The sequence below is a fragment of the Micromonospora lupini genome (assembly GCF_026342015.1).
Classification (GTDB): domain Bacteria; phylum Actinomycetota; class Actinomycetes; order Mycobacteriales; family Micromonosporaceae; genus Micromonospora; species Micromonospora lupini_B.
In genome coordinates this window covers 2,622,589-2,679,332 of sequence record NZ_JAPENL010000002.1, presented here as the reverse complement: position 1 = coordinate 2,679,332, position 56,744 = coordinate 2,622,589, and the positions used below count along the sequence as shown (strand labels likewise).

At 72.3% G+C, this 56,744-nt stretch carries 52 protein-coding genes and 1 tRNA gene (2 of these 53 only partly in view); 20 read left to right on the top strand and 33 right to left on the bottom strand.

The window, feature by feature from the left end:
* The 4 genes in view from OOJ91_RS27290 to OOJ91_RS27275 are tightly spaced (at most 15 nt apart) and all read right to left on the bottom strand, a layout consistent with a single transcriptional unit that may run on beyond the window.
* On the bottom strand, positions 1 to 85 hold the 5' end (the start) of the coding sequence (locus OOJ91_RS27290; protein WP_266249419.1) for an energy-coupling factor ABC transporter ATP-binding protein. Its footprint begins 674 nt before the window's first position; 85 of the gene's 759 nt are visible here — the first part of the coding sequence; it begins with the start codon at positions 83 to 85; its stop codon lies beyond the left edge, outside the window.
* Positions 82 to 852: a cobalt ECF transporter T component CbiQ gene (gene cbiQ / locus OOJ91_RS27285; protein WP_266249417.1), complete on the bottom strand. Its 771-nt coding sequence runs from the start codon at positions 850 to 852 to the stop codon at positions 82 to 84. Before cbiQ ends, OOJ91_RS27290 begins: the two co-directional genes overlap by 4 nt.
* A gap of 15 nt (positions 853 to 867) precedes the next feature.
* Positions 868 to 1,302: a PDGLE domain-containing protein gene (locus OOJ91_RS27280; RefSeq protein WP_266249414.1), complete on the bottom strand. Its 435-nt coding sequence runs from the start codon at positions 1,300 to 1,302 to the stop codon at positions 868 to 870.
* Positions 1,299 to 2,015 (bottom strand): energy-coupling factor ABC transporter permease, encoded by a 717-nt coding sequence (locus OOJ91_RS27275; RefSeq protein ID WP_266249410.1) that lies wholly within the window; start codon positions 2,013 to 2,015, stop codon positions 1,299 to 1,301. Before OOJ91_RS27275 ends, OOJ91_RS27280 begins: the two co-directional genes overlap by 4 nt.
* A 242-nt stretch (positions 2,016 to 2,257) precedes the next feature.
* On the opposite strand from OOJ91_RS27275, the gene bcp reads away from it, so the two are divergent.
* The 4 genes from bcp to OOJ91_RS27255 all read left to right on the top strand — a co-directional run bounded on the left by bcp (position 2,258) and on the right by OOJ91_RS27255 (position 4,374).
* Positions 2,258 to 2,734 (top strand): thioredoxin-dependent thiol peroxidase, encoded by a 477-nt coding sequence (gene bcp, locus OOJ91_RS27270; protein WP_266249407.1) that lies wholly within the window; start codon positions 2,258 to 2,260, stop codon positions 2,732 to 2,734.
* Positions 2,735 to 2,765: 31 nt separating this feature from the next.
* Positions 2,766 to 3,707 (top strand): HNH endonuclease signature motif containing protein, encoded by a 942-nt coding sequence (locus OOJ91_RS27265; RefSeq protein ID WP_266249404.1) that lies wholly within the window; start codon positions 2,766 to 2,768, stop codon positions 3,705 to 3,707.
* A tRNA-Leu gene (locus tag OOJ91_RS27260) sits at positions 3,670 to 3,754 on the top strand. Before OOJ91_RS27265 ends, OOJ91_RS27260 begins: the two co-directional genes overlap by 38 nt.
* A 92-nt stretch (positions 3,755 to 3,846) precedes the next feature.
* Entirely contained in the window at positions 3,847 to 4,374 is a 528-nt protein-coding gene (locus OOJ91_RS27255) for a GNAT family N-acetyltransferase (protein WP_266249873.1), read from the top strand.
* A gap of 39 nt (positions 4,375 to 4,413) precedes the next feature.
* On the opposite strand, the gene OOJ91_RS27250 is transcribed toward OOJ91_RS27255, so the two are convergent.
* Positions 4,414 to 5,460 (bottom strand): expansin EXLX1 family cellulose-binding protein, encoded by a 1,047-nt coding sequence (locus OOJ91_RS27250; RefSeq protein ID WP_266249401.1) that lies wholly within the window; start codon positions 5,458 to 5,460, stop codon positions 4,414 to 4,416.
* 109 nt (positions 5,461 to 5,569) lie between these two features.
* The gene (locus OOJ91_RS27245; protein WP_266249399.1) at positions 5,570 to 6,388 is read right to left on the bottom strand and encodes an MOSC domain-containing protein; all 819 of its coding nucleotides are present in this window, start codon (positions 6,386 to 6,388) and stop codon (positions 5,570 to 5,572) included.
* Positions 6,389 to 6,498: 110 nt separating this feature from the next.
* Here OOJ91_RS27245 and OOJ91_RS27240 point away from each other — a divergent pair, with 110 nt between their 5' ends.
* Positions 6,499 to 7,578 (top strand): LCP family protein, encoded by a 1,080-nt coding sequence (locus tag OOJ91_RS27240; RefSeq protein WP_266249397.1) that lies wholly within the window; start codon positions 6,499 to 6,501, stop codon positions 7,576 to 7,578.
* A gap of 99 nt (positions 7,579 to 7,677) precedes the next feature.
* Here the strand turns inward: OOJ91_RS27240 and OOJ91_RS27235 are convergent, their stop codons facing one another.
* From OOJ91_RS27235 to OOJ91_RS27210, 6 genes are all read right to left on the bottom strand, one after another.
* Complete coding sequence (locus OOJ91_RS27235; RefSeq protein ID WP_266249872.1) at positions 7,678 to 9,132, bottom strand: sugar transferase; 1,455 nt, start codon at positions 9,130 to 9,132, stop codon at positions 7,678 to 7,680.
* 174 nt (positions 9,133 to 9,306) lie between these two features.
* Positions 9,307 to 10,596 carry an endo-1,4-beta-xylanase gene (locus OOJ91_RS27230; protein ID WP_266249395.1) on the bottom strand — a complete coding sequence of 430 codons (1,290 nt, stop codon included), beginning with the start codon at positions 10,594 to 10,596 and terminating at the stop codon, positions 9,307 to 9,309.
* Positions 10,536 to 11,714 (bottom strand): polysaccharide pyruvyl transferase family protein, encoded by a 1,179-nt coding sequence (locus tag OOJ91_RS27225; RefSeq protein WP_266249393.1) that lies wholly within the window; start codon positions 11,712 to 11,714, stop codon positions 10,536 to 10,538. The genes OOJ91_RS27230 and OOJ91_RS27225 overlap by 61 nt, the downstream gene beginning before the upstream one ends.
* Positions 11,704 to 12,999: an oligosaccharide flippase family protein gene (locus OOJ91_RS27220; RefSeq protein WP_266249391.1), complete on the bottom strand. Its 1,296-nt coding sequence runs from the start codon at positions 12,997 to 12,999 to the stop codon at positions 11,704 to 11,706. Before OOJ91_RS27220 ends, OOJ91_RS27225 begins: the two co-directional genes overlap by 11 nt.
* 73 nt (positions 13,000 to 13,072) lie before the next feature.
* Complete coding sequence (locus OOJ91_RS27215; protein WP_266249388.1) at positions 13,073 to 13,954, bottom strand: glycosyltransferase; 882 nt, start codon at positions 13,952 to 13,954, stop codon at positions 13,073 to 13,075.
* Positions 13,951 to 15,420: a hypothetical protein gene (locus OOJ91_RS27210; protein ID WP_266249386.1), complete on the bottom strand. Its 1,470-nt coding sequence runs from the start codon at positions 15,418 to 15,420 to the stop codon at positions 13,951 to 13,953. Before OOJ91_RS27210 ends, OOJ91_RS27215 begins: the two co-directional genes overlap by 4 nt.
* A 449-nt stretch (positions 15,421 to 15,869) precedes the next feature.
* Here OOJ91_RS27210 and OOJ91_RS27205 point away from each other — a divergent pair, with 449 nt between their 5' ends.
* Positions 15,870 to 16,691 (top strand): glycosyltransferase family 2 protein, encoded by an 822-nt coding sequence (locus OOJ91_RS27205; RefSeq protein ID WP_266249384.1) that lies wholly within the window; start codon positions 15,870 to 15,872, stop codon positions 16,689 to 16,691.
* Positions 16,692 to 16,716: 25 nt separating this feature from the next.
* On the opposite strand, the gene OOJ91_RS27200 is transcribed toward OOJ91_RS27205, so the two are convergent.
* Positions 16,717 to 18,717, bottom strand: a complete 2,001-nt coding sequence (locus OOJ91_RS27200; protein WP_266249381.1) for a trypsin-like peptidase domain-containing protein — start codon at positions 18,715 to 18,717, stop codon at positions 16,717 to 16,719.
* Between the two features lie 124 nt (positions 18,718 to 18,841).
* On the opposite strand from OOJ91_RS27200, the gene OOJ91_RS27195 reads away from it, so the two are divergent.
* From OOJ91_RS27195 to hutH, 6 genes are read left to right on the top strand one after another with little or no spacing between them, the layout of a single operon-like run.
* A complete protein-coding gene (locus OOJ91_RS27195; protein WP_266249380.1) occupies positions 18,842 to 19,693 on the top strand; it encodes a MurR/RpiR family transcriptional regulator in 852 nt (283 codons plus the stop codon).
* Positions 19,694 to 19,709: 16 nt separating this feature from the next.
* Positions 19,710 to 21,365, top strand: coding sequence for a urocanate hydratase (gene hutU, locus OOJ91_RS27190; protein WP_266249378.1), 1,656 nt, complete (start codon positions 19,710 to 19,712; stop codon positions 21,363 to 21,365).
* Entirely contained in the window at positions 21,362 to 22,564 is a 1,203-nt protein-coding gene (locus OOJ91_RS27185) for an allantoate amidohydrolase (protein ID WP_266249376.1), read from the top strand. Before hutU ends, OOJ91_RS27185 begins: the two co-directional genes overlap by 4 nt.
* Entirely contained in the window at positions 22,555 to 23,922 is a 1,368-nt protein-coding gene (locus OOJ91_RS27180; RefSeq protein ID WP_266249374.1) for a formimidoylglutamate deiminase, read from the top strand. The genes OOJ91_RS27185 and OOJ91_RS27180 overlap by 10 nt, the downstream gene beginning before the upstream one ends.
* Complete coding sequence (gene hutI, locus OOJ91_RS27175; protein WP_266249372.1) at positions 23,919 to 25,112, top strand: imidazolonepropionase; 1,194 nt, start codon at positions 23,919 to 23,921, stop codon at positions 25,110 to 25,112. The genes OOJ91_RS27180 and hutI overlap by 4 nt, the downstream gene beginning before the upstream one ends.
* Positions 25,109 to 26,647, top strand: a complete 1,539-nt coding sequence (gene hutH / locus OOJ91_RS27170) for a histidine ammonia-lyase (RefSeq protein WP_266249370.1) — start codon at positions 25,109 to 25,111, stop codon at positions 26,645 to 26,647. Before hutI ends, hutH begins: the two co-directional genes overlap by 4 nt.
* A 61-nt stretch (positions 26,648 to 26,708) precedes the next feature.
* On the opposite strand, the gene rdgB is transcribed toward hutH, so the two are convergent.
* From rdgB to OOJ91_RS27115, 11 genes are all read right to left on the bottom strand, one after another.
* Positions 26,709 to 27,326: an RdgB/HAM1 family non-canonical purine NTP pyrophosphatase gene (gene rdgB, locus OOJ91_RS27165; protein ID WP_266249369.1), complete on the bottom strand. Its 618-nt coding sequence runs from the start codon at positions 27,324 to 27,326 to the stop codon at positions 26,709 to 26,711.
* A gap of 52 nt (positions 27,327 to 27,378) precedes the next feature.
* The gene (rph, locus tag OOJ91_RS27160; protein WP_266249367.1) at positions 27,379 to 28,104 is read right to left on the bottom strand and encodes a ribonuclease PH; all 726 of its coding nucleotides are present in this window, start codon (positions 28,102 to 28,104) and stop codon (positions 27,379 to 27,381) included.
* A 10-nt stretch (positions 28,105 to 28,114) separates the two neighbouring features.
* Positions 28,115 to 29,284: a glycosyltransferase gene (locus tag OOJ91_RS27155; RefSeq protein WP_266249365.1), complete on the bottom strand. Its 1,170-nt coding sequence runs from the start codon at positions 29,282 to 29,284 to the stop codon at positions 28,115 to 28,117.
* Complete coding sequence (locus OOJ91_RS27150) at positions 29,281 to 30,426, bottom strand: glycosyltransferase family 4 protein (RefSeq protein WP_266249363.1); 1,146 nt, start codon at positions 30,424 to 30,426, stop codon at positions 29,281 to 29,283. The genes OOJ91_RS27155 and OOJ91_RS27150 overlap by 4 nt, the downstream gene beginning before the upstream one ends.
* A 90-nt stretch (positions 30,427 to 30,516) precedes the next feature.
* Entirely contained in the window at positions 30,517 to 31,260 is a 744-nt protein-coding gene (locus tag OOJ91_RS27145) for an MBL fold metallo-hydrolase (protein ID WP_266249362.1), read from the bottom strand.
* Between the two features lie 226 nt (positions 31,261 to 31,486).
* Positions 31,487 to 32,452 (bottom strand): PLP-dependent cysteine synthase family protein, encoded by a 966-nt coding sequence (locus tag OOJ91_RS27140; protein ID WP_266249360.1) that lies wholly within the window; start codon positions 32,450 to 32,452, stop codon positions 31,487 to 31,489.
* Positions 32,453 to 32,463: 11 nt separating this feature from the next.
* A complete protein-coding gene (locus tag OOJ91_RS27135) occupies positions 32,464 to 32,859 on the bottom strand; it encodes a MoaD/ThiS family protein (RefSeq protein ID WP_266249359.1) in 396 nt (131 codons plus the stop codon).
* 65 nt (positions 32,860 to 32,924) lie between these two features.
* Entirely contained in the window at positions 32,925 to 33,413 is a 489-nt protein-coding gene (locus OOJ91_RS27130) for a M67 family metallopeptidase (protein WP_323178572.1), read from the bottom strand.
* Between the two features lie 52 nt (positions 33,414 to 33,465).
* Complete coding sequence (locus OOJ91_RS27125) at positions 33,466 to 33,960, bottom strand: DUF2017 domain-containing protein (RefSeq protein WP_007456109.1); 495 nt, start codon at positions 33,958 to 33,960, stop codon at positions 33,466 to 33,468.
* A gap of 2 nt (positions 33,961 to 33,962) precedes the next feature.
* Entirely contained in the window at positions 33,963 to 34,253 is a 291-nt protein-coding gene (gene clpS / locus OOJ91_RS27120) for an ATP-dependent Clp protease adapter ClpS (RefSeq protein WP_039905549.1), read from the bottom strand.
* 148 nt (positions 34,254 to 34,401) lie between these two features.
* Positions 34,402 to 35,952, bottom strand: coding sequence for a hypothetical protein (locus OOJ91_RS27115; RefSeq protein WP_266249356.1), 1,551 nt, complete (start codon positions 35,950 to 35,952; stop codon positions 34,402 to 34,404).
* 197 nt (positions 35,953 to 36,149) lie between these two features.
* On the opposite strand from OOJ91_RS27115, the gene OOJ91_RS27110 reads away from it, so the two are divergent.
* The 4 genes from OOJ91_RS27110 to OOJ91_RS27095 are packed head-to-tail and all read left to right on the top strand — an operon-like array spanning position 36,150 to position 42,040.
* Positions 36,150 to 38,828, top strand: a complete 2,679-nt coding sequence (locus OOJ91_RS27110) for a LuxR C-terminal-related transcriptional regulator (RefSeq protein ID WP_266249355.1) — start codon at positions 36,150 to 36,152, stop codon at positions 38,826 to 38,828.
* A gap of 16 nt (positions 38,829 to 38,844) precedes the next feature.
* Positions 38,845 to 40,131, top strand: a complete 1,287-nt coding sequence (locus OOJ91_RS27105) for a nicotinate phosphoribosyltransferase (protein ID WP_266249354.1) — start codon at positions 38,845 to 38,847, stop codon at positions 40,129 to 40,131.
* Positions 40,132 to 40,167: 36 nt separating this feature from the next.
* Positions 40,168 to 40,749 carry an isochorismatase family protein gene (locus OOJ91_RS27100; RefSeq protein ID WP_266249353.1) on the top strand — a complete coding sequence of 194 codons (582 nt, stop codon included), beginning with the start codon at positions 40,168 to 40,170 and terminating at the stop codon, positions 40,747 to 40,749.
* A gap of 40 nt (positions 40,750 to 40,789) precedes the next feature.
* Positions 40,790 to 42,040, top strand: a complete 1,251-nt coding sequence (locus OOJ91_RS27095; protein ID WP_266249352.1) for an MFS transporter — start codon at positions 40,790 to 40,792, stop codon at positions 42,038 to 42,040.
* 404 nt (positions 42,041 to 42,444) lie between these two features.
* Here OOJ91_RS27095 and ctaD read toward each other — a convergent pair whose 3' ends face one another.
* Together ctaD and OOJ91_RS27085 are read right to left on the bottom strand one after the other, a co-directional pair.
* Complete coding sequence (ctaD, locus tag OOJ91_RS27090; RefSeq protein ID WP_266249350.1) at positions 42,445 to 44,202, bottom strand: aa3-type cytochrome oxidase subunit I; 1,758 nt, start codon at positions 44,200 to 44,202, stop codon at positions 42,445 to 42,447.
* 129 nt (positions 44,203 to 44,331) lie between these two features.
* A complete protein-coding gene (locus OOJ91_RS27085) occupies positions 44,332 to 45,438 on the bottom strand; it encodes an FAD-dependent monooxygenase (RefSeq protein WP_266249349.1) in 1,107 nt (368 codons plus the stop codon).
* 300 nt (positions 45,439 to 45,738) lie between these two features.
* Here OOJ91_RS27085 and OOJ91_RS27080 point away from each other — a divergent pair, with 300 nt between their 5' ends.
* The gene (locus OOJ91_RS27080) at positions 45,739 to 46,866 is read left to right on the top strand and encodes a GH12 family glycosyl hydrolase domain-containing protein (protein ID WP_266249347.1); all 1,128 of its coding nucleotides are present in this window, start codon (positions 45,739 to 45,741) and stop codon (positions 46,864 to 46,866) included.
* A 131-nt stretch (positions 46,867 to 46,997) separates the two neighbouring features.
* On the opposite strand, the gene OOJ91_RS27075 is transcribed toward OOJ91_RS27080, so the two are convergent.
* The 3 genes from OOJ91_RS27075 to OOJ91_RS27065 all read right to left on the bottom strand — a co-directional run bounded on the left by OOJ91_RS27075 (position 46,998) and on the right by OOJ91_RS27065 (position 49,032).
* Positions 46,998 to 47,963, bottom strand: coding sequence for a golvesin C-terminal-like domain-containing protein (locus OOJ91_RS27075; protein ID WP_266249345.1), 966 nt, complete (start codon positions 47,961 to 47,963; stop codon positions 46,998 to 47,000).
* On the bottom strand, positions 47,963 to 48,118 hold the full coding sequence (locus OOJ91_RS27070; protein ID WP_266249344.1) for a hypothetical protein: 156 nt from the start codon (positions 48,116 to 48,118) through the stop codon (positions 47,963 to 47,965). Before OOJ91_RS27070 ends, OOJ91_RS27075 begins: the two co-directional genes overlap by 1 nt.
* A 125-nt stretch (positions 48,119 to 48,243) precedes the next feature.
* Complete coding sequence (locus OOJ91_RS27065) at positions 48,244 to 49,032, bottom strand: aldo/keto reductase (RefSeq protein ID WP_266249341.1); 789 nt, start codon at positions 49,030 to 49,032, stop codon at positions 48,244 to 48,246.
* A gap of 94 nt (positions 49,033 to 49,126) precedes the next feature.
* On the opposite strand from OOJ91_RS27065, the gene OOJ91_RS27060 reads away from it, so the two are divergent.
* Both OOJ91_RS27060 and OOJ91_RS27055 read left to right on the top strand, forming a co-directional pair.
* Positions 49,127 to 50,176: a DNA polymerase ligase N-terminal domain-containing protein gene (locus tag OOJ91_RS27060; RefSeq protein WP_266249340.1), complete on the top strand. Its 1,050-nt coding sequence runs from the start codon at positions 49,127 to 49,129 to the stop codon at positions 50,174 to 50,176.
* A gap of 14 nt (positions 50,177 to 50,190) precedes the next feature.
* Positions 50,191 to 51,381 carry a threonine synthase gene (locus OOJ91_RS27055; protein WP_266249339.1) on the top strand — a complete coding sequence of 397 codons (1,191 nt, stop codon included), beginning with the start codon at positions 50,191 to 50,193 and terminating at the stop codon, positions 51,379 to 51,381.
* A 39-nt stretch (positions 51,382 to 51,420) separates the two neighbouring features.
* Here OOJ91_RS27055 and OOJ91_RS27050 read toward each other — a convergent pair whose 3' ends face one another.
* The 4 genes from OOJ91_RS27050 to OOJ91_RS27035 all read right to left on the bottom strand — a co-directional run bounded on the left by OOJ91_RS27050 (position 51,421) and on the right by OOJ91_RS27035 (position 56,453).
* Positions 51,421 to 52,797 carry a pectate lyase gene (locus OOJ91_RS27050; RefSeq protein WP_266249336.1) on the bottom strand — a complete coding sequence of 459 codons (1,377 nt, stop codon included), beginning with the start codon at positions 52,795 to 52,797 and terminating at the stop codon, positions 51,421 to 51,423.
* Positions 52,798 to 53,039: 242 nt separating this feature from the next.
* Complete coding sequence (locus tag OOJ91_RS27045; protein WP_266249334.1) at positions 53,040 to 54,836, bottom strand: glycoside hydrolase family 15 protein; 1,797 nt, start codon at positions 54,834 to 54,836, stop codon at positions 53,040 to 53,042.
* Positions 54,837 to 54,878: 42 nt separating this feature from the next.
* Positions 54,879 to 55,271: a cupin domain-containing protein gene (locus OOJ91_RS27040; protein ID WP_266249332.1), complete on the bottom strand. Its 393-nt coding sequence runs from the start codon at positions 55,269 to 55,271 to the stop codon at positions 54,879 to 54,881.
* A 294-nt stretch (positions 55,272 to 55,565) separates the two neighbouring features.
* Positions 55,566 to 56,453, bottom strand: coding sequence for a sulfotransferase domain-containing protein (locus OOJ91_RS27035; protein WP_266249329.1), 888 nt, complete (start codon positions 56,451 to 56,453; stop codon positions 55,566 to 55,568).
* 91 nt (positions 56,454 to 56,544) lie between these two features.
* Here OOJ91_RS27035 and OOJ91_RS27030 point away from each other — a divergent pair, with 91 nt between their 5' ends.
* Positions 56,545 to 56,744, top strand: the 5' portion of a protein-coding gene (locus OOJ91_RS27030; RefSeq protein ID WP_266249328.1) for a beta family protein. It continues 871 nt past the right edge of the window; 200 of the gene's 1,071 nt are visible here — the first part of the coding sequence; it begins with the start codon at positions 56,545 to 56,547; its stop codon lies beyond the right edge, outside the window.

Here is a 56,744-nt window from a genome sequence, read left to right as displayed (position 1 = left end):
CGTGCAGGGCCACGTGCCCGTCCGGGTACGCGTACCGGACGCCACGAACGTCCAGCGAGAGGGCGGTCTGCACGACACCGATCATGTCAGCACGACTGCGGCCGCGGCGATGGAGGCCGCCGCCACCGGCACGGTCGCCGCGACCAGCCACTGACCGGCGGTCGCCGCGCCGTCGCCCTGCCACACCGCGGGCATCCGACCCGTGTAGCCCCGCGACAGCATCGCCAGGTAGACCCGCTCGCCGCGCTCGAAGGCGCGCAGGAACAGCGCCCCGATGCCGGCGGCGAAGCCGCGCAACTGCCACAGGAAGCGCGGGTCGTCGCCCCGGGAGATCCGCGCCACCCGCATCCGTCGCGCCTCGCCGACAAGCACGTCGAGGTAGCGCAGCATGAACGTGGCGATCTGGGTGAGCACCTGCGGGCAGCGCAGCCGGTCCAACCCCACGATCAGGTCCCGGGTGGAGGTGGTCGCCGCGAGCAGCAGCGAGGCCAGGACGCCCAGGGTGCCCTTGGCCAGAATGTTCCACGCGCCGTGCAGGCCGTCCTCGGACAGCCGCAGCCCCAGCACCTCGACCCGCTCGCCGGCACCCAGAAACGGCAGCGCCACAGCGAACAGCACGAACGGCAGCTCGATCAGCGCGCGGCTGAGCAGCCAGCGCGGCCCCACCCGGGCCAGCGCCGCCACCGCCGCCACCAGCAGGGCGTACGCGCCGAAGGCCCAGAACGCCTCACGCGGGGTGGCCACCACGGCGATCGTGAAGACCACCATCGCCACGATCTTGACCTCGGGCGGGAGCCGGTGCACAGGCGAGGTCGACTCGCGGTACAGCACGTGCCCGTGACCGGCACCCATCGACGTACCCCCTGCTCAGCTGGTGCGGCGCGCGGCGGTGACCGCGTCGCCGGTAGCGCCCTCGGCGGCCGTCGCGTCGCCGCCATCGACCGCGTTGTCGCCCCTGGTCGACGCGTCGCCCCGGCGGCGCAGCAGCCAGAAACCGCCGCCGCCGATCGCGAAGGTCACCAGCACCCCGAGCACCCCGGAGAGACCCGTCGAGAGGAAGCTGTTCCGGATGCCCCGTACGCCGTAGTCGGCGAGCGGACTGTCGCCCAACTCGTGCTCGCGGGCCTGCTGCGCCGGGCAACTGCCACCGACGATGGTGTCGTCCGCATCGACGGTGCAGCCCTTGAGCAGGGACGAGTCCAGCCCGTCCGGATGCGACGAGGCGTAGTTGCTCACGACACCGGCGAGCAGCAGGGCGACAAGCAGACCGCCGGCCAGGAACACCCAGGACCGGTTCTTCATCGGATACCTCCGGGAACTCCGACAGCGGGGGTGGCGGGAGTGGGAAGCGCGCGCAACGCGTACACCAGGTCGGGGCGCACCTTCGCGACGGTGAGCACCGTGGTCGCCGTGATCAGGCCCTCGCCGATGCCGATCAGCAGGTGCACGCCTGCCATCGTGCCGGCCAGGCCGGCGAGGTTGCCGCCCAGGTCGGTGGTGCCGCCCAGCCAGTACTCGACGACGAAGCCCTGGGACGCGACCACCACGCTTACCAGCGCCGCGACGAACGCCGTGACGGCCAGGCCGGCCCGCGTGCGGGGCAGCACCCGCAACAGGACGGCGATCAGCAGGTACGCGGCGGCGGTGCCGATCAGCGCCATGTTGGTGATGTTCAGGCCCAGCATCGCCACACCACCGTCACCGAAGATCAGCGCCTGCACGACGAGCACCACTGCCACGCAGAGCGCGCCGACCCACGGCCCGACAAGCAGCGCGGCGAGCGCGCCACCGAGCAGGTGACCGCTCACACCGGCCGTGAAGATCGGAAAGTTGAGCATCTGGACGGCGAAGATGAACGCCGCGACCAGGCCGGCCATCGGGGCGAGCCGATCGTCCAGGTCGCGCCGGCCGCGCAGGACGCACCCGGTGAGCGCGGCGAGCGCCAGTGCCGCGAAGACCGCCGCGACGGGACCGTCGATGATCCCGTTCGAGATGTGCATCGCCAGTGTCTCCACGCGACCTCCCACGCGTCAGCGGACCCCGTCCGGGACCGGCGGGGTCAGCCTATTTCCTAGGAGTTGTTGTTGCCAGACTCTGGCAACAACGCATGGCCTTGATCACCTTTGCCGCGCGCTGCCGCTTGATCGACTCGGCTTCCGGGAAACCGGGGCGTCCGTTTCGCGGAAGCCGAGTCGATCAACGCGCTGCCGCGCGCCGCCGACGTCGACACCGGCGCGGTCGGCGGTAGGGTCGGGCCATGACCGCGCCCGACCGCCTCTCCCCCGGTGACCCCGCGCCCGAGTTCACCCTCCCCACCGACACCGGCGACCAGCTCTCCCTCGCCGACCTGCGCGGCCGCAAGGTCGTCCTGTACGCCTACCCGGCGGCCATGACCCCCGGCTGCACCAAGCAGGCGTGCGACTTCCGCGACTCGCTCGCCTCGCTCCAGGCCGCCGGCTACGAGGTGGTCGGCATCTCCCCGGACAAGCCGGAGAAGCTGGCGAAGTTCCGCGACCGGGACGCCATCACCTTCCCGCTGGTCTCGGACGTCGACAGGGCGGTGCTCACCGCGTACGGCGCGTACGGCGAGAAGCAGCTGTACGGCAAGACCGTCACCGGCGTGATCCGCTCGACATTCGTCATCGACGCCGACGGCAAGATCGAACGGGCGCTCTACAACGTCAAGGCCACCGGGCACGTCGCCAAACTCCGCCGCGACCTCGGCCTGGACTGACCCTGTCGTACGGTCCCGTTACCGTGCGTCAATGGTTCGGTACAAGTACACGCCCGAGGCGCTGGCGCAGGCGGCCGCCTCGGCGCGCAACATCACCGAGGTGATGCGGCTGCTCGGCGTCCGGGTCAGTGGCGGCTCCCACGCCCACATCAGCCGGCAGCTCAAGAGGTTCGGCGTCGACACGTCGCACTTCACGGGGCAGGCACACAACCGAGGCGTACGACGCACGACCTCGGCACAGTTCCTGGTGCAGATGCCCGAGGGGTCTCGCCGGACGCCGGGCGTGCGGTTGAAGTGGGCACTGGCCACGCTCGGCGTGCCGGAGGAATGCGAAGCGTGTGGGACAGGGCCGGTCTGGCGAGGCGCACCACTGGTCCTGCACGTCGACCACATCAACGGGGACTTCCTCGACAACCGGCCACCGAACCTGCGGCTTCTCTGCCCGAATTGCCACAGTCAGACCGAAACCTTCGCCGGCCGGCGGAACCGGGTTCGCGATCTCGCCACCACCGTGCCTGCGGCGAGCGCCGGCGAGGAACGCGCGCGCGAGACAGCGGGTACCGAGCGCCGACCGGCGACGCGGGACGAGATCGTCGGCCTGTTCGCCCAGGTCGACGCGCAGCAGATGACGGCGCTGGAAGCGGCACAGCACCTGGACTGTCACCCCGCATACCTGCACAAGGTCCGGCGGATGCTGGAGCAGGAAGGCATGTTGACACCGCGTCCGGACCGCAGCTGGCGTTCGAGGGCTCATCGTGACGTGGTGATCGAACAGGCGCTGGCCAATCCGGATGTCGGGCCGAAGCGGCTGTCGGGGATCCTGCGCAATCTGCCCGACGGGCGGTGCAGGGTGGGCCACGGCACGATCTCCGCCATCCTCAGGGAGGCCGGGCTCAACACCGTCGAAGCCAGACGCTCTAGAATCTCCGATGTACGCGGGAGTGGCGTAACTCGGCAGCCGCGCAGGTCTTAGGAACCTGTATCCGAAAGGATGTGGGGGTTCGAATCCCCTCTCCCGCACAAGTCGACGCAGATCCCGTGCGCGGGGGTCCGCTGTCGAACGCGTCACGGTCGCGGGCCACGAGCCTGGTCGAGCAGCCAGGATGGGCGCCGTGACTCTGCGCTTCGTCCTCGATCCCGAGCTGACCCCACTGCTGCGCGCCGAGATCGTCGCCCTCTGGGTGGACGTCAGCAACGCCGGTGGAGCGGTCGGCTTCGTGCCCCCGGTCACCACTGCCGACGTCCGTACGATCGCCGACCCGACGTTCGCGGGCATCGCCGACGGGCCGGACCGGCTGCTGGTCGGGTACGACGGCGACCGGCCCGTGGCGGTGCTTGTCTTCTGCGACAACCGGTTCGGCCTCAAGGCCCACTGGTGTGTGCTGAAGCGGGTGATGATCCATCCGGACACGCAGGGCGCGGGCCACGGGTCGGCGCTGATGCGCGAGGCAGCCCGGCTGGGTCGGGAGTGGGGTCACGAGGCGCTGCACGTGACTGTGCGCGACGGGTTGGGGCTGGACGGGTTCTACAGCCGTCTCGGGTACCGGGAGATCGGCCGGCTGCCGGGCGCGCTTCGGGTGGCACCGGGCGACGACCGCGACGAGATCCTCATGTGGCTCGACCTAAAACCAACCGACTGACCGGCAAGCCCCACCAGGGCGCCGACCACACCGGGCCGGTCAGCCGCACCAGCGGGCGGTTGCCCCGGCCGGTCGGGTGGAGGGCCCGTCGGCGACCGGGGTGGCCGGGGCGTTCGCCTTCGCCACCTCGGCCGGCCGGCGCGCGGGTGTCGGCGTACCGCCCGGTCGGGCCGCTGGTGGGCGGGCCGTCGCGGACGGGCGCGACGTCCTGGCCACGACGCCGCGCTCGTACATCCGCACCACGCTGGTCTGGACCTGGCCGGGTGCCATCCGGATGCCGGACACGGTGACCCGGTGTCCGTACACGTCGGTGACGCGCACGCTGTACGGGCCGGGACCCGCGCCGGAGGCCAGCAGCCAGTAGTTGTAGTCCTGCCGGGCGGTGCCGCGCCACGGGCCGTCGCCGCCCTGCCGCACCTCGACGGCGCGCAGCGGGTTGCCGTGGTTGCCGATCCGGACGGCGAACCAGAACTGTGACGCGCCCTCCTTGATGCGGAAGGTGAGCGGGCCGGGCAGTGGCGGGTTGACCACCGCGCGGTAGGTGACCTGGACGAGACCCTGGACCGGGTCGGCGATCCGGGCGAACGCCTCCCGGGACAGGTCGAGGTGCCCCGGTTCGCACTCCGGGCACTGATCCATGATCAGGACACGCACGGTTCCCTTCGGGCCGGTGACGTCGAGGAAACCGCCGCAGGCGGCGCCTGCGGCGTACTCGGTGGGGCCGAGCGCGACGTAGAGCCGGTTGGCCGGGGCCGCCGGGTTCGAGCAGTTGCCGCCGGCGCCTTTCGAGTCGTAGAAGGTCGCCTTGCCGCTGTGGGTGGCGGTGCCGGTGGGCGGCGCGGCGAGCGTCCGGCCGGCGGCGCAGGCCGGGGCGGAGCCGGAGCGCAGGGCCAGGGTGAGCCCGAGCGCCGCCGCGAGCACGGTGACGCCGGTGGCGACCAGCCAGGGCATCGGGCCGGACGGGGACGCGGGTCTGTCGTCCGGAGCACGGTCCAGGTCGAGTTCGATGTCGACGTCGCGGACGTCCACAGCGCGGACGTCGTCGCCTCTGCTGTCGACGCCGCCGGGAGCGCTTCCGTCGGTCACGTCGGCGATGCTGCCGGACCGGCGTACGACCGGACAAGCCGGCTAAGCCAAAGCTAAGACAGCATCGACGGACGGTGACCGTTGTTCACCTGAACGCTGAGCCGGCTGGTCAGAGGTCGACGACTACCTGGTCGCCGACACCCAACGGGCCGCTGTCGACGGGCACCACGTTCAGTCCGAAGAGGAGCTTGCGGCCGATGTTGCGGTGGCGGCCGAGAGTGCGCAGCGGCTCCTTCGCGCGTACACCGGTCTCCTGGTCGGTCGTGGTGACCACGCAGCGGTCGCACGGCCCGGCGGCGCGCAGCCGCAGATCGCCGATGCGCAGCGACCGGCCGGCCCAGTCGTCCTCGGCCCAGGCCGGCGCACCGTCGACGACCAGGTTGGGCCGGAACCGGGTCATCGGCACCGGCTCCTCCCCCGCCTCGGCGAGCCAACCGTTGAGGGCGTCGAGGGAGGCGGCGTTCGTCAGCAGCAGCGGGTAGGCGTCGGCGAAGCTGACCTGGTCGCCGGTGTCGTACGTACGCTCGCCGGCGGCCACGTGCCGGGCCGGGTGGGCCAGCCAGACCAGCCGGACGGGCCGGCCGAGCAGCGCGCCGAGCCAGGTGTCGGCCGTCGGGCCGGCGGGCAGCGCCCCGACCTGGATCGTCCGGCTGCGGAAGGTCCGCACCGGCACCGGGTCGCCACCGGCCGGCTCCGGCACGTCGAGGTCGGGCTGCCCGTCGGCGCGCAGCACCAGGCCGCCGGGGCGCACGGTGGCGTGCAGGCCGACCAGCCGGGTGGTCTCCCGCTGGGTGACGCCGACGCCGTCGGCGTCCACCACCATCCAGCGTCGGTCGCCGGCCAGGCCCCACGGCTGCACGAACGCGCCGTCGTGGTCGAGGCGGTGGCAGCCCTTGACGGGGTACGTGTGGATCGAGGTCAGCCGCACCCGGTCACGATGCCACGCCGATGTCGTCGCCGGGGTACCGGTGGTGGGCGTGGCCGTCGCGGTGGGGCGAGGGTACGCGGCGGAGAACCAGCTTCAGTAGCATCGCGCCCATGCCACATCGTGAACAGACCTCGGAGCCTGGGACGGACCCGACCACAGATGTCGCCGGCTCTCCGGAGCCCACCGAGGGATCCACTCCGGACGCTTCGCGGCCGCGTCGCCGGTGGCGGCGAGTCCTCCTGATCAGCCTGCTGGTGCTTGTGGTGCTGGGCGCCGGTGGCGCGGTGGCGGGCGGGCTCTACCTACGATCGGTCGAGTCGGACATCGAGCGGGTCGACGCCTTCGACGGGGTGCCCGAGCAGTCCCGCCCCAAGCCGGCCGTCACGGGCGCCACGAACATCATGATCCTGGGCAGCGACTCCCGTGACCCGGAGCGGACGAGCGGGTCGCGCACCGACACGATCATCCTGGCCCACCTGCCGAAGGACCGGTCGAGCGCACAACTGATCTCGATCCCGCGGGACACCTGGGTGCCGGTGCCGAAGTCGAAGGACGGCAACCACGGCGGCCGGGACGCGAAGGTCAACGCGGCCTACGCCTGGGGTGGGGTGCCGCTCATGGTGCAGACCGTGGAGTCGTTCACCGGGGTCCGGGTGGACCATGTGGCCCTTATCGACTTTGCCGGCTTCAAGGAGATCATCGACGCGTTGGGCGGCGTCGACATCGACTCGGAGAAGAGCTTCACGTCGATCCACCCGCCGTTTCGCACCTTCAAGCAGGGCGTGCAGCGGATGGACGGTGAGGCCGCCCTGGACTACTCGCGTCAGCGCAAGCAGTTCGCGGAGGGCGACTTCGCCCGGATCCGCCATCAGCAGCAGGTGATCCGCGCGATCATCGACAAGGCGTCGTCCGGCGGCATCATCACCAACCCCGCCAAGCTCAACAGCTTCCTGAAGGCCACCTCGAACTCGGTCTCGGTGGACAAGGACCTGTCCCTGCTGGACATGGCGACCCAACTGCGCGGGGTCCGGGGCGGCAACATGACGTTCCTGACCAGCCCCACCAAGGGCACCGGTCAGGTCGGCTCGGAGAGCGTGGTGTTCGCGGACAAGGCGCGGGTCAAGACGTTCTACGACGCGGTCCGGCGCGACTCGGTCGGTGAGATCGTCAGCCTCGGCTCCAAGAAGTGACAGGGGGCCGGCGCGGGACAGGCCGGCCGATCGGGGTACGCGACGGGCGGTGGCCGCGGGGCCGCCGCCCGTCGCCGTGGGGCGGGTGCGAGCCCCAGGTCAGTACGCGCCCCTGCGGGCCAGCACGACGCTCACCGTCTTCCAGAGGATGGCCAGGTCGTAGAGCAGCGACCAGTTGTCCACGTAGTGCAGGTCCAGCCGGACCGCGTCGTCCCAGGTCACGTCGGAGCGACCGGAGATCTGCCAGAGGCCGGTGATGCCCGGTCGCACCAGCAGCCGCCGGCGTACGTCACCGCGGTAGTCGTCGTCCTCGGTGGGCAGCGGGCGCGGGCCCACAAGCGACATCTGCCCCAGCAGCACGTTGATGAGCTGGGGCAGCTCGTCCAGTGAGAGCGCCCGCAGGTGTCGGCCGATCGGGGTGACCCGGGGATCGTCCTTCATCTTGAAGAGGAGCCCGTCGCTCTCGTTCCGGTCCCGTAGGGCCGCCAGCCGATCCTCGGCGTCGATGTACATGGTCCGGAACTTCCAGACCTTGAACGCCCGGCCCTCGTGGCCGATCCGGGTCTGGCGGAACATCACCGGCCCCGGGCCGCTGGCCTTGACGGCCAGCGCGATGGCGAGCAGCACCGGGCTCAGGACGACGAGGCCCACCAGGGCGGTGACCCGGTCGAGCACGTTCTTGGCCAGCAGCGACAGGCCGGAGATCGTCGGCTCGTCCACATTGAGCAGCGGCAGGCCCTCGATCGGCCGGACGTGGATGCGCGGACCGGTGACGTCGGTGACCTGCGGGACCACCACCAGGTTGAGGCCGGTGCCCTCCAACTGCCACGCCAGTTTGCGCAGCTCGTACGACTCCAGGCTGGCGGGGCCGCACACCGCGATGGTGTCCGCCCCCAACTGCCGGACCAGCGGGACCAGGTCCCAGCCCACGTACACCGGGACCGGGGCCGTCACCCGCGCACCCGGGCTCGGGTGACGGGGCAGGTGGATGGCGACCGGGTGCAGCCCGGCGCCGTAGTTGCGGGTCACCACCTCGTGCAGGGCGAGCGCGTCGGCGAGCCGACCGACAAGAAGCACCTTCTGCGCCGCCCGCCCGGTGCGCCGGATTCGGCGCAGCACCACCCGGGCGGCGAACCGCGCCACAAGCGTGTAGAGCAGCAGGCAGATGATGATGGCGGCGACCGTCGCCCGGGACAGGTCCTTCTTGAAGCCGAGCGCCAGGAAGGACACCGTGGCGGCCATCGCGAGGTTCGCCCGGGCCACTCGCTTCAGCTCCTCGGTGCCCAGCCCGAGGGCCCGCCTGTCGTACGCCCCGGCCGCGACGAGCAGGACCAGCCACCCCGCCGGCACACCGACGTTCGCCACCAGGGTGAAGGAGCTGATGTTGCCCAGGACCCGCTGGTCCCAGAAGCCGGCATCGGCCTCGTCGAGCAGGGCGATCACCGTCCGGCTGGCGGCCAGGGCGGCGAGCACGTCGAGCAGCACCAGCCAGGCCACGTAGCGTCGCCGCCAGTTGGCCCGCGGCGCCGGACGCGCGAACACGGATCGGGCCATGCCGTTGGAGGGGGGCGTGATCACCCCCAGATCGGGGTCGAACCGCGGTGCCTGCTGTGGGGTGACAGCAGTGAGGAACTGGGTGTGCGCGGACACGATCTTCCTTTCACCGACGCATGTCGTCAACGCTCGGAGGTTGGTGGCGCGGCGCCTTACGGCCACCGGGGGGTGGGCTCAGCCCGGGCCTGGCCCGGCTCCGGTGGGGGACGGAAGCCGGCGGAGTTGGTCCATGAGGGCGGCGTGGGCCGGTTTGGGGACCAGGGCCGCGTCGAAGATGCAGGCGGCACCGTAACCCGCGTGGTAGCTCGGGATCCAGCTACGGGCGTCGCTGAAGCCCCAGACGGTGAATGAGACGCAGGCGGGCACGGCGAGGCAGGCCTGCAGCACCTTCCGGTAGAGCGCCGCCTGGCGGTCGCGCTTCGCGGGGGTCTCCGGCAGCGCGATGCGTACGTCGAGTTCGGTGATCGCCACCGAGACGCCCAACCGCGCGAAGCGCCGCAGGTTGCCCACCATGTCGCGGGGCTGCTCGTCCCAGCGCAGGTGGCTCTGGAACCCGACCCCGTCGACCGGCACGCCGGCGCGACGCAGCTCGCGTACGAGGTCCAGGAGCCCGTCGGCCTTGCGGGTCCGGCCCTCGACGCCGTAGTCGTTGATGAACAGCCGCGCACCGGGGTCGGCCGCGTGCGCCCACCGGAACACCTCGGCGACGTAGCCGGGGCCGAGCTTGCGCAGCCACATCGTGTCGCGCAGCGAACCGTCCTCGTCGAGCGCCTCGTTGATCACGTCCCACGCCCAGACCCGACCGCGGTAGCGGGACACCACTGTGGTCACGTGGTCCCGCAGCACCGTCCGGAGCTGCTCGGCCGACCACTGCGGATCCACCCACCGTGGTACGTCGCTCCGCCCCAGCAGCGTGTGGCCGTAGACCGACTGGTCATGTTGCTCGGCGAAGCCGACGAGCTGATCCGCGCCCGCCCACGTGTACACGTCCGGCGACGGTTCGAGGTTGCCCCACTTCATGGCGTTCTCGGGGGTGATCGCGTCGAACTCCGAGCCGAGCAGTTCGCCGTACTCGGCGTCCAGGCTCATCCACCGGCCGTCCGCGGCCGAGCCGACCCGGACCGTCGGCGGCATCAGGTCGCGCAGGGCCGGCTGTCGGGACGCCGTCGGCGCCGGCACGGTCGGCACGGCGGGGACGGCGGCGCCTCCGGGTCTGCGCTCGATCCCGTACGCCACCGCCAGACCGGTGGCCAGAAGCGCGACGACCACGAGGACGAGCGCCACTGCCAGCACCGCGCGGCGCGGTCGCCTGGCCGGTGTCGTCGCCGGCGCCACGACAGGCGGAAGGGGCGCGACCGGTGCCTGTGTGCTCGGCTCGCGCTCCTGCATGGACACCCGGCTGGTCACCCGGCGGCCGGATCCGCTGCGGCGCTGAGCGCCCAGGGTGCCCGGGTGAAGTTCCACCGTGCCCGCTCGGCGAACTCCTCACGGGCGAGACCTGGCACCGCGTCGTCGGTGAGCATGCCGGCCAGCACGCGCGTCACCTCGGCGGGATCCTCGGGAACCCGCCCGAGTCGCAGCGACGGCGGCTGGTCGATGTCGTCGAGGAAGTCGTCGCACTTCTGCTGGTAGGGCACCAGCGCGAAGGGCACGCCGGCCAGGTAGGCGAAGACCGCGCCGTGCAGCCGCATGTGCAACCCCAGGTCGCAGCGTTTCATCTCGTCCCAGCAGGCCCGCACGCCATCGTGCGCGGTCACCACGCGCACGTCGCAGGTGTCGGCCACCGCCGCGCGGAGTCGCTCGCTGACCTGCTCGTCGCCGTGCTCGGCGTGGGTGTTGAAGACGAAGACGGTGACGTCCACCGGTTCCTTGCGCACCAGCTCCCGTACGCCCTCGATCAGTGCGGTCTCGCGCCGCCGCACGTCCGGCGCGGCGGCCTCGTAGTCCACACCGAGCAGGGTCACCCCGAGGCGGGCCCGAGCGCCCGGCGCCGGGCGGGGCCGGCGGGGTGGGATCGGCTCGCCCAGTGCTTCGGGCAGGAGGCCGGCGAGGTCACCCGCCGGGATGAGCAGACCGGGATAGTCCGCGCGGCGCAGGACCTCCGCGGACGCGGCGTCGCGGACCCCGATGACGTCGATCCGCCTCAGCACCTCGACCAGGCGGCGCTCCGCCGCGGTGGACAGGAACGGGCCGATCGAGACGCCGACCGCTGCCATCGGGTGCCCGGAGAATCGGCTGAACAGACTGAACAGCTTCTTCTCACTCAGCGGGCCCATGTCCCGGAAGACCGAGCCGCCACCGAAGATCAGCATCGAGGAGCGGCTCAGGAGCGCCGCCTTGCTCAGCAGCGCGCCCGCCCGATCTCTGGCCCCCCGGCCGCCGTACCACCGGGGGCTCATGCCCACGCTCGCACCGGGCAGGTCGACAATCGGCGGAGCGGCGAAGACCGGGTGCGTGGCGCCCCAGTAGGTGCGGGTCGCCCAGTCAAGGACGACACAGAAGGCGTTGTCCCCGACGTTCTCCATGCCGTAGTAACCGACCACGAGGGGACGCCGAGCGGCGGCACTCGGTTCAGGACGCACGCGAGGCCCCCCTCGTCAGTCGCTGGCGCAGATCGTGCCACGACGGCAGATCGGCGTCCCCGACGACCCGTCGGCGGACCGCCGTCCAGAACAGCACACAGAGGACGATCTCCGCCGTGACTGTCGCCGCCGCCGCACCCATGATGCCCCAGAGCGGCGTGGCGACGGCCAGGGCCACCAGGAACACGAGGGCGCCCACCCCCTGGTAGGCGACCTTGCGGCGCAGCAGGCCGCCGCTGGTGAGCAGCGAGGCCACCGCCGAGCCCGCGAACCGGAACGGAATGGCCAGGGCGAGCACGGCCAGGACGCGTGCGGACTCCCGATACTCCGGACCGAGCAGGAACGGCAGCCCCGGCAGCCCGCCGAGCGCCACAAGCGCCGCGATGACCACACCCAGCACGAACATCCCCGTGCCGCCGTAGCGGTACGCCATCAGGATCGCGCCCCTGTCGGTCTGCGACCAGCGATGCAGCTTGGCCAGGAAGTACTGCTGGAAGACCACTCGGGGTACGAGGTACACGGCGGTCAGCACGGACATCGGCACGGACAGCACCGCAGCCGCCTCGGGACCGCGCACCTCGGCCACGGTGACCGTGCCCAGATAGATGCCGAGCAGGTAGAACACGTTGCCCAGCACGAACGGGGTGGCGGCCCGGGCGACACCGGTCACCGGCACCGCCGGGCCGGGTGGCCCCGTGGCGCCCGCGTGCCCCTCCAGCGGCATGTCCCCACGGACGAAGGGCCGCATGACGACGGCGCAGGCCACCACTGTCAGCAGGGCGACCAGGGCGTAACCGGCCGCCGCCACCACCACCGAGAGCCCGAACAGCCACACGGCCAGCACCACGAGCACCCGGCCCAGGTGCGGCGCGGCCTGCAGAGCGGACAGCCCGGCGTACGCGCCGCGCAGTTGCTGCACCGATGCGACGAGCGCGAGACCCGCCTGCGCGACGACCACGCTGGCCAGCAGCGCACGCACTCCACCCTCGGCCGGATCGTGCATCTCGGCGCTGCTCCAGACGAGCGTGCCGGCGACGAGCAGCACGCAGGCGATCAGCACCAGACGCAGCGACGGGCGCACCCAGCGGTAGGCCCGCTCCCCCTCCTGACCGAACCGCTGCAACCAGAGTTCGGAGACGCCGAAGACCGCCAGCGGCGCGGTCAGTGACACCACGGCGAGGGCAGCGGTGAACGTGCCGAACGCGGCCTGGGGGAGGCTGCGGGCCAGCAGAATCTGGGTGGCGAAGGCCGCGACGGTGATGCCGACCTGGCTCAGGCCCAGCATGCCCAGATGGACCAGGACCCTCCTCACCCGCCCGCGCGACGCCGCCGGGCGCACCGGGCTGTCGGGGTGGAGGTCAACGGATGCGGGTGACAAGCCACTTGCCCGTCTCGCTCAGCGTCCGCAGCGCCTTCATGCTCAGGCCCACCCCGGGAAACCGCCACGGCCGGTACATGTCGATCAGTCGGAACCAGAAGACCAGGCCGCCGAGACGACCTCGGGTGACGTTGCCGTCGTGGCGCTGGAACCGCACGATGGGGTGGTCCAGGTGGCAGGGGTGCACACCGGACCGCAGGGCGCGCAGCACCAACTCGATGTCCTCGAAGAGCCGGAAGGTCTCGTCGTACCCGCCGATGGTGTCGAGCACCTGCCGGTCGATTGTGGTGCCGGAGTGCTTGAACGGCAGACGCGGACGGGTCAGGACGCCGAGCAGCATCCGGTCGGCCGAGGCGTACTCGGGCAGCCGGATCTGGCGGTTCACACCCTGGGTGATCTCGGTGTAGTCGGCGTACACCCAGCTCCGCCCGGTGGCGGTGAGCAGTTGGTGCAGCCGGGCCAACGCGTCCTCGGTGAGTTCGTCGTCGGAGTCGAGCACGGTCAGGTACCTGCCGACCGCGACGCGCAGTCCACGGTTGCGGGCCTCCGCGATGCCTGTGGGAGGTTGGCTCACCACCCTGATCCGGCGGTCGGTGGTGAGCCCGGCCTCGGCGATCACCTGCCCGACCGGGACCTGGGAGCCGTCGTCGACGATGACGAGCTCGAAATCCTGGTAGGTGTTGGCCAGCACGCTGCGGACCGCGTTGACCAGCAGGGCGGCCCGGTCCCGGACGACGATGCAGACCGTGAAGGTGGGTCGGACGACAGGTGTGGTGGCCGCGTCCACCTCGCCCCGGTCGGCCTGCCGGGGTGGGTGGGGATGCGCCGCACGAACGGATGCGGGGCCAGCGGGGTTCGTCATGTCGGCCCGCCCGACGCCACCGGCCCGCTGTCGTCGGACCGCAACGACGACCCCGGCCGCGTGTCGTCGTCGTTCGCCGCGCCGGACTCCGCGTCGACGACGAGCATCGCCAGCATGCCGAGGAAGAAGAGCCAGAGGAAGTACGGGTACGCCAGGGGCTTCTGGGTGAGCCCGAAGATGAGGAGCGTGGCGAAGAGCACCAGCAGGGGCAGTCGACCGGACGGGCCGAGTTGCTCGCGGGCGAGGCGGTAGAGCCCGACGAGGATCGCGCCGACCAGGACGAGCCCGGTGACTCCCCAGATGATCATGACGCGGATCAGGTCGTTGTGCATGTCCCACGGCTCGTAGCCGAAGCCGAACAGCCACACGTCCGCGGAGGAGCGACCCAGGATGTCCGCCACGTCGTTCCAGATCGCGCCGCGACCGTGCATGAAGGTGTCGGAGCGGACGTCGAGCGACCCCACCTCGGTCAGGGCGACCCGGACCCGCTCCCAGATGGCCCCGCCCCACAATCCGCCGGCAATGGCAGCGACCGCCGCCACTCCGCCGCCCACCAGCAGCGCCGACCTGCGGTCGACCCGACCACCGGCGCGTCGGGACGCGATCAGGCCACGGACCCGTCGCGCCTCGAAGGCGGCCACGATGACGATCAGGCAGAGGATCGTGAAGCGGTGCAGGGACACCGCGCCGGTGGCGACGAAGAGGCCGATCAGCGCGTACCGCACGGGGGCCGGCACGCGGAGCCGATCGCCCAGGACGTAGATCAGGAACACCGAGAAGATGAGCAGCCTGCCGAGCGACATCGGGTGGTAGTAACCCCCCGAGGCACGCCCGATCTTCTGCCAGTTGGCCAGCTCGAAGTAGAACGAGTACGGAATGACTCCGGCGACCTGGAGCCAGGCGAGCACACAGTGGACGATCGCGCCGACCAGGACGACACCGGTGACCAGAACGAGTCGCCGCGAGGAGATGAGGGACCGCCGCAGCAGCAGCAGGCCGAGCAGCGCGATCGGGGCGAAGCCGACGACAAGGCGCAGCGCCTCGGCCGGAATGGCCGAGCGGGGCTCCAGGTGCGCGCCGTAGATCGGATAGCGGCGCACGTCGAACAGATCGAGCAGGTCGCCGCGGGCACCCACGAGGAGGTAGCTGACCGCCGAGCTGACCAGGAGCAGCACCAGCGCACCCGCCACCAGCAGGAGCGGCCTGGGCGGCAGCCGACGGGCACCCAGGGCGACGAGCCCGTACGCGGCGATCATCAGCGCGGCGCCGACGGCGGTGAGCACCACGCCGAGATCGATCCCGCCGCCGGCGTCCTTCTCACCGATGTCGAGCAGTGGCTTCACCGCGATGAGAGCCAGGGCGCCGACGGCCAGATATCCGGCGATCTGCTCGTGGCGGGGCGTCGGCCCGTCCCGGTGCCCCACCTCCGGCCGTGGTCCTGGGGCCGGAGTGGTCAAGGTTCCCATCGCGGGCGTGTCTCCTCATCAGTGTCCGCCGTGAGCGTCGGTCGGCGTCGTGGGCGCGCCGTCGCTCCGGCCGATGCCGTCCGACCATCGATCCGTGGCCGAGGCAGTTGCCAACGGGCGCCGATTGAGCCGAATGTCGCAAAGGGACATCCACTGTGCTCAGGCGCCGCCCGGCCTCAGAATCACGAGGACGATACCAGCGTCCTGCGACATTTCGGGGCCCTCGGCCATCGTCCGACACACCTGTCGAACGTCGATCCCAGCCGGGTTGGGCGGACATTTCCGATTCAGCTATTCGACAGTTCTTTCGGCCGTCTTGCGAGGGCGCCGCCGTCTCCGGCAAGCTGGACCGCCGTGCGTCAATCCGGTGGGCGCGGCATGACCTGCGACCTGTCCGGCACCGGCACGAGCCGACAGGTTTCCCCCGACTGTGGATGGTGGACTCTTCGATGATCTCCGTGGTGATCGCCGCCCACAACGAGGCGCGGGTCATCGGTGGTTGCCTCGACGCGCTGCTCACCGACGCCGGCCCGGACGAGCTGGACATCGTGGTCGTGGCCAACGGCTGCACGGACGACACCGCACTGGTTGCCGCCCAGCGCCCGGAGGTACGCGTCATCGAGGTGGCCGAGGCGGGGAAGGCCAACGCGCTCAACGTGGGGGACGCCGCCGCCCATGGTTTCCCCCGGATCTACCTCGACGCGGACGTCGTCCTGAGCCCGGGAGCACTGCGCCGGATGGCCGCGACGCTCACCGAAGGCGACTCGCCGCCCCTGGCGGTCATGCCGCGACGGCAGATGGTGACGAGCGGCCGACCGGCGGCAATACACGCGTACTACGCCATCAACACCAGACTGCCGATCTTCGCGGACGCGTTGTTCGGGCGCGGCGCCATCGGCATCTCGGAGGCCGGCCACCGGCGCTTCGACCAATTCCCGGAGCAGATCGCAGACGATCTTTTCCTGGATTCGCAGTTCTCGTCACAGGAGAAGCGGGAGGTCGGCGAGGCGACGTCCTACGTGCAGGCGCCCCGTCGTACCCGTGATCTGCTGCGCACCCTGGCTCGGGTGCGGGCCGGCAACACGATGCTGCGGGCCAGCCACGACGGGGTCCGGGCATCGGTCCCGTCCTCCTGGCTGCGCGACGTCGTCCTGCCCCGGCCGTGGCTCGTCCCGGCAGCCACGGTCTACGTGGCGATCACGGTCGCCGCCGCGCTGCGCGCCCGCCGACACCCGCGCGACGGGTGGGGGCGGGACGACTCCACCCGCTGACCGCCGCCGTGCCGCGGCGGCCCGGTCAGTACCGGGGTCGACGGCGAAGGAACACCACCACGAGCACGATCAGCCCGACCAGCAGCACACCACCGAGCCCGGCGAGCAGCGCCAGCAGGAGCCGGGGTGGGCCGTCGGACTCGTCGGCGAGCCGGGCGCGGTCCACGGCGTTCTGCCGGTACGCCTGCGCCAGGAGGTTGACAGGCGACGCCTGGGCGACGCGGTCGAAACTGGCGATGGCATCGTCGTTCCGGCCGGCGAAGAAGGCGTCCAACCCGTCGCGGTACACCTTGTCGGTGTCGGCGCGACCGTTGCTGGTGCCACCCGCCTCGAGCAGCCCGGTGACCACCGACACCGGCACCAGCGCGCGGTTGGGCGTGCCACTGGCCGCCCGGTCGGTGTCCAGCACGCCGACCACCCGGCCGGTGGTGTCCAGGGCGACGCCGCCGGCGGAGTAGATGCCGACGTCGTCGTTGAGGCGGGAGACGCTCACCGAGCCCTGGTTGGCGGTGCCGGCAACCTGGGCCGGCTTGCTCTCCACTGTGTAGGTCGCGGCCCGGAAGTCCGCGTCGGTGGTGCGGTAACCCATCACGAGCAGCGCGGCGCCCGGTCCGGGCACACCGCCGTCGGCCAACTCCACCGCCGGGAGGCTGGGTTGGGTCAGCTTGACCAGGGCGAGGTTGCCGGCATCGGGCTCGAGGACCCGGACGATCTGGCCGGGGATGGCGGGGCTGGCGGTGAGGTCGCCCCGGGCCACGTTGAACTGGGCGAAAACCTGGCTGACGGGCTCCGAGCCGGGCTCGGCGCCGGTGAACACGCTTGTGTTCAGCTTGCCCCGGACGTACTCGTCCAACTGGGGCGCGGTCAGCCTCTTCTGCTCGATCAGGATCCGACCGAGCGTGTAGAGGGCGCGCTCCCGGGCCGCCTGGACGGCCGGGCGAACGCACTGACCGTTGGTGACGATGTGGCCGTCGGCGTTCACCACGAAGCCGCTGCACCGCCGCTTGAAGGTGACAGGCGTGACGCTCAGCGGGACGTTCGACTTCGCCTCGCGCAGGGTGCCGGTGAAGACGGCCTCGACGAACACCATGGACGGCGCGGCGATGGCGAGGGAACGCTCCTCGACGCTGTACGGCGCGGCCTGCGCCCAGGGCTTCAGCCCGGGGTTGATCGCCGGGGCGCTGGGGAAGGCCGCGGTGCCGGACGTGGTGGGCAGGGTCTGCGGGTCGGTCGGCTTCTCGTCGCCGGAGACCGCCCAGACGGTGGCGCCGGCGCCCACGGCCACGGCCAGGGCCGCGGCGGCGACACCGACCCAGAGGCCGGTGCGGCGCGGCGGTGGCGCGGACGGCTTGATCCGCCGGACCGGGCCGGCGAACAGGTCGTCCGAGGACGGCCGGTCGGCGTCCGGGAACACCGGGTCCACCGTGGACGCCTCCGCGCCGGCGCCGGAGACCGGTTGTGGCGCGGCGGAGACCGGCTGCACGGGAATCGGACCGCCGTGCATCGCCCAGGGCGCGTGCGGCGGCGCGGACACCTGCGGCACGCCCGAGACGGACTGCGGCACGCCCGAGACGGACTGCGGCACGCCCGAGACGGACTGCGGTGGCCCGGAGACCTGCTGGGGCGGCCCGGAGACCTGGTGCGGCACCGCGGCGGCCGGGCTCACGGGGCCGGAGGTCGACGGCACGTCGGCCCCGGGTGACGCGGCTTCGCCCGGAACCGGTTGGTAGTCCATGCCCAGCGCACGGAAGAGCTTCTCCGCGCCCGGCCCCGCCTCCGCCGGGTAGGCGACCCACGGCGCGGTGGCGGCGAAGTCGGCGTAGACGAACGGCTGACCACCCTGCGTCTGCGCCATCGCGTTGGCGGTGGCGGAGAACGCCTCCCGCCAGGCGGGCGTGGCCGCCACGGCGGCGTCCAGGACAGCGACGGTCACCAGCCGGCCCTGCCCGTCGATGGCCGCCCACGCCTTCCCCACCTGGCATCCGCCCAGCACGTGGGTGAACCTGTACGGGCCATCCGGCTGCATCCGCACTCCTCCGCTCAACCGCCGTGCGGATACTACAGAGAGCGTGCCACTCCGCTCACTTCCGGTTGATGGGAAAGCCGTCGGACGGTTGCCCTCTGAAAGTTTTCATGCATAGAGTCGCGGAGTGAATGACGGAGTGGTTCAGGCGTCGGCCGAACAGGTGTTCCACCTGTTCGACGGGGTACGGCTCACCCCTACCCAGCGTCGGATCGCGCACTGTCTCGTGCAACACGCCCCGGCCGTCGCGTACCTCTCCGCTGCCGAGGTCGCCGAGCTGGCCGGGGTCAGCCAGCCCTCGGTCACCCGGTTCGCCGTCGCGCTCGGCCATGACGGCTATCCGGCGCTGCGCCGCCGGCTGCGCGACCTGACCAGCACGACACCCGGCGGGTCGACCGACGCCGGCAACGAGCTCCAGCAGGCGGTACGTGCCGAGATGGGCAACCTGGACCGGCTGGCCGGTCAGCTCGCCGACACCGACCGGATCGCCGAGACGGGCCGGCTGCTCGCGACCAGCCGCCCACTGCCGGTGCTCGGCCTGCGCGCCGCCGCGCCGCTGGCCGCGTACTTCGCCTACTTCGCCGCCAAGGTGCACCCGGACGTACGGGTGCTCGACGACGGCGGCACCCTGCTCACCGACCGTCTGGAGCAAGCCGCCGCGGCGGGGGCGTCCGCCGTGCTCGCCTTCGTGCTGCCCCGCTACCCCCGGGAGACCCTGGAGGCGCTGCGCGACGCACGCGCCGCCGGGCTGACAGTCGTGGCGATCACCGACTCGCCGGTCAGCCCGGCCGCCGAACACGCCGACGTGGTGCTGCCGGCCGCCGTCGGCGCTCAGCTCGTCTTCGACCTGCACACCGCCCCGATGACCCTGGCCATGGTGCTGCTGCAGGCGATCTGCGACGCCGCGCCGGCCGACACCCAACGCCGTCTGGAGGCGTTCGAAGCCTCCGCGGCCCGCCGACAGTTGTTCCTCGGTTGACCGGAGGAGACCGCAGATGACCCAGCCCATCCGTGCCGCACGGGGCAGCCAGCTCACCACCCGCGGGTGGCAGCAGGAGGCCGCCCTGCGGATGCTGATGAACAACCTCGACCCGGAGGTGGCCGAACGCCCCGACGACCTGGTCGTCTATGGCGGCACCGGCAAGGCGGCGCGGGACTGGCCGTCGTACCACGCGTTGGTCCGTACGCTAACCGACCTGCGCGAGGACGAGACGATGCTCGTGCAGTCGGGCCGCCCGGTGGGGGTCATGCGTACCCACGAGTGGGCGCCCCGGGTGCTGCTTGCCAACTCGAACCTGGTCGGTGACTGGGCGACCTGGCCGGAGTTCCGCCGCCTCGAACAGCTCGGCCTGACCATGTACGGGCAGATGACCGCCGGCTCGTGGATCTACATCGGCACCCAGGGCATCCTCCAGGGCACCTACGAGACGTTCGCGGCGGTGGCCGCCAAACGGTTCGACGGCTCTCTCGCGGGCACGTTGACGCTCACCGCCGGCTGCGGCGGCATGGGCGGGGCGCAGCCCCTCGCGGTCACCATGAACCACGGCGTCTGCCTGATCGTGGACGTGGATCGCACCCGGCTCGACCGTCGCGTGCACGACCGCTACCTCGACGAGGTCGCCGACTCCCTGGACGACGCCGTCGAGCGGGTCCTCGCCGCGAAGCGGGACCGGCGGGCGCTGAGCGTCGGCGTCGTCGGCAACGCCGCCGAGGTCTTCCCCGAGCTGCTCGGCCGGGGCGTCGAGATCGACATCGTGACCGACCAGACAAGCGCCCACGACCCGCTGGCGTACCTGCCGGTGGGGGTCGAGCTGGCCGATGCCCGCGACTACGCGGCGGCCAAGCCGGCCGAGTTCACCGACCGGGCCCGCGCGTCGATGGCGACGCACGTCGAGGCCATGGTGGGCTTCCTCGACGCCGGCGCCGAGGTGTTCGACTACGGCAACTCGATCCGGGGCGAGGCGCAGCTCGGCGGCTACCAGCGTGCCTTCGACTTCCCGGGCTTCGTGCCCGCGTACATCCGGCCGTTGTTCTGCGAGGGCAGGGGCCCGTTCCGGTGGGCGGCGCTCTCCGGCGACCCGGCCGACATCGCGGCCACCGACCGGGCCATCCTGGACCTGTTCCCGGAGAACGAGTCGCTGGCCCGGTGGATCAAGCTGGCCGGCGAGCGGGTCGCGTTCCAGGGTCTGCCGGCCCGGATCTGCTGGCTCGGGCAGGGCGAACGGGACCGGGCGGGCGTGCGGTTCAACGACATGGTCGCCTCCGGCGAGCTGTCCGCCCCGGTGGTGATCGGCCGCGACCACCTGGACACCGGCAGTGTCGCGAGTCCCTACCGGGAGACCGAGGGGATGGCGGACGGCTCCGACGCCATCGCCGACTGGCCGCTGCTCAACGCGCTCGTCAACACGGCCAGCGGCGCGTCCTGGGTGTCGATCCACCACGGCGGTGGCGTCGGCATCGGCAGGTCGATCCACGCCGGGCAGGTCTGCGTGGCCGACGGCACCGCCCTCGCGGGGCAGAAGATCGAGCGGGTACTCACCAACGACCCGGCGATGGGCGTCATCAGGCACGTCGACGCCGGCTACGACAGCGCCCGCGAGGTCGCCGAGCGCACAGGTGTCCGGGTGCCGATGACCGAGGCACCCGCGTGAGCGACGACCTGTCGAGCCGGTTCCGGGCACTGTGGGACGAGATCGCGCCTGTCGGCCGGGACGCCGGCAGCGGCGGCTACCTGCGGTACGCGTTTAGCGAGCCGGAGACGGAGTTGCGGGCCTGGTTCCGTACGCAGGCGCAGGGGCGGGGCCTGCCGGTCACCGAGGACGGCAACGGCAACCTGTTCGCCCACTGGGGTGACCCGGAGGGCGCCGACGCGGTGCTGACCGGCAGCCACTTCGACTCGGTGCCGCACGGCGGGGCGTACGACGGGCCACTCGGCATCGTCAGCGCGTTTCTGGCCGTTGACGAACTGCGAGCCGCCGGGGTCACGCCCGTCCGGCCGCTGGTGCTGGGCGCGTTCGTCGAGGAGGAGGGCGCCCGTTTCGGCGTACCCTGTCTGGGCTCGCGGCTGCTCACCGGCGCGCTGGCGGCCGACCGCGCGGCCGGCCTGCGCGACGCGGCCGGGGTGAGCTTCGCCGACGCGCTCGGCGACCGGCCGGCGGGCGCGCGACCGGAGCTGCTCGGCCGGTTCGGCGCCTTCGTGGAGCTGCACGTCGAGCAGGGCCGCGCGCTTGTCGACGCCGACGCGCCGGTCGGGGTGGCCAGCGCGATCTGGCCGCACGGCCGCTGGCGCTTCGACGTGGTCGGCGAGGGCAACCACGCGGGTACGACCCGGATGGCCGACCGCCGCGACCCGATGCTCACCTACGCGTTCACTGTGCTGGCGGCCAACAAGGAGGCCCGGCTGCGCGGGGCACACGCCACAGTGGGCCGGGTCCAGGTCGAGCCCAACGCCACGAACGCGATCCCGTCGAGGGTGACCGGCTGGCTGGACGCCCGCGCCGCCGACCCGGAGACCCTGACCGGCCTCGTCGACGCGGTCCGGGGCAAGCTCGCCGAGCGGGCCCGCCGCGACGGTACGGAGGTGACAGTCACCGAGGAGTCGGTGACGCCGCTTGTCGCCTTCGACGGTGGGCTGACCGAACGCCTGGCGGCGCTGCTCGACGCGCCGGTGCTGCCCACCGGCGCGGGGCACGACGCGGGGGTGCTCGCCGCGCACCTGCCCACCGCGATGCTCTTCGTGCGCAACCCGAGCGGGGTGTCGCACTCCCCCGCCGAGGCCGCGACCGACGACGACTGCGCCGCCGGCATACGTGCGTTGGCCCGCGTGCTGGAGGAGCTGACATGCCGCTGACCCCGACCCGCTGGCTCGCCGAGTACGCCTGGCTGCCCGATCTCGCCCAGCCCACGCCCGACGTGCTCATCGAGACCGACGGTGGGGTGATCACCGGTGTGACCGCGTTGGCCGCTCCCGGCCGGCCGAGCGCCGGTGTGGACGTGTACGCCGATGCGGTGCCGCTGCCCGGCCTGACCCTGCCCGGCCTCGCGAACGTGCACTCGCACGCCTTCCACCGGGCCCTGCGCGGGCGTACCCACGGCGGCCGGGGCGACTTCTTCAGCTGGCGGGACCGGATGTACGCGGTGGCCGACCGGCTGGACCCGGACACCTACCTGGCGCTGGCCCGCGCCGTCTACGCCGAGATGGCCCTCGCGGGGATCACGTGCGTCGGCGAGTTCCACTACCTGCACCACAGGCCCGACGGCGGCGCGTACGACGACCCGAACGCGATGGGGGCGGCGCTTGTCGAGGCCGCCGCGCACGCCGGCATCCGGCTCACCCTGCTGGACACCTGTTACCTGAGCGCCGGGGTGGACGGCCGGCCGCTCGCCGGGCCGCAGCGGCGCTTCGGCGACGGCGACGCGGCCCGCTGGGCGCAGCGGGTGTCGGCGTTCCCACCGGCGGACTCGCACGTCCGGGTGGGCGCGGCAGTGCACTCGGTGCGGGCGGTCCCGGCCGACCAGCTCGGCACTGTCGCCGGCTGGGCCCGGGAGCGGCAGGCGCCGCTGCACGTGCACCTCTCCGAGCAGCCCGCCGAGAACGACGAGTGCCGGGCCGTGCACGGGCGTACGCCCGCCGCGCTGCTCGCCGACCACGGCGTGCTCGGGCCGGACACCACAGCCGTGCACGCCACGCACCCGACGAGCGGCGACCTGACGCTGCTCGGCGACAGCCGGACCGGGGTGTGCCTCTGCCCCACCACCGAACGTGACCTCGCCGACGGCATCGGCCCGGCCCGGCGGATGGCCGACGCGGGGATCCGGCTGAGCCTGGGCAGCGACAGTCACGCCGTGATCGACCTGTTCGAGGAGGCCCGCGCCGTGGAGCTGGACGAGCGGCTACGCACCCGCCGTCGCGGCCACTTCACCCCGGCCGGCCTGCTGACCATGGCGACCGCCGCCGGGCACGCCGCCCTGGGCTGGGCCGACGCCGGGCGGATCGCCGTCGGCGCCCGCGCCGACCTGGTCACGGTACGACTCGACAGCGCCCGCACCGCAGGGGTGCCGCCGGTGGGGGCGTTCTTCGCGGCCGGGGCGGCCGACGTCGAGCAGGTCGTGGTGGACGGCCGCGTGGTCGTGGCCGAGGGCCGGCACCTGAGCGTTGACGTGCCTGCCGAACTGTCGGCGTCGATCGAGGCGGTGACGCCCGCATGAGCGGCAGCCTGCTCGTCGACAACATCGGTGAGCTGGTCACCAACGGCGTCGGCGAGGGCCCGCTGGGCATCCGGCGCAGGGCGGCAGTGCTCATCGAGGAGGACCGCGTGGCCTGGGTCGGGCCGGCCGCGTACGCGCCGGCCGCCGACCGGCGGGTCGACGCCGGTGGGGCCGCCGTGCTGCCCGGGTTCGTGGACAGCCACGCCCACCTGGTCTTCGCCGGGGACCGGGCCGCCGAGTTCGCCGCCCGGATGGCCGGCGAGCGCTACACAGGCGGCGGCATCCGGACCACTGTCGGCGCGACCCGTGCCGCCACCGACGACGAACTGCGGGCCACCGTGCGCCGGCTACGCGGGGAGGCGCTGCGCCAGGGCACCACGACAATCGAGATCAAGAGTGGGTACGGCCTGAGCGTCGCCGACGAGGCCCGCTCGCTGCGGATCGCCGCCGAGTTCACCGAGGACACCACGTTCCTCGGCGCGCACGTGGTCCCCGCCGAGTACGCCGACCGTCCGGACGACTACGTCGGACTGGTCTGCGGGCCGATGCTTGCCGCCGCCGCGCCGCACGCCAGGTGGATCGACGTGTTCTGCGAGCGGGGCGCCTTCGACGTCGACCACGCCCGGGCCATCCTCGCCTGCGGGCAGGCCGTCGGGCTCGGTGTGCGGCTGCACGCCAACCAGCTCGGCCCCGGCCCGGGCGTGCAGCTCGGGGTGGAGCTGGGCGCGGCGAGCGTGGACCACTGCACCCACCTGTCCGACGCCGACGTGGACGCGCTGGCCTCCACGGCGGTGGACTGGACATCCGGCACGTCCACGACCACTGTCGCCACACTGCTGCCCGGGGCGGAGTTCTCCACCCGCTCCCCGTACCCGGACGCCCGCCGGCTGCTCGACGCCGGAGTCACAGTGGCCCTGGCGACGGACTGCAACCCCGGATCGTCCTACACCTCGTCGATGCCGTTCTGCATCGCCCTCGCCGTCCGGGAGATGCGGATGACCCCGGCGGAGGCGCTGTGGGCGGCGACCGCCGGTGGCGCGCGGGCGCTGCGCCGCGACGACGTCGGTGTGCTCGCCCCCGGCGCACGGGCCGACCTCGTCGTCCTGGACGCCCCCTCGTACCTGCACCTGGCCTACCGGCCCGGTGTCCCCCTGATCCACCAGGTAATACGCAACGGAGTTCCACAGTGACGACCGTGATCATCCAGCCCACCGGTATCACCGCCGACGACGTCCTCACCGTGGCGCGCGGCACCGCCACGGTGACCCTCGACCCGGCCACCCGGGACGCGATGGCGACAAGCCGCGCGATCGTCGACGGAATCGAGGCCGCCGGGCGGCCCGTGTACGGCGTGTCGACCGGATTCGGCGCGCTCGCCAACACCTTCGTCGCGCCGGAGCGCCGTGCCGAGCTGCAACACGCGCTGATCCGCTCACACGCCGCCGGGGTGGGCGCCCCGATGCCGCGCGAGGTGGTGCGGGCCATGATGCTGCTGCGGGTACGCTCGCTCGCCCTGGGCCGCTCCGGGGTCCGCCCGCTGGTCGCCGAGGCGCTCGTCGACCTGCTCAACCACGACATCACCCCGTGGGTGCCGGAGCACGGTTCGCTTGGCGCCTCAGGTGACCTGGCGCCGCTGGCGCACTGCGCGCTCGTGCTGCTCGGTGAGGGCTGGGTGCTCGGCCCGGCAGGTGAGCGGCGCGACGCGGCCGAGGTGCTGCACGCCGCCGGGCTCAAGCCGATCGAGCTGGCCGCCAAGGAGGGGCTGGCGCTGATCAACGGCACCGACGGCATGCTCGGCATGCTGCTGCTGGCCATCCACGACGCGACGCACCTGTTCGCCATGGCGGACGTGACAGCCGCGCTGGCCATCGAGGCGATGCTCGGCTCGGAGCGGCCGTTCCTGCCCGAACTGCACGCCATCCGGCCGCACCCCGGCCAGGCGGCGTCGGCGGCGAACATCCACCGGCTGTTGCAGGACTCCCGCGTCATGGACTCGCACCGCGACGACCTGGCGCATGCCGTGCAGGACGCGTACTCGATGCGCTGCGCGCCGCAGGTCGCCGGTGCGGCCCGGGACACCCTGGACTTCGTCCGCACGGTCGCGGCCCGGGAGCTGGTGTCGGTCGTGGACAACCCGGTGGTGCTGCCCGACGGCCGGGTCGAGTCCACCGGAAACTTCCACGGCGCGCCGCTGGGCTTCGCCGCCGACTTCCTCGCCATCGCCGCCGCCGAGGTGGGCGCCATCGCCGAGCGGCGGGTGGACAGGCTGCTTGACGTCACCCGTTCCCGGGACCTGCCCGCGTTCCTCTCCCCCGACGCCGGTGTCAACTCCGGGCTGATGATCGCCCAGTACACGGCGGCCGGGATCGTCGCGGAGAACCGTCGGCTGGCCGCCCCCGCCTCGGTGGACTCGCTGCCCACGAGCGGCATGCAGGAGGACCACGTCTCGATGGGCTGGGCTGCCGCCAAGAAGCTGCGCACCGTGCTGGACAACCTGACCAGCCTGCTCGCCGTCGAGTTGCTGGCAGGCGTACGCGGTCTGCAACTGCGCGCGCCGCTGGTGCCGTCGCCGGCCGGCCGGGCCGCCGTCGCCGCCCTCGGCACGGCTGCCGGCGAACCCGGCCCGGACGTGTTCCTCGCCCCGGTGTTGGAAGCCGCCCGCGCGGTGCTGGCCGGACCGGAGCTGCGCGCCGCCATCGAACGGGAGGTCGGCCCGCTGGGCTGACCTCCGCGGGTCGCTGTCGTCCGCCGCGGGTCAGGCGGCGGGCGGCAGCACCGCGCGCCCGTCAGGCGGCGGGCGGCAGCACCTTCGCGACCAGCTTTGCCAGCTCACGCAGCGCCTTGCCGCGGTGGCTGATCGCATCCTTCTCCTGCGGGGTCAACTCGGCGTTGGTCCGGTCCTGCCCGTCACCCAGGAAGACCGGGTCGTAGCCGAACCCGCCGTCGCCGCGCGGCGCGCGCAGCACCCGGCCGGACTGCCGACCGTCGACCAGGTGCTCCTTGCCGCCGGGCAGCACCAGCGCCACAGTGCAGACGAAGGACGCGGCCCGGTGCTCGTCGGGCACGTCGCCGATCTGGTCCAGCACCAGCTGAAGGTTGGCCCGGTCGTCGCCGTGGTTGCCGGACCAGCGGGCGCTGAACACGCCGGGCATCCCGTTCAGCGCGTCCACGGCGAGCCCGGAGTCGTCGGCGATCGTCGGCAACCCGGTACGCCTGCAGCCCTCCCGCGCCTTGATCAGCGCGTTCTCGCCGAAGGTGAGACCGGTCTCCGGAAGCTCCGGGTATTCGGGCACGTCGTCCAGCCCGAGCAGGGCGATCCGGTGCGCGCCGAGCGCGCCGTCCAGGATCCGCTGCAGCTCCACAAGCTTCTTACGGTTACGCGTCGCGAGCAGGACCTTGTTCACGATGAACCACCTTCGTTGGCGACTGCGGGGCTCGCAAGCTCAAGCCTCGCGCTCACGCGAGTGCCCTTCGCTGGGCTTCGGCCAGGTCGGCGCACCCGGCCACGGCCAGGTCGAGCAGGCTGTCGAGCTGGTCGCGGGCGAACACGCCCGCCTCGCCGGTGCCCTGCACCTCGACGAAGTCACCCGCGCCGGTGCACACCACGTTCATGTCCACCTCGGCGGCCACGTCCTCCTCGTAGCAGAGGTCCAGTCGCGCCTCACCGGCGATGATCCCGACGCTGACGGCGGCGACGGAGCGGTGCATGACCTTCTCCGGCTTGCCGGCGAGCGCCTTGCGGGCGGCCAGCCAGCCCACCGCGTCGTGCAGCGCCACGTACGCGCCGGTGATCGCGGCCGTGCGCGTACCGCCGTCGGCCTGGAGCACGTCGCAGTCCAGCACGACCGAGTTCTCGCCGAGCGCCTTGAGGTCGATGCAGGCGCGCAGGCTGCGCCCGATCAGGCGGGAGATCTCGTGCGTGCGGCCACCCACGCGGCCCTTCACGCTCTCCCGGTCCGAGCGGGTGTTGGTGGCCCGGGGCAGCATCGCGTACTCGGCGGTCACCCAGCCGAGCCCGGAGCCCTTGCGCCAGCGGGGCACGCCCTCGGTGACGCTCGCCGTACAGAGCACCCGGGTGCCGCCGAACTCGACGAGCACCGAGCCCTCCGGATGGGTGCTCCAGCCCCGGGTCAGGGTCACCGGTCGGAGTTGAGAGGGCCCTCGCCCGTCAGGTCGCGCCATGCCCTGCACCCTATGCGGTGCGGCGATCCGCCTCCCCCGGGGTGCCCCGAGCAGCGCCCGCGTCGTGCACCCGCAGGAAGCCGGCGACCGCCGCCGGCCAGCCGAACTCCTCCGCCCGCGCTCGGGCGGCCCTGCGCCGCGCCGCCTCCGGCCGGGCCGCGAGCCCTGTCACGGCCGCGGCCATCGACGCCCCCGAGCCGTACGCGGCCAGCCCGGCCGAGCCGACCACCTCGGGCAGCGCGCTCGCGGCGTTCACCACCACCGGGGTTCCGCAGGCCAGTGCCTCCAACCCGGCAAGGCCGAAGGTCTCCACCGGGCCGGGCGCCAGCACCACGTCCGCGCTGGCGAGCAGCGCGGCCACCGTGGCGCGGTCGGGCAGGAAACCGGTGAACGTGACCGGCAGGCCGGCGGCCCGGCGGGCAAGCGACGCCCGCAACGGGCCGTCCCCGACCAGCACCAGGACCGCCGGAACCCCGGCACGGCGCAGCTCGGCGAGGGCCTGCACGGCCAGCTCGGGCCGCTTCTCCGGCGACAGGCGGGCGCAGTGTACGAGCAGCAGTTCGGTCGGGTCGGCGTAGCGCTCCCGCAGTCCCGGGTCGGCCCGGTCCGGGTGGAAGGTGTCCAGGTCCACCCCGAGCGGCACGACATCCACGTTGTCGGCGCCGATGCGGTCGAACTCCTCGGCGGCCCAGCGGGTCGTGCACACGATCCGGTCGTACGCCCGGCTGCTGGCCCGGTTGAGCCGGTCGGCGATCGGCCGGCGCAGCACGTCGGGCACACCCCACTGGCCGAGCAGCCCGGTCAGCGACTCGTGCGAGACAAGCACCGACGGCACGCCGTGCGCCTTCGCCCAGGCCCCCGTCCAGCGCAGCGACGACCGGTCGGACACCTCCAGCCGGTCCGGCGCCAGCTCGGCGAGCACCCGGGCCAGCCGCTGCCTGCCGGCCAGCAGCCGGTAGCCGCCGGTGCCGGGAAGCTCCACGCCGGGCAGGGTCACCACCCGACCCCAGGGGTGCCACTCGTGGGCGTCGCGTCGACCGGGCACCACAAGCACCGGATCGTGCCCCGCCGCGCGGTAGCCCTCGCCGAGGTGCCGCAGCGCGGTGCGCAGCCCACCGGAGCGCGCGGTCACGAAGTTCGCGAGCCGGACGATCCGCAGTCCGCCGGTCGTCCCCGTCACGAGGCGGCCCGCAGGCCGACGGTGGCGGACTGGGCGCGTACCGCCGCATAGTGCCCGACCAGCTCGTCGCCGACGGCCGCCCAACTGCGCCGGCGCACGGCGGCCCGGGCGGCCACCCCGTACGCCCGCCGCCGGTCGGCGTCCCCGGCCAGCGTGGCCACCGCGGCGGCCAGGGCGTCCCCGTCGGCCGGTGGCACCAGCAGGCCTGTCGTTCCCGAGTCGACCAGGTCGACAGGCCCGCCGCTGGCCGGCGCGACCACCGGCACCCCCGAGGCCAGCGCCTCCTGGAGGGTCTGGCCGAACGTCTCGTGCGGCCCGGTGTGCACGAACACGTCCAGGCTGGCGTAGAGCCGGGCCAGGTCCTCGCCGTGCTGCACCCCCAGGAAGTTCACACCCGGCAGCGCCCGAGCCAGCTGGCGACGGGCCGGGCCGTCGCCCGCCACCACGACCCGCACTCCCGGCAGCCGGGACGTCGCCGCCAGCAGCTCCACCCGCTTCTCCGGGGCCAGCCGACCGACGTAGCCGACCAGCAGCTCCCCGCCGGGGGCCAGCCGACGCCGCAGCTCCGGACACCGCTTGGCCGGATCGAACCGGACCGCGTCCACCCCACGGCCCCACAACCAGATCCGCTGCACCCCGTTGGCGATCAGGTCGGCAGCCGCGCGGGTCGACGGCGCAAGGGTCCGCTGCGCCAGATTGTGGATCTCCCGAAGCCGCCGCCACGCCGCCGCCTCACCCCAACTCACCCGATACGCCCGGGCGTAGGCCGCCACGTCGGTCTGGTAGACCGCCACCATGGGCAACCCGTACCGGCTGGCGAGCGTGGCCGCCCGGGCGCCGAGGATGAACGGGCTGGCCAGGTGCACCACGTCGGGCGCGGCCGACAGCAACGCCCCCGCCAGCCGGGTCGTGGTCGGCACGCCCAACCGGAAGCCCTGGTAGCGGGGCAGCGGCACGCTCGGGATACGCACCACCGGGTACGGCAGCCCCTCGATGTCCCGCCGCGTCGCCCCCGGCGGGGCGGGCGCGATGACGACCGGCTCGTGGCCCCGGGCCAGCAAGTGCTCCGCAGTGCGCACCACGGAGTGCGCGACGCCGTTCACGTCGGGCGGGAACGACTCGGTCACGATGGCGATCCGCATGCCCACACCGTGCGGGTGCCACTGGTGCGCCAGGCGACAGGCCGCTGACCGGCCGGCGAACAGTACGGCACAAGACCGCCGCGACGGGCGTCAGATGTCGTAGCTGGCGCCGGCCCGGACCACCTCGAGCGGCCCGGTGTACGCGGCGGCGGCCGACTCCAACGTGTGCGCCTCGCTGCCCCAGGCCGCGACCAGGTGGGTGAGCAGCAGCCGGCCCACCACCGCCTTGGTCGCCGTCTCGCCGGCCTCCCGGCCGGTCAGGTGCAGATCCGGAGGATTGTCCGCGCCGTCGAGGTAGCTGGCCTCGCACAGGAACACGTCGGCGTTCTGGGCCAGGCGCAGCAACGCGTCGCAGGGCGCCGTGTCCGACGAGTAGCACAGCGACCGGCCGTCGTGCTCCAACCGCACGCCGTACGTCTCGACGGGGTGGTTGACCCGGTCGACGGTGACAGTGAACGGCCCGATCGGGAAGGTGCCCGGCTGCAACGCGTAGAACTGGTAGACGTCCTCCACCGTGCCGTCGTCGCCGTAGGCGGCGCTGAGCCGGTCCGGGGCGCCGGACGGCGCGTACACAGGCAACGGCGGGTACGGGCCGTCCGGGGCGTACCGGCGGACCACCACGTACGACGCGGCGTCGAGGATGTGGTCACAGTGCAGGTGCGTCAGCAGGATGGCGTCGGGGGCGTGCAGCCCGACGTACCGCTGGAGGCTGGACAGCGACCCCGAGCCGAAGTCGACCAGGAGGCGGAAGCCGTCGGCCTCGACGAGATAGGCGGAGCACGGCGACTCGGGGCCGGGGAAGCTACCGGCACATCCCAGGACGGTCAGTCGCATCGGGTTGTCTCACTGCTACTGTCAGTAGCATCTATGCCGGCGGTCGTCCCGGCCATGATCTCTACCGACGCGTACGCCACGCTGCGCAGCCTACGCTGGGGTGCCCGAGGACAAGAATCATCCGTTGGAAGTTGTCACGAACGTGACACCTGCTCACAGCGAGCCGGACGACGGAACGGGCCGCCGACGCGTACGCCGACGGCCCGTTCGGGCAGGACTCCCACGGTCAGGCCCAGAGCTGGCCCTCCAGCGCGTCCTCGGCATCCGCGAGGGTGCCGCCGTACGCGCCCGTGGACAGATATTTCCAGCCGCCGTCGCAGACCACGAACGCCACGTCGGCACGCCGGCCGTCCCGGACCGCCTCGTGCGCCACCGCGAGCGCGGCATGCAGGATCGCGCCCGTGGAGAAACCGGCGAAGATGCCCTCCACCTCGACGAGCTGACGGGTACGCAGCACCGCGTCCCGGGTGCCGACCGAGAAGCGCCGGGACAGCACCGAGGCGTCGTACAGCTCCGGCACGTACCCCTCGTCGATGTTGCGCAGCCCGTAGACCAGCTCGCCGTAACGCGGCTCGGCCGCCACGACCTGGATGCCCTCGACCTTCTCGCGCAGGTAGCGCCCGGTGCCCATCAGGGTGCCTGTGGTGCCCAACCCGGCCACGAAGTGCGTGATGGTGGGCAGGTCGTGCAGCAGCTCCGGGCCTGTCGTCTCGTAGTGCGCCCGCGCGTTGGCCTCGTTGCCGTACTGGTAGAGCATCACCCAGTCCGGGTGCTCGGCGGCGATCTGCTTGGCAGTCGCGACGGCCTGGTTGGAGCCGCCCGCCGCCTCCGAGAAGATGATCTCCGCCCCGTACATGCGCAGCAGTTGGACCCGCTCGGTGGAGACGTTCTCGGGCATCACGCAGACCAGCCGGTACCCGCGCAGTTTCGCCACCATGGCCAGCGAGATGCCTGTGTTGCCGCTGGTCGGCTCCAGGATGGTGTCGCCCGCCCGAAGTCGGCCGGCCTCCTCCGCCGCGCGGACCATGAACATCGCCGCGCGGTCCTTGATGCTGCCCGTCGGGTTCCGGTCCTCCAGCTTCGCCCAGAGCCGCACCGGCGGAGCGCCGTCGGGCACCGTCGGAGAGAGCCGGGGCAGACCGACGAGCGGCGTGCCCCCACAGGCGTCGAGCAGGCTGTCGTACCGCGCCACGGCGGCCGCCCTCAGCGCGCGGCGACGGCGGCGCCGTGCCGGCCGACCGACGCTGCCGCCGCGCTGTGCGAGCTGATCGCCGCTGCCGCCGCGCTGTGCGAGCTGATCGCCGCTGCCGCGGCGAAGCCGAACGCGCCGCCGGCCACGGCCGGCAGGATGGTGACGCTGTCACCGTCGGAGAGCTTCGCGTCGAGCGCGCCGAGGAAGCGGACGTCCTCGTCGTTGACGTAGACGTTCACGAAACGGTGCAGCGCGCCGGCCTCGGTGACCAGGCGGCCACGCAGCCCGGCGTGCCGCGAGTCCAGGTCGGTGAGCAGGTCGCCAAGCGTGTCGCCGGCGCCCTCGACGACCTTGGCGCCGCCGGTGTAGCTGCGCAGGATGGTGGGGATGCGAATCTCGATGGCCATGATGTCGTGCTCCTCAAACGGGTGTGCCAACGGTGACGGGACGAACGGGTGCGAACGCTGACGGGTCAGCGGCCGGAACACTCGTAGTCGACAGTCGCCGGGCTCTGCCCGAACATGTAGGACTGCACGGCGTGCGGGTCGACCCCGGCCTCCACGATCCGAACCGGCTCCTCGGTGACCACGCCGTCGACGATCCGGAACGACCGGATCTCCTCCGAGTCGGGCTCACGGGTCGAGACGAGCAGGTAGTGCGCGCCCGGCTCGCCGGCGAAGGAGACATCCGTGCGGGACGGATACGCCTCGGTGGCGGTGTGCGAGTGGTAGATGACGACGGGCTCCTCGTCCCGGTCGTCCATCTCCCGCCACACCCGCAGATGCTCAATCGAGTCGAACTCGTAGAAGGTCATCGACCGTGCGACGTTGTCCATCGGGATGTGCCGGGTCGGGGTGTCGCTGCCGACGGTGCCGGCGACGACGCCGCACGCCTCGTCGGGGTGATCCCGGCGCGCGTGGGCGACGATCGCGTCGATGATCGACCGGTCGATGCTCAGCACGTGCACCAGCCTAACGCCTACCGGGCAGGCCCTGAAGTGGTGCCGGTCACGCCTAGTCGATCAAGGCGTTGAGCAGCGATTCCTGTAGGTACCCGAGATACGCGTAGACCGACAGCTGGAACACCCGACTCGAGCCGGGATCCTCGGTCACCGCGTCGTCCAACTCCTCACCCAGGTCCGTGCCGTCCTTGATCTCCAGGCGGACACCCATCGCCAGCCGAGCGTCGTTGAGCGCCCGCAGCCACGCCTCGGCCGCCTCGGCGTCCAACCGCACCTCGCCGCCGGCCTCGTCGGGCAACGCGGCCAGGATGGCCCCCGCCTGGTCGATCTTGGCAGTCTTCAGATCGCCCTCGGTGTAGCGGCGGAACTCCGCGGTGCCGCTCGCGTCCTTCGGATAGACCGCTGGAAACAGCCGACCCACCACCGGGTCCGTGTGGTCGAACCCGTCGGTGAGCAGACCGACCACCTCGGAGGCGACCTTGCGCAGCACCCGCACCTCGTCCACCGCGAAGGTGGCGACATAGCGGCCGGCCTGCCGCCGGAACATGCTCACGACCGGTCCACCGTCGCCCACAGCCCGTACGCGTGCAACTGCGACGCGTCGTGCTCCATCCGCTCCCGGGCCCCCGTGGAGACCACGGCGCGGCCCTTGTGGTGCACGTCAAGCATGAGCTGCTCCGCCCTCTCCCGGCTGTAGCCGAACAGCTTCTGGAAGACCCAGGTCACGTACGTCATCAGGTTGACCGGGTCGTCCCACACGATCGTCACCCATTGCCGGTCGGGCGCCGGCACGTCGTCAGTGGCCGGCGTCTCGACCGGTGCAACCTGTGGAGCCGCCATGCCCCCCATCGTGCCACCGGTTTCCCGGAACCGAGGAACCGGAACGCCGGGCAGGCCAGGATCACCCGCCCTGGCCACCCCGGAGCCGCCCCGCAATCCGTCGGACGCGAGGCGCGGGACGGACCCGAGCCAGGAGGTGACCACGCGGTCAGGCGAGCAGGATGCCGTGGTCGACTGCATCGGAGAGCACCACGCCCAGCGAGAGGCGGATCACCTCGAACCGTCGGGAGATCTCCCGGGAAAGCTCCAACTCGACCTCCCGCAACGCCCGCTGGGACCAGGCCCGCGCGGCGCTGTGGTCGTCGTTGCCCGGGGTACGCCACTGCTGCCAGCACCCGCCGGAGAGCGCCACCGCGACCGGAGGAAGCACCTCGTCACGGGTCGCCGTCGGATAGCCGGCGAGCGCGTCGATCGCCTCCGCGCCGGTCAGCCCGGCCACACCCGCCGTACTCGTGATCAGCAGGACCCGGTCCAGGTCGCGCCCGGCGCGGTGGTCGGCCAGGCCGTACTGGACGGCGGTGGCGATCCGACGGCGGACGCCCTCCGCCGGCGCCGCGCCGAGCACCTGGGCGGCGGCGTCGGCCACGATGCCCCGCACCGCGTGGTCGCACTGCGCGGTGGCCAGCAGCGACAGCGCCGCCATCTCCCGGTCGAGCAGGTCCGGCAGGCCGGCGCAGCCGACTCCGAAGACGATCTCCTGCACGGCCCGCAGGTGGACGTTCGCCAACTCCAGGGCCAGGTGCTGGCGGATCCGCTGGGCGCAGGAGCGGGTCTGCCGGTCGAGCCGCTCGGACCAGTCCCCCGGGTCGGCGGACACCGCCACCCGGTCGTGCTGCCCCGGCAGCACCGGCGGATCGGCGCTGGCCCGTTGCAAACCCTCGCTCGCCGACCAGCCCACAAGCGCCCGGCGCAGGTCGCCGGCGGAGTCGGCGCCGTCGATCGGGAACCAGCGCGCGCCGGCCAGGGAGGGGACCGCCGCCAGCAGCGCCGCCCGGTGCGCCTCGACTGTCACCGCGACCGGGTCCACCTCCCCCGACCGACCGTCGGCCGGCGAGACGGACGCCCCCGCGTCCTCCGTCATGGCCACGCAGTCGGTAAGCGGCGCCCAACCGGCCGCACCCGGGCTCACCGCGAAGACGACCTCCACCGGGGCCTCGGCCATCTCGGCGAGCAGATTCAGCTCCTGGGCCGTGAACGCCTGGTCGGCCGCGATCACGAAGAGCAGCGCGCCGGCCCGGCCGACGGCGTCGCGCAGCACCCGGACGCCGGCCACGCCGAGCGCGCCCGTGTCGGGTGTGTCGATCAGGGTGAAGTGGCGCAGCAGCGGCTCGGGCACGCTCAGCTCGACCCGCCGCGGCGGGCGGGCCAACGCCGGGCCCGCGGCGTCCCGGTCCGCGCCGTACGAGTGCGGCTGCCGGTAGCCGGGGACGAACGCCGCGCGCGTGGGCACCACGGCGTGCCGGACCAGCAGCCAACTGCCCGCCGGCACGGTGAGCATCACCGGGTCGAGCCCGACGAGGCTGGCGAGGACCGCACGCCTGTCGGCGCCGGCCGGGCCGACGGCGACCACGCCGAGCGGCTCGTCCGCCCGGGGAGGCGGCACACCGGGCTCGGTGGGCAGCGGGCCACAGCTCGGCAGGTCGGCTGAGCTGGACATGTCGCCGGGCGAGTCGAGTGAGGGGAGAGGGCCCTGCTGCATCGGGTGGCCTCCCAGGGCAGGCGACCGGCGCGCCGGTCGCGTGGAAATTCCGGTGACACTACCCGGATGTCGGAAGAGTACGTTCGGCCGGCCGACCAGGCGGAACACTTCGGATACTCACCGGTAATTGTGCGACTACTCAACTTCGCTGCGTGACGGTGCGGGCGCGGACGGAATCCGATGGATATGCTGCGCGGATGAGTCGATGGAAGTTCGTCGGCCGAACCGACGAGCTCAACCGCCTGCTGGCGGCGGTGACCGGCGAGGCCGGCCGAGGGCTCTTCTTCAGTGGCAGCGCGGGCATCGGCAAGAGCCGGCTGCTGCGCGAGGGTGTCAGCACCCTGCCCACCGACAGGTACGCGATCTGGTCCATCGCGGCCAGCGCCACCACGGCGGCGCTGCCGTTCGGTGGGCTGGTGCAGGTCCTCCCGGCGGAGCAGCCCCAGGGCCTCTCCCCCGCCGGCATACTCCGCTGGGCGTTGGGTGTTCTGCAACAGCAGGCCGCCGGCCGGCGGATCGTGCTCGCCATCGACGACGCGCACCTCCTCGACCCGCCCTCCGCGGCGCTGGTTCATCTGGTCGCCCGCGCCGACAACGCCACAGTCGTGGGCACCCTGCGCGACGGCGAACAGATCCCGCTTCCGATTCGCGCACTCTGGACCGACGACCTGGTCGAGCACGTCGAGTTGACCCCCATGCCACCGTCGGAGACCGCCGGCCTGCTGGCGGCGATCCTGGGCGGCCCGGTCGACGCCGGCTCCGCCGACCGACTCGGCCGACTGTCGGCCGGCAACCCGCTGCTGCTGCGCGAGCTGGTGCACGCCGCCAACGGCAGCGAGGAGTTGAAGCGCACCTACGGGATCTGGAAGTGGACCGGGCGGCTGGAGCTGGCGCCAAGCCTCACCGAGCTGATCGACACCCGCGTCGGGCAGCTCACCGACGGCGTACGCACTGTCGTCGAGCTGGTCGCCTTCGGCGAACCGCTCGGCCTGCACCTGCTCAACCAGGCCGCCGAGCAGTCCGATGTGGAGTTCGCCGAGGAGCGCGGGCTGATCACAGTCGTCCAGCACGACCGGCGGACGAACGTACGCCTGGCCCACCCGCTCTACGGCGAGGTGATGCGGCGCCGGTGCCCGGTCAGCCGCACCCGACGCCTCCAGGCACACCTCGCCGAGCTGCTGGAGCAGGTCGGCAAGCGCCGCCGCGACGACCTGCTGCGGGTGGCGGTCTGGCGGCTCGACTCGGGCACCGCACAGGACGCCGCCCTGCTCGTGGACGCCGCGATGCAGGCGTTCACCCGCTACGACGTGCCGCTGGCGACCCGGCTGGCCCGGGCCGCGCTGCACGCCGACGGCGGCTCGGACGCGGCGGAGCTGCTGGCCACGATCCTGATGTTCGCCGACCGACCCGACGAGGCGATCACCGTCCTCGACGCGGTGACCCTGGAGGCCGGGGACGAACGCCGGCTCTGCCGGTGGCTGACAGTGCGCGGCATGGTCAGCTACTGGGGGCTCAGTCGAGAGTCCACGGTGGAGGAAATCGCGAGCCGGGTCGAGCAGCTCGGCGACTCGGCCGACCGGGCCCGGGTGCACGCCTTCGAGGCGATCATGCGGTTGCACCGGCTCGACACGACCACCGCCGTACGGCTCAGTCAGACAGTGCTCGATCGGCCTGCCGCCAGCATCGCCGCCCGCGAGCTGGCCCGCAGCACCATCGCGTACGTCCAGGCCGCCCAGGGTCAGCTGACCCGCAGCGGCGCGGCGATCGCACAGGTGCACTCCGCGGCAGCCAGTTGGCGCACCGACATGCCTTATTTGCAACTGGCCCTGGAGCTGGCCCGCGGCACCCGGCTCATGCTCACCGGCGACCTCGTCGGGATCGACGCGATCGTGGCCGACGAGTTCGCCGACCTGGCCGGCGCCGGTGACTTCCGGCTCGGCACCGGATACCTGGCCATCCTCCAGGCGTACGCCGCGCGACTGCGCGGGCAGAGCGACTCGGCGATGCGGACGTCGTTGGGCGCGTGCGCGGTGCTGGCGACCAGCCGGGTCTACGCCGGTCTGGCCCAGGCCGAACGGGCCCAGGCGGCGGCGCTGCGCGGCGACGCCGCGCAGGCCAGCGAGGCGATGGCCGAGGCCGACCGCACCCACGCGCCGGGCATGGCGGTGCTCTACCCGTGGCTGGAGCAGGCCCGGGGCGCGGTGCTCGCCGCGTCGGGTGACCTGCCGGGCGCGGTCAAGCAGCTCAACGACCTGGCCGACCGGCTGCGTGCGGACGGTTTCGCCGGGCACGAGGTGCACGTTCTGCACGACCTGGTCCGGTTGGACCAGGCCGGCGGGCCGGTCGGGCCCACCTGCTCCGACGGCGGGCGGCGCACCGTGGCGCAGCGTCTCGCCGAGCTGTCCGAGCGGGTGGACGGGGTGCTCCCGCCGCTGCTGGCCCGGCACGCACGGGCCGCGGTGACCGACTCCCCCGCGGATCTGCTGGCGGTCGCCGACGACTACGCCGCGCTGGAGCTGACCGTGTACGCCGCCGAGGCCACCGCCCAGGCCCTGCACCTGCTGCGCCAGCAACACTCGGTGGCGGCCGGCGAGGCGCGCGAGCGTCTGGCGGGGCTGCTCGGCCGTTGCGACCTGATCCGCACGCCGGCGCTGCGGGCCGGGGCGCCGGTGCTTACCGATCGCGAGTGGCAGGTGGCCCGCCTCGCCGCGCACGGCGCGACGAGCAAGGCCATCGCCGAGCGGCTCTACCTCTCCGCCCGCACCGTGGAGAACCACCTGCAGCGGATCTACACCAAGCTCGGCGTGACCGGCCGGTCCGAGCTGTGGGCCGCGCTGCGGTCGATCCCGGGCCACGAAGGCGGCGGCGCGGGCTGAACCTTAGGCTGGTGCGGTGAGCACCCTCCGCCCCGCGCTGCTGACCGACCACTACGAGCTGACCATGGTCAGCGCGGCACTCAAGGACGGCACCGCCGACCGCCGCTGTGTCTTCGAGGTGTTCAGCCGTCGGTTGCCCAGCGGCCGGCGCTACGGCGTCGTCGCCGGCACCGCGCGGCTCATCGAGCTGATCCGCGACTTCCGGTTCGACCCGACGGAGGTCGACTTCCTGCGCCGCACCGGGGTGGTCGACGAGGCGGCGGCGGCCTGGCTCACCGACTACCGCTTCACGGGCGACATCGACGGGTACGCCGAGGGTGAGCTGTTCTTCCCCGGTTCGCCGATCCTGACCGTCTCCGGCGGCTTCGCCGAGTGCGTGGTGCTGGAGACGGTGGCGCTCTCCGTGCTCAACCACGACTGCGCGGTGGCCGCGGCCGCGGCGCGGATGGTCACCGCCGCCCGGGGCCGGGCGCTGATCGAGATGGGATCGCGCCGGGCACACGAGGAGGCGGCGGTGGCGGCGGCACGGGCCGCGTACCTGGCCGGTTTCCGGTTCACCTCCAACCTCGCCGCCGGGGAGCGCTACGGCATCCCCACGGCGGGCACTGCGGCACACGCGTTCACCCTGCTGCACGACGACGAGCGGGCGGCGTTCGCCTCGCAGGTGGCCACGCTGGGCAAGGACACCACGCTGCTTGTCGACACGTACGACATCAGCCAGGGCATTCGCAACGCGATCGCGGTGGCCGGGCCGGAGCTGCGGGCGATCCGGATCGACTCGGGTGACCTCGCGGTGATCGCGCAGCAGTCCCGGGAACTGCTGGACTCGCTGGGCGCCACCGAGACGAAGATCATCGTCTCGGGCGACCTGGACGAGTACTCGATCGCCGCGCTGGCCGCCGAGCCGGTCGACATGTACGGCGCGGGGACTGCAGTGGTCACCGGCTCCGGGGCACCCACCGCGGGGCTGGTCTACAAGCTCGTCGAGGTCGAGGGCCGCCCGGTGGTGAAGCGGTCGGAGCACAAGGCGACCATCGGCGGGCGGAAGGTCGCGGTCCGCCGGCACAAGCCGACAGGCACCGCCACGGAGGAGATCATCGTCCCGCAGGGCGTGCCCGACCGGCAGGCCAACGACCGGCTGCTCCAGCGCTCGTACGTGATCGACGGCGAACCCGTGGGTCTGCCCACCCTCGACGAGTCCCGGGAGCACCTGCGCGAGTGCCTCATCTCCATCCCGTGGGAGGGGTTGAAGCTCTCCGCCGGCGACCCGGCCGTGCCGGTCACTGTCGTGCCCGCCGCCTGACCCCCTCCGCCAACCCGACCCGAGAGGCAGATCCCGATGGCCGACGCGCTGATCATCGTGGACGTGCAGAACGACTTCTGCGAGGGCGGCTCGCTGGCCGTCCCGGGTGGCGCCGGAGTCGCCGCCGGGATCTCCCGGCTGCTCGCCGTCGAGCCGGACCGGTGGCAGCACGTGGTCGCCACGAAGGATTACCACATCGACCCGGGCGCACACTTCGGCGATCCGCCGGACTTCGTGGAGTCGTGGCCCCGGCACTGCGTGGTCGGCACCAGCGGCTCGGAGTTCCACCCGGAGCTGGAGACCGGGCGGGTCGAGGCGATCTTCCACAAGGGTGAGCACGCGGCGGCGTACTCCGGGTTCGAGGGGCACGCCGACGACGGCGAGTGCCTGGCCGACTGGCTGCGTCGGCACGACGTGGACCGGGTCGACGTGGTCGGTATCGCCACCGACCACTGCGTCCGCGCCACCGCGCTCGACGCCGCCCGGGAGGGCTTCGCCACCACCGTCCTGCTGGAGCTGACCGCCGCGGTCGCTTCGGAGACCACAGACGTGGCGTTGCGGGCGATGGACGGCGCCGGCGTGATCCTGCACGGCGAACCTGTGATCAGGGCCGCATGAGGCGGTAATTGGTTGGCCAACGGTCCGCCCCCCGCCGAGGATGTCGCCGGAGGTACGGACCAACATGAACCTGAAGCCTTACCGGACAGCCCTCGCCCTGCCCGGCCTGCGGTCGCTGCTGCTGGTCGCCGTCCTGGCCCGCATCCCGCTCACGGCGACAGGCGTCACGCTGACCTTCCACGTCGTGCTCGATCTCGACCGGGGCTACGGCGCGGCCGGCCTGGTGGGCGCCGCGGTCACGGTAGGCGCGGCGATCGGTGGCCCGCTGCTCGGCCGCCTGGTCGACAGGCGTGGCCTGCGTCCGGTGCTGGTGCTCACCGGCATCGCCGAGGCGGTGTTCTGGACCACCGCGCCGTCGTTGTCGTACCCCCTGCTGCTGCCGACCGCCTTCGTGGCCGGCTCGCTGGCTCTGCCCATCTTCTCGGTCGTCCGCCAGTCGATCGCCGCGCTGGTTCCGGAAGATCAACGGCGGCCGGCGTACGCGCTGGACTCCATGTCCGTCGAACTGTCCTTCATGATCGGCCCCGCGTTGGCGGTGGCCCTGGTCACCGCGATCTCGGCGCAGACCACCATGTACCTCGTCGGCGGCGGCATCGTCGCCGCCGGGATCGCCCTGTGGCTGGTGAACCCACCGATCCGCAGTGCCGCCGAGCCCTCCGGCCCGCGGCCTCACGTGCCTCGCCGGGAGTGGCTGACGCCCCGGCTGCTCGCCGTACTGGCGCTCAGCGCCGCCGCCACCCTGGTGCTCGGCGGCACCGACGTCGCGGTGGTCGCGGTCCTGCGGGCCAGCGGCGAGGCCAGCTGGACCGGTGCCGTGCTGGCCGGCTGGGCGGTCGCCTCCCTGGCCGGCGGCTTCGCCTACGGGGCGGTGCACCGCTCGCTCTCTCCGCTGATCCTCACCGCCGCGCTCGCGCTCTGCACCATCCCGGTCGGGTTGGGCGGCGCGCACTGGTGGCTGCTCTGCCTGGCGCTGATCCCGGCCGGGGCGCTCTGCGCGCCGACCATCGCGGCCTCCTCCGACGCCGTCAGCCGCCTGGCCCCGGCCGAGGTACGCGGCGAGGCGATGGGCCTGCACGGCTCGGCGGTCACCGTCGGCATCGCTGTCGGCGCACCGCTCGCCGGCGCGGTGATCGACGCCAGCGCGCCGCTCTGGGGCTTCGTGGTGACCGGAGCGCTCGGCGCGCTTGTCACCCTGGCCGTGCTACCCGGCGAGTTGCGCCGCCGTCGCGACGCCGACGTTCTCGCGTCGGTGTCGCCCACCGAGCCCGCACTCGCCGCCGCCACCCGCTGAGGACCGCGCGGACGCCCCCCGCTGCGCGCTGCGGGCCGCGCGGACGTCGCACCACGCCGGCGCACCCGCCGGGTCGACGCCGGACCGCGCCGCAGCGGCTCTACGTGGCACTCGAACGGTCACGGGGTGGGCCGGCTGCGGATGGTGGTGAGTCCGACGGCTCTTCAGCATCACAGGCCCCGCACCATCCGACCAGGCGGATCGACCCGCAGGGGCCGGGCGGGAGATCGGAGGAGGCCGAACAGCCGGACCGGGCCGAGCAGCCGGAGGACTGGTAGGCGACGGCATCCCGCCGAGTCGCGTGAGACGAGGGTGGGAGCGAGGTCTGGCGGACATGACGACGGGCGCCGCTCCCGGGTGGTCCCGGGGGCGGCGCCCGTCGTACGGCTGAGCGGTTTGGAGCGTCAGTGCCTGTCGATGTCGCTGGCGGTGTCCTCGCTGTAGCGAGCGCCGCCGTCCGACTCGCTGGTCAGCGGCTTGGAGCCACCCTCCGGCGGACCGGCAAGGGTCTGACCGGCGGCCAGCTCCGGGAACTTCATGTCGAACGCCGGCCGCTCGGAGCGGATGCGGGGCATCCGGTCGAAGTTGCGCAGCGGCGGCGGGCTGCTGGTCGCCCACTCAAGCGAGTTGCCGTGACCCCAGGGGTCGTTCACCTCGACCACCGGGCCGGTCTTGTACGACTTCCAGCAGTTGTAGATGAACGGCAGCGTGGAGATACCGGTGATGAACGCACCGATCGTGGAGATCGTGTTCAGCGTGGTGAAACCGTCGCCGGGCAGGTAGTCGGCGTACCGGCGGGGCATGCCCTCGGCGCCGAGCCAGTGCTGCACCAGGAACGTGGTGTGGAAGCCGATCATGGTGAGCCAGAAGTGCACCTTGCCCAGGCGCTCGTCGAGCATCCGGCCGAACATCTTCGGGAACCAGAAGTAGATGCCGGCGAAGACCGCGAACACGATGGTGCCGAAGAGCACGTAGTGGAAGTGCGCCACCACGAAGTACGAGTCCGACACGTGGAAGTCGAGCGGCGGGCTGGCCAGCAGCACACCTGTGAGACCACCGAAGAGGAAGGTGACCAGGAATCCGACCGCCCAGAGCATGGGCGTCTCGAAGCTGATCTGGCCCCGCCACATGGTGCCGATCCAGTTGAAGAACTTCATGCCTGTCGGCACCGCGATCAGGTAGCTCAGGAAGCTGAAGAACGGCAGCAGAACCTGACCGGTGGCGAACATGTGGTGCGCCCAGACGCTCATCGAGAGCGCGGCGATCGCGACGGTCGCGGCGACCAGACCCTTGTAGCCGAAGATCGGCTTGCGGGAGAAGACCGGGATGATCTCGCTGATGATGCCGAAGAACGGCAACGCCACGATGTACACCTCGGGGTGCCCGAAGAACCAGAACAGGTGCTGCCAGAGCATCGGCCCACCTGTTGCCGCGTCGTACACGTGGGCGCCGAGGATGCGATCCGCGGCGAGCGCGAACAGCGCGGCGGCCAGCAGCGGGAAGACCAGGATCACCAGGAGGCTGGTGACCAGGATGTTCCACGTGAAGATCGGCATCCGGAACATGGTCATGCCGGGCGCACGCAGGGTGAGCACCGTGGTGATCATGTTCACCGCGCCGAGGATGGTGCCCAGGCCGGAGATGGCCAGACCCATGATCCACATGTTGGCGCCGACGCCTGGCGAGTTCTCGACGCTGCTCAGCGGCGAGTACGCGAACCAGCCGAAGTCGGCGGCGCCGCCCGGGGTGATGAAGCCGGCGGTGGCGATCGTGCCGCCGAACAGGTACAGCCAGTAGGCGAAGCTGTTCAGGCGGGGGAAGGACACATCTGGCGCGCCGATCTGGATCGGCACGATGTAGTTCGCGAAGGCGAACACGATAGGCGTCGCGAAGAACAGCAGCATGATCGTGCCGTGCATCGTGAAGAGCTGGTTGTACTGCTCGGGCGACAGGAACTGCAGCCCGGGTCGGGCCAGCTCAGCCCGCATGACCAGGGCCATCAGGCCGCCGATCAGGAAGAACGCGAACGCGGTGACCATGTACATGATCCCGATCTGCTTCGCGTCCGTGGTACGCAGCAGCCGCGCGATGGCCGACCCCTTGACCGGCTCCCGGACCGGCCAGGGCCGGGTCACGACCGGCTTGGGTGCGACGGTGGTCACGAGTGGCCTCCGGTTCTCGGTTGTCCCGCTCGGCACACGCTGTTATCTGCGGGCCGTCATCCGCAAGGAGGATAGTCCTCGGCAGGTCGCAGCGCCGCGTGGGGTGGCGTGACACGATCTACTACGGGCCTACAGCGGGCCGACCAGCAACCGGTAGTGCTCCCCGAAGATGCGTCCGCCGCGTCCGCGCAGCAGCGGATCACGCAGCGCCGGCGGCACGTCCCTGGTCCGGTTGCGGTCGCGGGTCCGGTCGGCCACCCAGCGGGTACGCGGGCGACGACGACTCTCGTACGCCACCAGGGCCGCTTCCACGCTGCCCGCGGCGCGCAACGACTCGGCCAGCACCACGGCGTCCTCCAGGGCCATCGCGGCGCCCTGGGACAGGGTCGGCGCGGTGGCGTGCGCGGCGTCGCCGACCAGCAGCACCCGCCCCCGGTACCAGCGGCCCAGCTCGACCTCGTCGGTGATCCCGGCGTGCACCCGGTCGAGCATGTCCAGCACCTCGGGCACCGGCCCCCGGTAGTCGGCGAAGAGTTCGCGCAGCCGGGCCACCGGGTCGGCGGGCGGCTCGGTGCCCGCCTCGTCGGCGTAGCAGTGCAGCCGCCCCTCCCCGATCGGCACCAGCAGCAGACCGGAGCGCTGCCCGAGCAGCGCGGTCCAGTCGGTGACGGGCGGGCCGTCTCGCAGGACGGCCCGGTAGACGACGTGCCCGGCCGGGCGGGGTGGCCCGCCGAGCGCGGCCAGGGCCCGGACCGAGGAACGCGGCCCGTCGGCGCCGATGACCAGGTCGTACTCGGTGCTCGTGCCGTCGGTGAAGGTGACCCCGACCGCGCGCGGCAGCAGATCGAGGGTGCGGACCTCGGCGCCGTGTCGGACGGCGCCGCCGGCGCCGCTGAGCAGCACCCGGTGCAGGTCCGCCCGGGGCAGCGCCCGGCACTCGCCGACGCCGGCCCAGAGGGCGTCGAGGTCCACCTCGCAGAGGGGCAGCCCCGCGGCGTCGAAGAACCGCTGCCGGTGGATCACCTGCCCGAGAGGACGGACCGGGTCGTGCAGGTCCAGCCGGTGCAGCGCGCGGGCGGCGTTGCCGGGCAGGTAGAGGCCGGTCTCGGTCGACTCCCCCGGGGGCAGCTTGTCGGTGACGTCGGGCCGGAAGCCCGCCAGGCGCAGGGCCCGGGCGACGGCCAGGCCGGCGATGCCCGCGCCGACGATGAGAATGCGCAGGGGGGAGCCACCCATGGTGGTGTACGCCTCCGGAGGGGGAGCGGAACGCGTCGGAGGCAACACGCTACTCGGAGCTATCGGCGCACACCAGGGCCTGATCGGGCCGCCGGATCCGCTCCTCGGCCGTTCGCGCCGCTTAGCTGGTCGGCCCTCGACGCCCGTTCGGTGGCGGGATGGCAATCCTCACAATTCACCAGTTTGACGCGGGCGGTTGCGCCTTAGTTTCAGGCATGTAAATGTGTCGTTGAGCGTGGGAGCGCTCCCGCACCATCCCACCACATCCGGCGCCCGGCACGCGCCGAGTCAAGGAGCGTCATGAAACGTCAACTTCGGGCCCTGGCTGCCGCCGGTCTGCTGGTCGCCAGCTCGCTCGTCGCCGTGGCCCTCGGCGGCAGCGCCTCCGCCGACACCCAGATCTGCGAACAGTACGGCTCGACAGTCATCCAGGGTCGCTACGTCGTGCAGAACAACCGCTGGGGCACCTCCGCCCAGCAGTGCATCAACGTCACCAGCAACGGCTTCGAGATCACCACGCTGAACGGCAGCAGCCCCACCAACGGGGCGCCCACGTCGTACCCCTCGGTGTTCCTCGGTTGTCACTACACCAACTGTTCCCCCGGCACGAACCTGCCGATCCAGGTGTCGCAGATCAGCAGCGCCACCAGCAGCATCTCCTACCGGTACGTCAGCGGCGCCATCTACGACGCGGCGTACGACATCTGGCTCGACCCGTCGCCCAAGCGGGACGGGGTGAACCAGATGGAGATCATGATCTGGCTCAACCGCCAGGGCCCGATCCAGCCCATCGGCTCGGTGGTCGGCACGACCAACCTGGCCGGCCGGACCTGGGAGGTCTGGCGGGGCAGCAACGGCTCCAACAACGTCATCTCGTACGTCGCGTCGTCGGCGGTCTCCAGCCTGAACTTCAGCGTGCTGGACTTCATCAACGACACCCGCAACCGGGGCGCGATCACCAACTCCTGGTACCTGACAAGCATCCAGGCCGGCTTCGAGCCGTGGCAGGGTGGTGCCGGCCTCGCGGTGACCTCGTTCTCGGCAAACGTCAACGGTGGCGGCGGCAACCCCACCAACCCGCCGCCGACGACCCCGCCGCCGGGCGGCAGCGCGGGCTGCGCGGTGAAGTACACGGCCAACGCGTGGAACAACGGCTTCACCGCCGACGTCCAGATCACCAACACCGGGTCCAGCGCGATCAACGGCTGGACGCTGACCTACAGCCTGCCCGGCGGGCAGCAGGTCACCAACGCCTGGAACGCCACGGTGAGCCAGAGCGGGTCGACGGTGACCGCCCGCAACGTCAGCCACAACGGGTCGGTCGCACCCGGCGGCACGGCCAGCTTCGGCTACCAGGGGACGCTGAGCGGGTCGTACTCGTCCCCGACCAGCTTCGCGCTCAACGGCGCCACCTGCTCCCGCTCCTGAGCTGTCGTGGGGGCGCGACCACGCGGTCGCGCCCCCACCCACGCGAGAGATCCACTCGGGTTCCTTGACGTCGGGGCATCGCCGCGCGTGGGACACCCCGACTTCCAGGAAATCGAGTCGATCAAGCCGAGTCAGACCCGGGTGAGGCGTACGGCGTCGGCGATGACCAGGCCGGTGGCGTTGCTCCAGCGGCTCACCGCCACCCGGTTGGCGTCACCCGCCGGCAGGGTGAACGTGCCGAGGACGCGCCACTGCCCGCCGGTCACCCGCTGGTCCACGTACACCGTTTTGTTGCCGGTGGTGGTGGCGACGATGTACGGGGTGGCGCTGTTGTAGCCGCTGTTCGTCGGCCACCACGCCTCGACCCGGTAGCTGCCGGTCGCCGGCACGTTGAACTTGTACCAGGCGGGGTCGCTGACCGCGATCGGGTCGGCGTAGCGGTAGTCGGCGCCGTACCGCTGGCTGGAGAACGTCGACACGCCCCAGTTGGCGCTTGCCGTGAACCGGCCGGAGGTCGTGTTGTCCACGGTGGAGGACCACGCGGTCCCGCCGCCGGCCATCTTCGCGGCGACGTCGGCGCGCATCACGTTCAGGTCGATGAAGGACGGGTCGATCTTGCCGGTGGTGCTTGTCTCCCGGTGGCCCCGGGCGTAGCTGCTGTCCCGGCCGAGCCGGGTGAGTACGGCGGCGGTAGCGGCGATCGACGAGTTGTACTGCGCGGTGGTCATCTGCTGGTCGACGCCGTTGTAGTCGATCTCCCACCCGATCATCAGGGTGTTGCCGTCACCGGCGGGGATGGGGCCGCTGCCGCCGCTGACCCCGGCGTGGTTGCAGCGGCCGGCGGAGATGACGTGGAAGACGCCGTTGTAGTCGACGAGCGCCTGACAGAGCGGGCCGGCCAGGTCGGAGCGGCCGTTGATGCAGATGCCGAGCGCCGGGTGCGGGTTGCTGGCGCTTGAGGTCGAGGCGGTGTGGTGCCAGAGCACCCCGATCGGGTCGAACGAGCCGGGTCGCATCCGGTTGAGCCAGTCGCCCTCGACGACGACCTGGACCCCGGCGCCGCGCAGCACGTCCACGAGCCACGGGATGGTCGCCATCAGGAGTCCTGCAACAGGTCGGCCAGGCACTCGGCCTTCGGAGCGGCGCTCGCCGGGGCGGGTCGGACGGCGAGTGTGGTGAGCGCGGCGGCCACCAGGGCGGGGATGCCGAGCACCCCACGGCGACGCAGACGGACAGACGGGGATCGGGCCATGGCGGTCCTCCAGCGGCGAGGGGTTCACAGGCATCGACGCGCGTGATGACGGCACGCTATACCGTCATGAGCGTCGATGTCGATAGCCTTCACTTTCAGGCCATGCCGTGAAGGATTCCGCCGGCTCAGGCGTCGCCGAGCGCGTCGATGTCGCGCATCTCCTCCGCCGTCAACGAGAAGTGGAAGACGTCGAAGTTGGCGCTGATCCGCTCCGGGGTCACCGACTTCGGGATCACCACGATCTCGTGGTCGATGTGCCACCGCAGCACCACCTGCGCCGGGGAGACGCCGTGCGCCGCGGCGATCCTGGTCAGCACCGGATCGCTGAGGTCGCTGGTCTTGAACGGGCTGTACCCCTCCAGCACCACGCCCCGGTCCCGGTGCTCGGCGTGCCGCTGCCTGTCGTACAGCGCGGGGCTCCACCGGATCTGGTTGACCGCCGGGTTCTCCTCGGTCGACTGGATCAACTCGTCGATCTCGCCCGTGCTGTAGTTGCTGACCCCGACGGCGCGGGTCAGGTTCTCGTCCCGGGCGGCCAGCAACTCGCGCCACAGCGGGATGCTGTCCGCAGGCGAGGACGGTGGCCAGTGGATCAACCAGAGGTCCACCTGGTCGACGCCGAGCGCCTCCAGGCTGGCCTCCAACGTCTCGCGCTCCCGGCCCATCCGGTCCGGAGGGAGCTTGGTGGTGACGAAGAGGTCCTCGCGACGCAGCCCGCTCTCCCGCACCGCCCGGCCGACCTCCCGCTCGTTGCCGTAGACAGTGGCGGTGTCGAGGTGCCGGTAGCCGGTGTCGAGCGCGGCCAGCACGGCGTCGTAACCCGCCTGGCCGGTGGCCTGCCAGGTGCCGAAGCCGAGCAGAGGCATCCGCACGTCACCCGGGAGCAGGGCGGTGGGCTGGTCGCTGAGGTCCATGAGGTCCGTTCTACCCCGCCGCGCCCCCGGACGCCGAGCGAACCGGACACTCCGGCGGTCAGCGCAATGGCCCGGTTTGCCGGAGAATGCCGGTGTGACCGACCGGCTGGAGGAGTACCGACGCCGACGCGACGCCGCCCGTACACCCGAGCCGGTGCCGGAGCGCGGCCCCACGGCGACGGGGCCCGACGAGGGCGCCGGGCGCTTCGTCATCCAGCAGCACCACGCCCGCAGCCTGCACTGGGACCTACGGCTGGAGCACGAGGGCGTGCTCGCGTCCTGGGCGGTGCCGCGCGGCCTGCCCCGCGACCCGGGCCGCAACCACCTCGCCGTGCACACCGAGGATCACCCGATGGAGTACCTGGACTTCTCCGGCGAGATCCCCGCCGGCGAGTACGGGGGCGGCCGGATGGTCATCCACGATCGCGGCACGTACCGCTGCGAGAAGTGGCGCGACGACGAGGTGATCGTCACGCTCTCCGGTGACCGCACCGCCGGCCGCTACGCGCTGTTCGCCACAGGTGGTCGGGACTGGATGGTCCGCCGCACCGATCCCGCCCCGCCGGGCTGGACGCCGATGCCCGAACTGGTCCGCCCGATGCACGCCACGCCCGCCGCCGGGCTGCCCCGCGACCGCGCCGCGTGGGGTTACGAGCTGCGCTGGGACGGGGTCCGGGCGATGGCGTACGTCTCCGGCGGGCGGTTGCGGCTGCTCTCCGAGACCGACGAGGAGATCACCGGCGGTTACCCGTGGCTGCGCGCGCTGGCCGAGGCGTTGGCGCCCACCGAGGCGGTGCTCGACGGCGTGCTCGTCCGCATCGACGGCTCCGGCCGGGTGCGCCCCGCGCGTCCCGCCAGCGGTGGCCGCGTCCCGGCCGGCGCCCAGTTCCTGCTCGTCGACCTGCTGTGGTTGGAGGGCGTGAGCAGCGTCGACGTCCCGTACACGCAACGCCGGGAACTGCTCGATGGGCTGGCGTTGGCCGGTACGCACTGGCAGACTCCGCCGTGGTTTCCCGGTGCCGGCGACGAGGCCCTGCGCACCGGGCGGGAGCAGGGGCTGCCCGGTGTGGTCGCCAAGCGGCTGGACTCGGTGTACGAGCCGGGCCGGCGCAGCCGACGGTGGCTGAGCATCGACGCGGCCTGACGGCGAGGAGCGACGTGTACCTGACCCATCTTGACTGCCCACGCTGCGGCCTGGAGTACGCCGCCGACAAGCTGCAGAACCTCTGCGAGTGCGGCTCGCCACTGCTGGCCCGCTACGACCTGCCGGCGGTGGCGAAGGCGGTCACCCCGGAGCGTTTCGGCCTGCGCCCGGCCGACCTGTGGCGGTACCGGGAGCTGCTGCCCGTCGCCGACCCCCGGCACGTCACCACGCTCGGTGAGGGCTGGACGCCGCTGCTGCGCACCCCGTCGTACGGCGCGGAGATCGGCATCGCGGACCTGATGGTCAAGGACGAGGGGTTGGTCCCGACCGGCTCGTTCAAGGCGCGCGGCGCGGCGGTGGGCGTGAGTCGGGCTCGCGAGTTGGGCGTCGAGCGGATCGCGATGCCCACCAACGGCAACGCCGGTTCGGCGTGGGCGACGTACGCGGCACGCGCCGGGATGGGCGCCACCATCGTGATGCCGCTGGCGGCGCCGACCATCTGCCGGCGCGAGTGCGTGGCCGCCGGCGCCGACCTGCGCCTGGTGGACGGGCTGATCAGCGACGCGGGCCGCCGGGTGGCCGAGCTGATCGCCGAGTCCGAAGGGGCGATCTTCGACGCCGGCACGCTGCGCGAGCCCTACCGGCTGGAGGGCAAGAAGACGATGGGGTACGAGATCGTCGAGCAACTCGGCTGGCAGGTGCCCGACGTGATCATCTATCCGACGGGTGGCGGGGTCGGTCTGATCGGCATCCACAAGGCGCTGCACGAGATGCGCGAGCTGGGCTGGGTCGGCGACAAGCTGCCCCGGCTGGTGGCGGTGCAGTCGACAGGCTGCGCGCCGATCGTGCGGGCCTTCGCCGCCGGCGAGTCCCGGGCCCAGCCGTGGGAGGACGCGCACACGGTGGCGTTCGGCATCACCGTGCCGTCCCCGTTGGGCGACGAGCTGATCCTGGCCGCGCTGCGGGCGTCCGCCGGCACCGCGGTCGCCGTCGACGACGCGGAGATCCTGGCCGACCTGCGGGATTTCGCCGCCCGTGAGGGGCTGCTGCTCTGCCCCGAGGGCGCGGCCTGCCTGACCGCGGCGCGGCAGCTACGCGCCGGTGGCTGGATCCGCGCCGGGGAACGGGTGGTGGTGCTCAACACCGGCGCGGGGCTGAAGTATCCGGAGACTGTCGACGTCTCCGGCGTACCCGTGCTGGCCTGAGCCGGCACCCCGGGGACGGCGGGGTGCCGGCGGCCGGGCCTACTGGTAGGTGATGTCGGACGGCGCGTAGAAGCAGTTGACGCCGTCGGCGCCCTCGCCGATCTTCGTCGGCTCGCTGCCCTTGGGCACTCCCTTGTACTTGACGCAGATCGAGGTCTCCCGGTCCGGGTCGCCGACGATGGTGATCCGGCTGAACCGGGCGGTGTCGCCCCAGTTGGTGTTGATGCCGGCGATCGCGTCGGTGTCCCTCACGACCACGTTGTCGATCACCACGTGCCGCTGGTACGACGTGGAGCAGTTGCCGCAGGCCCGGTAGAGCTTCCCGGCGTTCTCCACCCGGAAGTTCTTGATGTAGACGGTGCCCGCGCCGTTGTGCTGGAAGACCTTGTCGCTGGCCGAGCGGGCGCCACCACCATCGACCGTGTACGTGGTGCCGCCGCGGAAGGTGGCCGCGTCCTCGCCCACGTCCTCCCACCAGACGTTGATCAGTGTGCAGTTGCCCTCGCAGTGCACGCCGTCGCCGGCCGGCGCACCGATGATGACGTTGCGCAGGGTGGCGCCGGCGGCCAGCTCGAACATCGGGTCCTGACTCTCGCTCTGCCCACCGTCGCCGATGCCGTAGTAGCGCTTGAGCCCACCGTCGAAGGTGCCGGTCACTGGAATTGTCGCGTCCACCTTCTGGCTGCTGGTGGGCGTCGGCCACCCCGCTGGCGGTGGGGTGGTCGGGGCCGACGTGGTGGGTGGCGGTGTGCTCGGCCCTGCGGTGGTCGCCGGCGGCGTGGTCGGGGTGCCCCCGCCGGACGAGTCGACGACCACGTCGTCGAAGCCGCCGCTGGCGTACGCGGTGACCAGGCCGATCCGGCCCGCGCTGGCCAGGCTGTTACTGCCGGAGGCGATCTGGGTGCCGTTGACGAAGCCGCGGACGGTGCTGCCACTGGCCTCGATGCGCAGGGTGTACCAGGTGCCGGCGGCGACGCCGAGCGACGCGGAGCCGATCGCGGTGATGCTGCTGCCGTTGACGGCCTGCAGTTCGGCCCGGCCGGAGCCGAGCAGGGCGAGGCGGTACATCTTGGTGCTGCTGGTGGATCGGGCGGCCAGCCCGACCAGGGCGCTTGACGAGCCGAAGCTCGCCGGTCGGACCCGTGCCTGTACGGAGTAGTCGGTCCAGCTGGTCTGCCCGGCGAACTGCCGGGCCAGCTCGCTGCCGGCGTTGGACTGGTTGAGCACACCCGAGCCGTCAACCGCCCAGGTGCCGCCGGACTTGGACCAGCCGGAGGTGTCGCCGTCGTCGAAGGTGTCGCTGAACACGGTGGCCGCGAAGGCCGAGGTCATGCCGGCGACGAGGGCCGCCACGGTCACGCCGGCGCCCACCGCCAGCACCAGTGGTCGCCGGCCGGGGAGTTGTCTCTTGCGCACAGTTGTCCTCCTTGACGCGTGTGGTGGTGATCCCACGGCCGTCCGTCGGACAGACATGCAGGCATGGCGTGCCGCCGGCCTGGGATCGGTGTGCCCCGTCGGATGCCCGGATCCGGAGCGGGGTGAAGCGGGATGAAAGCCGTGGGAAAGGGCTTTCCCGCCTCTTCGAGGCTAGGACTGCGCACGCATCACCGTCAATGCCTGGCGTTTGCAGGTCTGTTGCAGGATTCCGGCGGGACCGGTCAGAAGCTCTCCGGCTCGGTCAGCCGCCACGCCGCGTTGATCAGCCCGATGTGCGACAGCGCCTGCGGCGTGTTGCCGAGCTGCGCGCCGGTGGTCAGGTCGATCTGCTCGCTGAACAGCCCCACGTCGTTGGCGTTGCCCACCACCCGTTCGAACAGCTCCTCGGCCCGGCGCGGCTCACCCGCCATCACCAGGCACTCCACCAGCCAGAACGAGCACAGCAGGAACCCGGCCGGGTCGGTCGTCCACCGCCGGACCAGCCCGTTGTCCGTGCCCAAGTCACGCTCCACCATCGCGATGGTGGAGCGCATCCGTGGATCGGTGGCCGGCAGGAAGTGCGCCACCGGCAGGGCCAGCACCGAAGCGTCCAGCTCCGGCGACCCGAACGCGCCGGTGAACGCGCCGATCCGGTCGTTCCACCCCTCGCGCAGCACCGCCGCGCGGATCTCGTCGCGTACGCCGGCCCAGCGACGCGGATCGGCACGGTCACCGAGCCGGTCGGCGAGCCCCACGGCGCGGTCCATGGCCAGCCAGCAGGAGACCTTCGACGAGAGATAGTGCCGTTCCTCACCCCGGGTCTCCCACATGCCCCGGTCCGGCAGATGCCAGGTCGCCGCCACCTGCTCGGTCAGCCCGAGCACCATCTCCCGCAGCTCCTCCTCGAACGGGACGCCCAGGTAGTCGCGCAGCCTCCACACCGCCGACATCACCTCACCCGGCACGTCGAGCTGCCGCTGCCGCCACGCGTCGTTGCCGATCCGCACCGGCCGGCTGTCGAGGTATCCGCGCACGTGATGGCAGTGGTGCTCGGAGACGTCACGTTCGCCCTCCAACCCGAAGAGCACCGGCACCGGCTCGTCGCCGACCCGGCCGATCGACCGGGCCACCCAGGCGAACAGCCGCGACGTCTCGTCCGGGCAGGCCGCCACCCACAGCGCCCGCATGGTCAGCGAGAAGTCCCGCAACCAGGAGTATCGGTAGTCGTAGTTGCGATCGCCGCCGATCCGCTCCGGCAACGAGGTGGTCGGCGCCGCGATCACCGCTCCGCTGCGGGCGTACGTGAGGCCGCCCAGCACTGTCGCGCTGTGCCGGACCAGCTCGGGGTAGCGGCCGGAGTACCCGTGCGTCTCCCGGAACGCCTCCCACGCCCGCGTCGTCTCGGCGAGGGCGGCCAGCGGGTCCAGCCGGACGGGCGGCGTCCCGTACGTCTGCCCGAATGCCACGTCCATCCCGACCACCTGACCGGCGGAGATCTCGAACTCGTGGGTCACCCGGTCCCGGCCGGCCCGCAGCGGTAGGTCTCCGGCGCGCAGCACCAGCACCACCGGCCCGGCGCCGGCCAGCACCCCGCCGCCGGGCTGCTCATGCAGGTACGGCGTGAGCAGCCCGTACTCCGGGCGGGGGGCGAAGTCCAGCATCATCCGGACCCGCCCGGACAGGCCCTCGACCACTCGGACGAGCACTGCCGGTGAGTTCTTGCCCAGGTCGTGGGCGCGGGCGCCGATCTCGGTGGCGAGCGCGTCCGTCACCGCCACGCTGCCGTACGGAGTGTGGTGCACCGTGCGCAGCACGAGCGTGTCCGGCCGGTACGCGCGCTCGACCCGGTAACCGGGGCCGCCGACGCCGACGGGCGCCAACCGGAAGTGTCCCCCGTTCGGGTCGAGCAGCCGCCCGAACACCGAGGGGCCGTCGAACCGGTGCGGACACCACCAGTCGACCGATCCGTCGATGCCGACGAGCGCCCCGGAGCGGGCGTCCGAGAGGTACCCGTAGTCGGAGATCCGCAGCTGCCGCACTCGCCGCGCGTACCCGGATCGGCCTGCTTCAGGCCGCCGCCGTCACGCGGTCGGCGGCTCGTCCTCGCCGGCCTCCTCGGCCCTGTCGGCTTCCTCCTTGGTGTGGTGCACGGCCTGGTCGGCGTGCTCCGGAGGGCCGTAGACGGTGTAGAGCACAAGCGGGTTCGGGCCGGTGTTGACGAAGTTGTGCTTCGTCCCGGACGGCACGACGACCAGGTCGCCCGCGACGACGTCCCGCTTCGCGCCGGCGACCCGGGCCTCACCCGTTCCGCTGACGAAGGTCAGGATCTGGTCGATGCCGTCGTGCACCTCCTCGCCGATCTCCCCGCCCGGCGGAATGGTCATGATCACCAGCTGGGTGTGCTCGCCGGTCCACAGCACCCGCCGGAAGTCCGGGCTCTTCTCGGCGACTGTCGCGATCGTGAAATGCTCCATGGCCCGCTCATACCCCGTTCGGTCGCGCGTCACGCCGGGACCGGCAGATGGTGGAATTCCCCACGGTCGGCAGGTTTGGATCCGCGCAGACCGGGGATCGAGAAACCCAGACCGGCGCGAGTGGCCGGTCGAGCCAGGTCCCCGCCGGCGTACCGCCGAACGGCTGCGGTGGTGGGAGACGGCCAGAGCGCGGCGACGTTCCGACCACGGTCGAGCGGCGCCGTGCGCTCTTTTCGGCTGGCGGTGCACGCGGCAAGACGAGTTCGGTCAGCGGCGCAGCCAGGCGAGTTTCGGCTAGCGGTGCAGCCAGGCGAGCAGGTCGGGCGGGGCCAGGGCCCTCGCCCGTTCCTCGTAGCGGGCCAGAGCGTCCCCGTCCAGCAGGGTGCGCCCCTGCCCGGAGCCGCCCTGGCGGAAGAACGCCCGGCGGTCCCGCAGCACGCCGAGCATGTCCGGGGCGAGCTGGTCGGCGCGTTCCCGCATCCGATCGAACGTGGCCGCCTCGACCAGGGTGGGCCACCGCTCGGCGGGCACCTGGACGTCCCACCGCTCGGCCAGCCGGCGCATCTGGGCGCCCAGGTCGGCCCGGAGGTCGTCGTAGTGCACAAGCTCGACGTTCGGCTCGTGTCGTCGGGCCCAGGCGTCGCTCAGGTGCCAGAGCACCCCGGGCAGCGAGTCCAGCTCGGCGCGCGGGTCCACCTCGTGGTCGACCCAGCTCGGCAACCACTCCCGTGCCGACGGACGGGCCCGCGGCGGGCCCGCCGGCACGGGATGGCCGGTCAGCTCGGCCATCCGGACCCGGTTCAGGTTGCCGGACTGGTGATAGAGGGACACCGCCATGTCCAGCGGATGCCGCGCCACCACCACGTAGTGCACCCGAGGGTCGAGCGGCACCCCGTCCAGCGGCGTGTGCGTCTTGATGAACCGGCGGTGCGGTTGGGTGGCCAGCCGCTGGTACACCGCGTCGCGCGGCTCGCCCAGCCAGTCCAGCCAGGGCGACAGCTCGGTAAGCGACGCCGGCAGCTCCGGGGTGCCGAGCACCAGCAGCGCGCAGATCATCTGCATCCAGGTGGTGCCGCTCTTGGACCGGGTGCTGATCACGATGTCGCCGTCGCGGAACGGGAACCCGACCCAGCGGCCGCTGTCCTCGTCGTCGGAGCGGTAGCGGTGGGGTGACGCGGACATCGGGCGAGCGTAGTCGCCGAAGCGACAGCCGGGCAGCGGATTTTGCGGCCCGAATACGTTGACGTATGCGAATGTCTGACTAGATTGAGGTATGGTGCCCGCCCACCGGGGCCGGGCGGCGGAACCGGTCTACCGCCCCATCCTCGCCACCCGCCGACGCGGCGAGCTGGAAGCGTTGCACCACCTCGACCCCGCGGTCGCCCCGCTGCTCGCCCCGATCCTGGAGATCGGCGCGGTCGATCGCTCCACCCGGGACGCTCTACGCCGGTTGCCGGTCGGGCTGCTGCCGGC

Bases quoted from the DNA above. Each gene is read 5' to 3' on its own strand.
- cbiQ (WP_266249417.1), bottom strand. From the start codon at position 852: ATGGGTGCCGGTCACGGGCACGTGCTGTACCGCGAGTCGACCTCGCCT.
- OOJ91_RS27280 (WP_266249414.1), bottom strand. From the start codon at position 1,302: ATGAAGAACCGGTCCTGGGTGTTCCTGGCCGGCGGTCTGCTTGTCGCC.
- bcp (WP_266249407.1), top strand. From the start codon at position 2,258: ATGACCGCGCCCGACCGCCTCTCCCCCGGTGACCCCGCGCCCGAGTTC.
- OOJ91_RS27265 (WP_266249404.1), top strand. From the start codon at position 2,766: ATGGTTCGGTACAAGTACACGCCCGAGGCGCTGGCGCAGGCGGCCGCC.
- OOJ91_RS27240 (WP_266249397.1), top strand. From the start codon at position 6,499: ATGCCACATCGTGAACAGACCTCGGAGCCTGGGACGGACCCGACCACA.
- OOJ91_RS27235 (WP_266249872.1), bottom strand. From the start codon at position 9,132: ATGGCCCGATCCGTGTTCGCGCGTCCGGCGCCGCGGGCCAACTGGCGG.
- OOJ91_RS27220 (WP_266249391.1), bottom strand. From the start codon at position 12,999: ATGCTGGGCCTGAGCCAGGTCGGCATCACCGTCGCGGCCTTCGCCACC.
- OOJ91_RS27215 (WP_266249388.1), bottom strand. From the start codon at position 13,954: ATGACGAACCCCGCTGGCCCCGCATCCGTTCGTGCGGCGCATCCCCAC.
- OOJ91_RS27210 (WP_266249386.1), bottom strand. From the start codon at position 15,420: ATGGGAACCTTGACCACTCCGGCCCCAGGACCACGGCCGGAGGTGGGG.
- OOJ91_RS27205 (WP_266249384.1), top strand. From the start codon at position 15,870: ATGATCTCCGTGGTGATCGCCGCCCACAACGAGGCGCGGGTCATCGGT.
- OOJ91_RS27200 (WP_266249381.1), bottom strand. From the start codon at position 18,717: ATGCAGCCGGATGGCCCGTACAGGTTCACCCACGTGCTGGGCGGATGC.
- hutU (WP_266249378.1), top strand. From the start codon at position 19,710: ATGACCCAGCCCATCCGTGCCGCACGGGGCAGCCAGCTCACCACCCGC.
- OOJ91_RS27180 (WP_266249374.1), top strand. From the start codon at position 22,555: ATGCCGCTGACCCCGACCCGCTGGCTCGCCGAGTACGCCTGGCTGCCC.
- hutI (WP_266249372.1), top strand. From the start codon at position 23,919: ATGAGCGGCAGCCTGCTCGTCGACAACATCGGTGAGCTGGTCACCAAC.
- rph (WP_266249367.1), bottom strand. From the start codon at position 28,104: ATGGCGCGACCTGACGGGCGAGGGCCCTCTCAACTCCGACCGGTGACC.
- OOJ91_RS27150 (WP_266249363.1), bottom strand. From the start codon at position 30,426: ATGCGGATCGCCATCGTGACCGAGTCGTTCCCGCCCGACGTGAACGGC.
- OOJ91_RS27145 (WP_266249362.1), bottom strand. From the start codon at position 31,260: ATGCGACTGACCGTCCTGGGATGTGCCGGTAGCTTCCCCGGCCCCGAG.
- OOJ91_RS27135 (WP_266249359.1), bottom strand. From the start codon at position 32,859: ATGGCCATCGAGATTCGCATCCCCACCATCCTGCGCAGCTACACCGGC.
- OOJ91_RS27125 (WP_007456109.1), bottom strand. From the start codon at position 33,960: ATGTTCCGGCGGCAGGCCGGCCGCTATGTCGCCACCTTCGCGGTGGAC.
- clpS (WP_039905549.1), bottom strand. From the start codon at position 34,253: ATGGCGGCTCCACAGGTTGCACCGGTCGAGACGCCGGCCACTGACGAC.
- OOJ91_RS27115 (WP_266249356.1), bottom strand. From the start codon at position 35,952: ATGCAGCAGGGCCCTCTCCCCTCACTCGACTCGCCCGGCGACATGTCC.
- OOJ91_RS27110 (WP_266249355.1), top strand. From the start codon at position 36,150: ATGAGTCGATGGAAGTTCGTCGGCCGAACCGACGAGCTCAACCGCCTG.
- OOJ91_RS27100 (WP_266249353.1), top strand. From the start codon at position 40,168: ATGGCCGACGCGCTGATCATCGTGGACGTGCAGAACGACTTCTGCGAG.
- OOJ91_RS27095 (WP_266249352.1), top strand. From the start codon at position 40,790: ATGTCGCCGGAGGTACGGACCAACATGAACCTGAAGCCTTACCGGACA.
- OOJ91_RS27085 (WP_266249349.1), bottom strand. From the start codon at position 45,438: ATGGGTGGCTCCCCCCTGCGCATTCTCATCGTCGGCGCGGGCATCGCC.
- OOJ91_RS27080 (WP_266249347.1), top strand. From the start codon at position 45,739: ATGAAACGTCAACTTCGGGCCCTGGCTGCCGCCGGTCTGCTGGTCGCC.
- OOJ91_RS27075 (WP_266249345.1), bottom strand. From the start codon at position 47,963: ATGGCGACCATCCCGTGGCTCGTGGACGTGCTGCGCGGCGCCGGGGTC.
- OOJ91_RS27070 (WP_266249344.1), bottom strand. From the start codon at position 48,118: ATGGCCCGATCCCCGTCTGTCCGTCTGCGTCGCCGTGGGGTGCTCGGC.
- OOJ91_RS27065 (WP_266249341.1), bottom strand. From the start codon at position 49,032: ATGGACCTCAGCGACCAGCCCACCGCCCTGCTCCCGGGTGACGTGCGG.
- OOJ91_RS27040 (WP_266249332.1), bottom strand. From the start codon at position 55,271: ATGGAGCATTTCACGATCGCGACAGTCGCCGAGAAGAGCCCGGACTTC.
- OOJ91_RS27035 (WP_266249329.1), bottom strand. From the start codon at position 56,453: ATGTCCGCGTCACCCCACCGCTACCGCTCCGACGACGAGGACAGCGGC.